This is a genomic window from Pandoraea bronchicola, from assembly GCF_902459805.1.
Lineage (GTDB): Bacteria > Pseudomonadota > Gammaproteobacteria > Burkholderiales > Burkholderiaceae > Pandoraea > Pandoraea bronchicola.
The window spans coordinates 511228-568350 of the sequence record NZ_CABPST010000001.1 but is presented as its reverse complement, the minus strand read 5'-3'; the positions used below and the strand labels follow the sequence as shown (position 1 = coordinate 568350).

The following is a 57123-nucleotide window of genomic DNA, read 5'->3' as shown; positions in this document are numbered from 1 at the left end:
GGAGAGGTTGATGGCTGCGCTCACTGCGGCGCGCAGTATCGATGCAGGCGCTGTCGCTCGTCAGTACGCCGACAATCCTGCGAAGATTCGCGATGCTGTGCAGGCCGCAAGAATCGAGGCCGTTGAAGCGGCGGGACTGGGCGTCGCATCGGCGTAGCAGCCTTAGCGTCGCCCGCCCGCGCAAGGCTTACTCGAACGCTTTGTCGTTCGGATTCGCGTAGAGCTGCTTGAGCTGTTCGCTCATCGGGAAGTTGAAGCTGGTGTTCTTCGGCGGCACCGGCGATTCGAACCACTTCTTGTACATCGTGTTGATTTCGCCGCTCTTCATGACGCCCGCGAGCGTGTCGTCGACGAGTTTCTTGAACTCCGTGTCGCCGTGTTTCATCATGAAGCCGTAAGCCTCGAACGACTGCGGCGTGCCCGTCACGACCCAGTCGTCTGGATTGCGGCCCATCGTGCGCGCTCCCGCCAGCAACACGTCGTCCATCATGAACGCCTGAACACGGCCGCCCTGGAGCATGGTGAACGATTCACCGTAGTCCTTGCCGGAGATGACGCTCATGTTCATCTTCTTGTCGTTGTTCATCTTGTTGAGGATGCGCTCCGACGTCGTGCCCGCATTGGTCACGACAGGCTTGCCCGCCAGATCCGGGAAGTCCTTGATGCCCGAGTTCTTGTTCACGAGCAGACGCGTGCCCGCGACGAAAAACGTATTCGAGAAGTTGACCTGCGCCTGACGTGCTTTCAGGTTCGTCGTCACACCGCACTCGATATCGACCGTGCCGTTCTGCACAAGCGCAATGCGGTTCTGCGAAGTCACCGGGATGAAGCGCACTTGCAGATCAGGCTTCTTCAGACGCGTCTTCACCACGTCGACGATCTTGTTGCACAGATCCTGCGAGTAGCCGATGACGTTGTGGTTGTTGTCGTAATACGAGAACGGAATCGACGACTCACGATGCCCGATGGAGATCACGCCGCTGCTCTCGATCTTCTGCAGCGTCTCCGATGCGGGCTGGGCCAGTGCGGCCCCTGCCGCGACACACATCGCTACGCCCAGCATCACCCCGGTCAATCGCATCTTGATCATGTCCTGCTCCTGAAATGGTCTCACCCTGACTCAGACTTGAATCATTTGTTTCATGGTAATTTTTTTGCAACAAATGATCAAATGGTTGTTAACCCTAGCGGCGGCAGGGTTTGGTGCGCAGGGGTAGCGTTGCGGCACGCCGCGGCCCGCCGGCCTTACGGAAAGCGGCGCACAGGTGAGAAAGCGGGGGAATGGTCAGCGACGCGGCGGCGCCGGCGGACGTTGCAACAGGTGTTGCGTCGCTCGCCGGAAATTACAGCAATCGAATCAGCAGATTGAAGACGAGGGAGAGCACGACGGTCGAGGCGAACGGAAAGACCATCTCGCGACCACGCCAGCGCAGGCGCAGGTCTCCGGGCAAGCGGCCGATGCCGAGTTTGGTGAGCCACGGCGAGGCTGCCGAGAGGATGCAGATCGCAATGAAGATCGTGAACATCCAGCGAAACATCGGCATGGCCTCGGAGAAAGGGGTGGCGTTAGAGCGCGTGGCTGCGGTCGCCTGTGGAGAAGCCGATCAGGCCCGCCCACTCGTCCATGCCGCGTCCGAAGGCGATGACCTTGAAGAGTTCGCCCATCTCGGCCTCGGAGAGGAGCTTTTGCGCGGCGGCAGCCGCCGGCAGGAACGCCTTCGGATCGGTCGGGTCGAGCGCGCTCATCAGGTCGACGATGCCCGCGTTCATCAGGAATCGTGCCTGCGACGTAAAGCCCAGCAGATCGAGCCCGGCGTCGACACCCGCGTCGGCAATCCCGGAAAACTCGACGTGCGCGGTGATGTCCTGCAAGCCCGGATAGTAGAAAGGGTCGTCGTGCGCGTGATGGCGGTAGTGACACATCAAGGTGCCCTGGGTGCGCTGCGGATGATAGTACTCACGCGCCGGGAATCCATAGTCGATGAGCAGCAACACGCCGCGCGCGAGCAAGGGTGCCACGCTTCGCACGAAGGCCGATGCGGGTTCGTGCGTCTCCGTCAGATATTCCTGCGTCGGCGGCAGGCTGGCCAGCGCGTCGAGCGCTTCGGGCAGCGGGCCGGTGTACAGGCGCTCTTCCCACGTGAAGCCATCTTGCGTGCGCGTCACGCCGCGCTCGAACCAGACGGGCTGTCCGTTGTCATCCGGACGGCGCGCCCACAGATGGACCGGCATTGCGTCGAGGACTTCGTTGCCGAGCATCACGCCGTGAAAGGCGTCGGGCAACTGGTCGAGCCATGTGACACGCTCGAGCAGATGCGGGGCGGCATTGGCGATGGTCTCGCGCTGGCGCGCGCGCAGCTCGCCGGAGAGTTCCATGATCGAGTACGTCTCGCAGGGCGTGCCTTCGGTCTCGAGGGCGAGCAGCAGGTCGGCCGCCAGACGCCCGGACCCGGCACCGAATTCCAGCACCTGCGCGTCGCCTGTCTGTTCGAAGATCTCGCCGAGTTGGCGGGCCAACGTGCGTGCGAAGAGCGGCGTGAGTTCCGGGGCGGTGACGAAGTCGCTGCCATCGGCGGCGAGGCGCCCGAACTTGGCGGCGCCCGCGGCGTAGTAGCCGAGGCCGGGCGCGTACAGGGCCAGTTCCATGAAGCGATCGAACGGCAGCCAGCCGCCGGCCGCGTCGATGGCATCGGCAAGATGTGCCGAGAGACGGCGCGAGTGTTCGAGCGCGTCCGGCTCCGGAACGGGTAAACTATGCGGTTTCGGTGCGGCCTGATTCATGCGGGCATTGTAACGGAGACGGTGCAGACTGGCTGCTGGAGATGTTAAAGCGCGTCTGTAGGCGATATCGGCGCAGATTCCGCCGATTTTCGTCGGTTTTTAGCCGTTTTTGCGTGGTTTTTGCCAGTTCTTGCGCTATGTGCCCTTTGTCCGGGCGACGTGAGAGGCTGCCGGGAGCTACGATGCCCAGTGTCCGGCGAAGCCTGCCGCCGTCCGAAGTTCGTCTATCTGCCAGCCCTCTGACCGGAATTCGCCGCATGACCGTTGCATCGACGCCACGCCCCACGCCTGCCGCAGGTGATCTCGCCCGCACGCCCGCCGTGCCGCGCGTGGCGCTCGTGACGGGAGGCGCGCGCCGGATCGGGCGCGCGATCGCGTTGCGGCTCGCTGCCATGGGCTGGGACGTTGCCGTTCACTACGAGCGCTCGCACGACGAGGCGCTCGAGACCGTCGCGGCCATCGAGGCGATGGGACGCAAGGCAGTGGCATTGCAGGCATCGCTTGCCGATGAAGCGGCCACCGCCGGGCTCATCGCCCGCTGCACCGAAGCACTCGGCGTGCCCGCTTGCCTCGTCAACAATGCGTCGCGCTTCGAGTACGATAGCGCCGGCGATTTCGGCTACAAGGCGCTGGAGCGCCATATGCGCGTGAACGCGGGCGCACCGCTCGTGCTCGCGCGCGAGATGCACGCCGCACTGGGCGAGACCCGGCGCGGCGTTGTCGTCAATTTGCTCGACCAGAAGCTGGCGAATCCGAATCCGGACTACCTGTCGTACACGCTGTCGAAGGCGGCGCTGGAAGTGGCGACGACATTGCTTGCCCAGGCTTTCGCCCCGCGTCTGCGCGTGGTCGGTGTGGCGCCGGGCGTCACACTGCTGTCGGTCGATCAGACGCCGGCAGGCTTCGCGGCGGCCCACGCGTCGACGCCGCTGGGCGCTTCGTCGACGCCGGAGGATATTGCGCAGGCTGTGGCGTATCTGGCCGAAGCGCCTGCGGTGACCGGCACGGTGCTGTATGTCGACGGCGGGCAACATCTCGCGAGTTCGTCGCGCGACGTGAAATTTCTGACCGAGCCGGCCGATGCCGACCGGTCTCGTTGATTGTCATTACGAGTTTTCAAAATGCATAGCGCTCTTTCTCACCCCCGCCTGATGGACTGCCGTCGCATGTTCCTGCGCGACTATGAAGTCTTCATCAACATTGGCGTGCACGATTACGAGAAGCGTGGCGAACAGCGCGTGCTGATCAACGTGCAACTGTTCGTGCCGCTCGCCGAGAGCACCCCCGTGGCCGACAAGCTCGACGAAGTCGTCGACTACGACTTCATGCGCGAGACCATTGCCAAGCGGGTGGGGCAGGGCCACATCCATTTGCAGGAAACCCTGTGCGACGACGTCGCGAGTGCGCTGCTGGCGCATCCGCGCGTGCGTGCCGTGGGCGTGTCGACCGAGAAGCCCGACGTCTACCCCGATTGCCACTCGGTCGGCATCGAAGTGTTCAAGATGAAGGATGCCTGACATGAGTGCCGTCATGCCCGAGACCGGCGTGCCATTGGCCGCGACCGGAAACGTTGCCGCCGATAGCGTGAAGAAAGCGCAGAAGCTCGCGTTCGAGAACAACAAGCTCGAGAAGCGGTTGTTCCGACTGACGGGGCAGGCCATCGGCGACTACAACATGATCGAGCAAGGCGATCGTGTGATGGTGTGCATGTCCGGCGGCAAGGACAGCTACGCCATGCTCGACATCCTGCTCAAGCTGCGCGAACGCGCGCCGATCGACTTCTCGATTGTCGCCGTCAATCTCGATCAGAAGCAGCCCGGTTTCCCGGAGCATGTGCTGCCCGATTACTTCCGTTCCATCGGTGTGGATTTCCATATCGAGAATCAGGATACGTATTCCATCGTCAAGCGCGTGGTGCCCGAGGGCAAGACGACTTGCTCGCTGTGCTCGCGTCTGCGTCGCGGCATTCTCTATCGCGTGGCCGGCGAACTCGGTGCGACCAAGGTCGCGCTGGGTCACCACCGCGACGACATTATCGAGACGGTTTTCCTGAACCTTTTCTACGGTGGCAAGCTCAAGGGCATGCCGCCGAAGCTGCAGTCGGACGATGGCAAGAACGTGGTGATCCGCCCGCTCGCCTATGTGCGCGAATCGGATCTGGAGCGTTACGCCGAGTACAAGCAATTCCCGATCATTCCGTGCACGCTGTGCGGCAGCCAGCCGAACCTGAAGCGTGCCGAGATGAAGGCGCTGATCCGCCAGTGGGAGAAGCAGCATCCGGGGCGCATCAAGTCGATTTTCAGCGCATTGTCGAATGTGATTCCGTCGCATCTGATGGACACGAATCTTCACGACTTCAAGAATCTGCGCGCGACGGGGCAGCCCGATCCGCTCGGCGATATCGCGTTCGACGAGGCGCCTTGCGGCGACGAGAACGACGCGGGCATCATTCGCATCACGCAATTCGACGACTGATCGCTGATCGCGCTCACTCACTCTCGCTCGCTAGCCCGATCCATGACGCGGCCCTGCCCACCTGACCGGCGGGCCGCAAGATACCGACACTCCGACTTTCAATTCGTCACGACGCCATGAATATTGTGATTCTCGCTGCTGGCATGGGTAAGCGCATGCGCTCGAAGCTGCCCAAGGTGCTTCAGCCGCTGGCTGGCCGGCCGCTTCTGTCGCATGTGATTGCGACCGCTCGCAAGCTTACGCCGGGCCAGCTCATCGTGGTGATCGGGCACGGGGGTGACGCCGTGCGCGAAGCGGTGGCCGGCGACGGCGTGCGCTTCGCGGAGCAGGCGCAGCAGTTGGGCACCGGGCACGCGGTGCAGCAGGCGGCGGCGCTGCTCGATGAGTCGGTGCCGACGCTGGTGCTCTACGGCGACGTGCCGCTCACGCGCCCTGAAACGTTGCAGACACTGCTCGACGCGGCAGGGAACGACAAGCTCGGCGTGCTCACCGTCGATCTGGAAAACCCGACCGGCTATGGCCGGATCGTGCGCGACGCCGCCGGTAACGTGTTGCGCATCGTCGAACAGAAGGACGCCAACGAAGCCGAATTGGCCATTCGCGAGATCAACACTGGCATCGTCGTGGCGCCTACGCGCGCCTTGAAGGGCTGGCTGAGTGGCTTGAAGAATCAGAATGCGCAAGGCGAGTACTACCTCACGGACGTGATCGCCTGTGCGGTCGCGGATGGCGTGCCGGTCGTCACCACGCAGCCGGCATTCGCGTGGGAGCCTAACGGTGTGAACGACAAGGTGCAACTTGCCGAGCTGGAACGCGACTATCAGCGCAACGCGGCGCGCGCGTTGCTCGCGGCGGGCGTCACCCTTATCGATCCGGCGCGCTTCGACCTGCGTGGCGAGATCGTGTGCGGCACCGACGTCTCCATCGATGTGAATTGCATATTCGAAGGCAAGGTGACGATTGGCGATGGCGCGACCATCGGTGCGAACTGTGTGATTCGTAACAGCACCATCGGCGCGGGCACGCGCATCGAGGCGTTCAGTCATCTGGATGGTGCCGTGGTCGGCGCCGATGCACATGTCGGGCCGTATGCCCGCCTGCGCCCGGGGGCCGATCTGGCCGACGAGGTGCATATCGGTAACTTCGTGGAAGTGAAGAATGCATCGCTCGCGAAGGGTTCGAAGGCGAACCATCTGGCCTATGTGGGCGACTCGACTGTGGGCGCGCGAGTGAATATCGGCGCGGGCACCATTACGTGCAACTACGACGGCGCGAACAAACATCGTACGGTGATCGAGGACGACGTCTTCATCGGTTCGGACACCCAGCTCGTGGCGCCAGTGACGGTGCGTCGCGGCACGACGATTGCCGCCGGTACTACGGTGTGGAAAGACACGCCGGAAGACGCGCTGGTGCTTAACGGGAAGACGCAGGAAGCGAAGCTGGGATACGTCCGTCCGAGTAAGCAGAAGCGGTAAAATGCGCGGTTTATGGGCTGGCTTACGCGACAGGTGCGTGCGCTGGCGAATCAAGACGAATCGAACGCGATTGAACGAGCCAGGGTATCTGGCAAAAAGGAAGCGAATATGTGCGGCATTGTCGGCGCGGTAGCGCGACGTAATGTAGTACCGGTGTTGGTGGAAGGTCTGCGCCGTCTGGAGTATCGCGGCTACGACTCGTGCGGCGTGGCGGTGTTGAAGGACGGCGTGCCGCAGCGCGCTCGCAGCGTGTCGCGCGTGGCCGATCTCGACGAGCAGCTTGCGCAAACGCAACTGAGCGGCGAGACGGGCATTGCTCACACCCGTTGGGCGACGCACGGCGCGCCGGTCACGAACAATGCGCATCCGATCTTCTCGCGTGACGATGTGGCGCTGGTCCACAACGGCATCATCGAGAACCACGAGAGCCTGCGTGAGGAGCTGCGGGGTTTGGGCTACGAGTTCGTATCGCAGACCGACACCGAAGTCATCGCGCACCTGATTCACCACATTCTGTCGAACGGTGCGGCCGGTGATCTGTTCCACGCGGTGCGTCTGGCGACGCGCCGCCTGCACGGCGCGTATGCCATTGCCGTTTTTCGCAAGGAAGAGCCGCACCGGGTGGTCGGCGCTCGTGCGGGCTCGCCGCTGGTCGTGGGCGTCGGTGAGGGCGAGAACTTCCTCGCCTCGGACGCGCTGGCGCTCGCGGGCACGACCGACCAGTTCATCTATCTGGAAGAGGGCGATATCGTCGAACTCGCGCTCGAGGGCGTGACGATCGTGGATCGCAACCATGTGGCCGTCGAGCGCGAAGTTCGTACGGTGCAGGCGTACTCGGGCGCGGTGGAGTTGGGGCCGTATCGTCACTACATGCAGAAGGAAATCTTCGAGCAGCCGCGCGCTATCGGCGACACGATGGAGGGGGTGGAAGGCATTTCGCCGACGCTCTTCGGCGAGAAGGCGGAAGCGGTGTTGAGCAACATCGACTCGATTCTGATTCTGGCGTGCGGCACGAGTTACTACTCGGGCCTGACGGCCAAGTACTGGCTTGAATCGCTGGCGCAGATCCCCACGCAAGTGGAAGTGGCGAGCGAGTACCGCTATCGCGACAGCGTGCCGAATCCGAAAACGCTGGTGGTGACGATTTCGCAGTCGGGCGAGACGGCCGACACGATGGCGGCGCTGCAGCATGCCCAATCGCTGGGCATGACGAACACGCTCGCGATCTGCAACGTGGCGACCAGTGCGATGGTGCGCCAGACGACACTGCACTATCTGACGCGTGCCGGCACGGAAATCGGCGTGGCGTCGACCAAGGCATTCACGACGCAACTGACCGCGCTGTTCCTGCTGACACTGACGCTCGCGAAGCTGCGGGGCCGATTGAGCGCGGCGCAGGAAGCCGACTACCTGACGCAGTTGCGCCACCTCCCGGCGGCCCTTCATAGCGTGCTGGCGTTGGAGCCGCAGATCATTGCTTGGGCAGAAGTGTTCGCGCGTCGCGAGAATGCGCTGTTCCTCGGACGCGGCCTGCATTATCCGATTGCCCTGGAAGGTGCGCTCAAGCTCAAGGAAATCTCGTACATCCACGCTGAGGCCTATCCGGCGGGCGAGCTCAAGCACGGCCCGCTCGCGCTGGTGACGGAAGAGATGCCGGTGGTGACGGTCGCGCCGCGTGACGCGCTGGTCGAGAAGCTGAAGTCGAACATGCAGGAAGTGCGTGCGCGCGGCGGCCAACTGTACGTGTTTGCCGACGGCGACACGCAGATCGCCAACGCCGACGGCATTCACGTGATCCGTATGCCGGAGTACTACGGTCAGCTCTCGCCGATTCTGCACGTCGTGCCGCTGCAACTGCTCGCGTATCACACCGCCTGCGCACGGGGCACCGATGTCGACAAGCCCCGCAACCTCGCCAAGTCGGTGACGGTGGAGTAAGTCGAGAGGAAGCGTTCATCGCGCTCCCGTGAGACAAGGCCGGCTTCGCGACTAGCGAGCCGGCCTTTTTCGTTGGTGGATGAGGCGCAATCCGTCCATCCAAACGTCGTGCATTCGCGTTGGATCGACGCCTCGTCCCAGTCAGCTTTGCCGGAAGAACTGCGCTTCGTCCGAGAGCGGCCAGTACAGGCCTTGCAGATGCTCTCGTGCGAACGACGTGATGTCTGCGGTACTCAAGCCCACGCTATCCACAGAGATGATCTGCGTCGCGAGATGCTGGTAATAGGCACGGAAGTGGTTCGCCCCTTTCAATGCGATGAGCTGATGTGCGCCGACATCAAGACCGTGAAGCGCGAACGGTTCGACGTCATAGATCTGCTCGGCACGTGAAGCCACGATGACATCCACACCGTCGATGACGAGCCGGCACATGGCGCCCAGGTCGAAGCGCACGCCGGCGAACATCGCGCCGGGCCGGTTCACGAACTTACCGTCGGTAATCGACTTCACGTAAGCCTCTGCCTCGATAGGCTGACCTTGGTAACGCCCCAGCTTCCCACCCAACGACACGTGAATCGTTGCGCCGGCGCCGGCCGCTTGTGCTTGCGCGACAACCGCGGCGTCGTTGATAGAGGCGAAGCATGCCGTTCCCGGCGCAGGACGCGCCGCCAGCAAGGCGCGCAAGAGATGCGTGCCATCGCCGGGGGTGCCGCCGCCCGGGTTATCGGCATACTCATTCACAACGACGGGGCCGTGCGTGGCAGCGAGCGCCGTGGCCACGCCTTCGGCTGGCGACGGGAAGGACGGACGAAACGCTTCGCGATGGCGCCAGATCCAGTCGGCGACTTCATCCGCCAGCGCCTGAGCCGTTGGTGCGTCCCCGTTCGTCGTACACACGACCGTCGGGCAAGGTGCCGCAATATCCGCGTACGGGAAGCCATGAAACCAGGAGCAATCCACCACGCCGTCTCGTTTTGCAAGCCGCGCGCAAAGGTCGTTGACGAGCGCCGGTGTGAAGCCGTCCTGCGTGGTGACGATGTAGGGCAGCATGGGTAAGCGCCGCATCGCAACGACTGGCGTCAGATGCCCCTCAAGGATCTGCACCAGCAACCCGACCGCCTCCACGCCACGGTCAAAAAAATCCGTATGCGGGTACAGCTTGCAGGGCAGCGTGATGTCACAGGCGCTGCGCATTTCCTCGGTGAAGTTGCCGTGCAGGTCGTAGACCGCCGCGATGGGAACGCCGGGGCCGACAAGTGCTCTGACGGCAGTGGCGAGATCGCCTTCAATATCTTGCGTGCCGTCGGCAACACCCGCGCCGTGCAGCGCGAGCAATACGCCATCGACCGGCAGCGTCGCGCGAATGCCTTCGAGGATTTCCTGCTTCATCGCTGCGTAGGCGCTCGCTTCGATCGTGCCAGACGGTGTGGCCTGTCCCACAAACGTGTGTTCGAGCGTGACGCCGGCGTGGCGCGCGCCTTCGATGAAACCGCCAACCTGGTGATTGGATTTGTCGAAGGCGACGGGGATCGCCTCGCGCCAGTATTGCTCGAACGCACGCAACGGCGTCATACCGGAGAATTCGGCCGCATAGGTGTTCGTTTCGTGGATGATGCCGGCAACAGCGAACCGGACAGAAGCGCGTTCGGTGGTCAAGGTCATGGTCTCCTGAGTCAGTCTGACTCGGCTCATCGGTTCACCGTCTTCGGGTCGAAGCTCAGCGCGATCAGGGCGCTCACGACGAGCGAGCCTGCAATGATGAGGATCGCCGGGGCGGTGCTGTGATAGGTGTCGCGAATCCAGCCGATCAGGTAGGGACTCACGAATCCCCCCAGATTGGCCAGGCTGTTGATGGCGCCGATCGACGCTGCTGCGGTGGCGCCGCCCAGGAAAGCCGTCGGCAACGTCCACATGATGGGCGAGAAGCTGATGATGCCAGCGGCAGCCACCGAAAGCGAAATAATCGCGAGCGTCAGATGCTGTCCCGTGAACACGCTGGCGACGAGGCCCGCCGAGCCGAGCAACATGATGCCGGCCAGATGCCAGCGCCGTTCACGCCGGCGATCCGAGCTTCTGCCAACGGCGACCATCGCCACGGCGGCAACGCAGTAAGGAATGGCACTGAGCAAGCCGACCTGAAGCCCGCCTACCGCACCGGCGTCTTTGATGAGCGTGGGCAGGTAGAAGCCCAGCGTGTAAAGCGCCATCATCGCCGGAAACGTCATCAGGATGATCTTCCCAATGCGCGCGTCGCGCACGATATGCGACAAGGGCATATGCGGGCGTCCCTGATCGTCTTGCGCAATGTCGTGCGCGATCAGCTCGCGCTGTGCCTGCGTGAGCCATTGGGCATCTTTGACGCGGTCCGTCAGAATCAGCAGAACACCGATCGCCAGCGGGATCGTGGGCAGTGCTTCGAGCACAAAGACCCACTGCCACCCGGCATGGCCGCCGACTTGATGGAAAGCATCGAGAATCCAGCCGGAGAGCGGGCCGCCGAGAAGCCCTGCCACCGGAATGCCCGCCTGAAAGATGGCCGTCATCTTCGCGCGGCGGCGATTGGGAAACCAGTACGTCAGAAAGAGAATGACGCCCGGGTAGAACCCGGCTTCCGCAACGCCCAGCAAAAAGCGCACCACATAGAACTGCCACGGCGCGCTGACGAAAGCCATGATGCCGGAGAGCAGGCCCCAGGAGATCATGATGCGTGCAATCCACAGGCGTGCGCCGACACGATGCATGATCAGATTGCTCGGGACTTCGAACAGCATGTAGCCGACGAAGAACAGACCGGCACCCAATCCATACGCCGCTTCACTGAATTGCAGATCGGCAAGCATATTGAGCTTCGCGATACCGATGTTGACGCGGTCGAGATACGCGACCACGTAACAGAGCATCAGGAAGGGGATGAATCGGATGGCGACCTTGCGGTACGTCGCATCTTCGAATGTCGTGCGCTCGATGCCTGCGCCGATGTCCGGCGAAATCGTTGCCTGTTGTTTCATGAGCCTGACTCCCGCAGCGGGTAGGTAAGTTCGTGGAATCAACTGGTCTGCAACGCGGATTCCCCGCGCTGCGCCAGTTCATCAGCATGGTCGTGAAATGCTTTGAGTTCTTCGGGCGGCACCAGAGAGCCGCCAGTGGACCAGATCACGTGCGTCGCGTGATTCATGTCGAGCGCGTGCCGTCGAACGTAGGCCTGTCCCTCTGGTGAATCGCACATCCATCGAGGGCCACCGATGCCTGCGGCTGCGGACGGTTCGACCAGCACACCGAGACTGGACCTCAGCAAGCGAAGGTGCAGGAAGAGTTCGGCATCGGAGACGGTGAATACGCCCGAGAGCTGCGATGCCATGAGCGGGGCCACCAGATGAGAGGCTTCGCCCACGGCCAGGCCATCGGCATCGGTCTTGTTGTCGAGACCGATGTCGTAGACCGTGACGGGACTGTCGCTGTGCGACGCCAGTTGCACCAGCATGCAAGGCGAGGCGACCGGCTCGGCGAAGACGCAGTGAACGTGTTCGCCGAACAGCGCTTTCAGCCCATAGGTGATGCCGCCCGGGGCGCCGCCGACGCCGCAGGGAAGGTAGACGAACAGGGGGTGCTGCGCATCGACCGGGCGGCCCGCCTCTTTGAGTTGCACGGCGAGGTGGCGTGCGCTCGCGGCGTAGCCGAAGAACAGCAGGTCCGAGCGTTCGTCGTCGACGAAGTGACTGTGCGGCAGCGCCACTGCCTGTGCCCGGCCAGCGGCGACGGCCTCGGCATAGTCGCCGACGTGCTCAACAACGCGAACGCCCCGTTTGCGCAGACGGTCCTTCTTCCATGTCTTCGCCTCGGCGGACATGTGTACCACGGTGTCGAACCCCAGCGCGGCAGCCATCACACCAATGCTCAGGCCGAGATTTCCCGTGCTGCCGACAGCGACGGTGTACTGCGCGAAGACGGCTCGCGCTCGCGGCGTGTTGAGCTGGCGACGGTCGTCGTCCGGCGATATCACCCCGCGTGCCAGCGCAATTTGCTCGGCGACGGCCAGCACCTCGTGAAAGCCGCCGCGGGCCTTGATCGAGCCGGCGACGGGCAAGGCATCATCTCGCTTGAGGAACCAGGCGCTGGCGTCGGCGGCGCCGTCGCGGGATATCGCGGTCTTCAACGGGGTGGCAGGCATCAATGCCGACTCGATCTTTCCGCCGGTGTCATTCAGTTCGGGGAAAAGCTCGGCGAGAAGCGGCGCGCAGCGGGCCATGCGGGCTTCCGCGTCCAGAATCAGCGCTGTCGAAGGAGCGGTGGCGGGCAGCGGCTGTCCGAGCCGGTCGTTCAGCCAGAGTGCGGGCGTTTTTGCTTGAAGCCTGGCTAATATGGCTTCGAACTGGGCAGGGGCAGACATAGTTGGCATTTCGTTCGTAATTTGCTGATACTTGCCACGATGCTAGCGTCTGGTCTCAGGTAAAAATAGCGCTGGATTCTAATGAATGCATTAGCTGGACTAATTCATATGCAACTGGATTCATCGATGCTCGGCGCACTGCGGTGTTTCGAAGCGGCGGCGCGAATGCTGAGTTTTACGCAGGCATCGCGGTCGCTGAACCTCACGCAAAGTGCCGTGAGCCAACAGATTCGCCATCTGGAGGAGCGGCTTGGGTATCGGCTGTTCGTTCGGCAAGCGCGGAGTCTGAAGCTCACCGACAAAGGGGAGGCGCTGTTTGAGGTCACCACACGCGCATTGGGCGACATTCAGGCGGCGTTACAGAGGCTCGGGCTTTCGAATACCCCGTTGCAGGTGAGTTGCCTGCCGTCCTTTGCGCTGCAATGGCTGATGCCGCGCCTGACGGAATTCCACCGGCAGGAACCTGACGTCTCCGTGCGACTGCGGGCCGAGTTTCAAAGTGTGGACCGGCAGTCCATGCGTGTGGAAGACATTGACGTCGCGGTGCGTTATGACCCGACGACATACTCGGAAGTCCAGGCCGACGTGTTGCTCGACGAGTATCTGGTGGCCGTCGCAACGCCCGAGTATCTGGCGGCGCATCCGGGGCTGGCGGACGGCGCCTCACTGGAGGGGGTGGTGTTCCTGCACGACGCGTCGCCGTGGGTCGGCGCGGCCGAATTCGTCGAGTGGCGAACGTGGATGCAGGTGAATCGCCCTGATGAGCCGCGTCATATCGACGGGCCACAATTCAATCTGTCGAGCCTTGCGCTGGCGGCGGCGCTGAGTCACCAAGGTATCGCCATGGGGCGCACGGCGCTTGTCTGCGACGATATTCGGAGCGGCCGTCTGGTTGCGATCATGGGCAAGCCGGTGAAGGCGCCTGCGAGATACGTGCTGCTCTCTCGCGACCCTCATGAGCGCCGGACGGCGATTTTCTCCGAGTGGATCAAGCGGGAGTGCCATCGCTTCGACATCGACCGGCGTCGCTTGCTCGAAGACTGAGCGCGGCCATCGCGGCAACGTGTCTCATCGAATCGGGCCGGACACCGTTTAGGTGTCCGGCCTTTTCACCGCTCTGGAGCACTCAAACGAGGGACTACACGTCTCGCGAAGACGTTGAGGCTTAGAACTTGTGACGCAGACCCGTCACGACAGCGGTTTGGGCCTTGGTGCTCGACGCACCGCCAGCCCCGTTGATCGAAGCGGCCGTGGCGTCGCCAGCCGCCTTCTGATAGACGCCGACCAGATACACGTCGGTGCGACGCGAGAGCAGGTAGTCGACGGCGGCGTTGACCTGATGGTACTTCGGCTTCAGGTCGGCGAGCGTCGTGCTGCGTGTGCTGGCGTCGGTATACGTGTACGACAGGCCGAGCAGCAGTGTCGGCGACAGGTTATACGTGCCGTTGATTTCATAGTTCGACACGCGCGCGCCGGTGCCGCTCACGTACTTGAGCTGCGTGTTGCTGTACACGAGGCCGACCGTTGCCGGGCCGAAGTTGTAGCTGCCGCCGGTGGCGAACACGCGTTGCTTGTCGACGCCGTAGGTCGTCGCGCCAATCTTCGCCGAGTAGAAGTCGCCGCTGTAGTCGCCGGCCACCGAGCCGCTGGTGTTGGTGCTGTTCGGCGAGCTGACGTCGAGGTAGCCGATACCGAACTTGATCGGGCCGTTGGCGTAGCCGGCACCCACGCTGAAGGCGCGGTTGTTGGCGAAGCCCGTGCCGCCGGCACCATTGTTCGCCTGATTCGAGAAGCCATACAGGCCGCCGAACGAGAAGCCCGCGTAGTTGGCGCTCGTGTACTTGACCGAGTTGTTGATGCGGAACGAGTTGTACAGGTTGTCCACATCGCCCACGTGCGCGCCGAGCTTCGTCGCGAACAGCTTGGCTGCCGTCACGCCGCTCACGAAGTCGACCACGGAGTCGTATTGACGGCCGATGGTCACGCTGCCGAGCGACTTGCTCGACAGACCGACGAATGCCTGACGGCCGAATTCACGGCTGCCCTGACCGAGTGCGCCGTTCGTGAGGTTGAAGCCGTTTTCCAGCGTGAAGACGGCCGACAGACCGCCGCCCAGATCTTCCGATCCCTTCAGGCCCCAACGGTTGCCCGACTGCAGACCGTCAGCCGTGGTGAAGTTCTTGCTGCCACCGACATTGCTCACGTATGCGACACCGCCATCGAGAATGCCGTACAGCGTCACGTTGCTTTGCGCCTGCGCGGTGCCTGCGGCAGCCGCGGCGATAGCGCCACACAGTGCGGCAGCCAATTGCGTCTTCTTCATCGGTCTATTCCTCTTTCGATAACTTATGAGTTGATGCGAACCCGCCGCCTGTAGAGTGGCGCCCCGTGGGTTCGGGCCGAACTATATCGAACGAAGTTTCAAATACATAGGTGTATTAACGAAATTGGCGTGCGGGTGTAGGGACGATGCAACGCATCGGAATGCTCTGCCGCGAATGCCGTGAATTTCATTTTGATGACACATGCGAGCCCTATAACGACCAATGCGCGCGAGGGCCGGCCGTGCATGTCGCCGGCAAGGCGACCATGAGCGGCCATGAGCGGCCATGAGCGGCCATGAGCGGCGCGCACCCTGATAGCACCGCAGCAACCCGGTGCCGATCTGCCGCCAAAGGCTCGGCAACGTTGCAAAAGTTCGATTCGTCATAAAATTCGTCAATTAGACGATTACATACGTTTTTTCGACGAATTGACGCTACATTTCATCAGGCACCCTCCCTAGAATTGATGTCGTGGCGCTTGCATCAATGCCGATGGGTTCCCCCCGGGGCATAACGCAAGCCATATTGTTCGACGTCTTGGTTCGGGGAAAAACATGAAAAAGATCGCTTTGCTTGGCGCGGGACATATCGGCCAGACCATCGCACGCCTGCTGCACGACAGTGGCGACTATCGGGTGACGGTTTTCGACCGCAACGCGCGAGCGTCTGCGGTGGTGCATGAGTACGCCGATGCGTTCGTCGAGCTGACCGACAGCGACACGGGCGCGCTACAGCGGGCCGTTGCGGGCCACGACGCTGTGGTCAACGCGCTGCCCTACACCATGGCGACGAGCGCCGCGACGGCCGCCGTGGCGGCCGGCTGTCACTATTTCGATCTGACCGAGGACGTGGCCGCGACCCATGCCATCCAGCAACTCGCCGAAGGGGCGTCGACGGCGCTGATGCCGCAATGTGGCCTGGCGCCCGGCTTCATCGCTATCGCGGCCCATCATCTGGCGGCGGCGTTCGATCAGGTCGACTCCATCAAGATGCGCGTCGGCGCGTTGCCGGCGTTCCCGACCAACTCGCTGAAGTACAACCTGACGTGGAGCGTCGACGGGCTCATCAATGAGTACTGCCAACCGTGCGAAGCGATCCGCGACGGTATCAGACTGACTGTGCAGCCGCTGGAGGATCTGGAGCACTTCTCGCTCGACGGCGTGGAGTACGAGGCGTTCAACACGTCGGGCGGGCTGGGCACGCTGTGCGAGACACTCAGCGGGCATGTGCGAGATCTCGACTACAAGTCGGTGCGCTACCCGGGCCACGGGGCGTTGATGAAGGTATTGCTCAACGAACTGCGGCTCAAGGACGATCAGGAAACGCTCAAGACGATGCTCAGACGGGCGGTGCCGAGCACCTTGCAGGATGTGGTGCTCATCTTCGTTGTCGTGAGTGGCCTTCGCAGCGGGGTACTGACGCAGGAGGTCTTTGCACGGAAGATTTTCGCGGAACGCAACAACGGACACAGTGCCAGCGCGATCCAGATCACGACGGCGTCGGCCATCTGTGCCGCAGTCGACATGTTTTTCGCCGGACAGTTACCGCAACGCGGCTTCGTGCGTCAGGAGCAGATCGCGCTGCCGGATTTTCTTGCCAATCGGTTTGGTCAGGTCTACGCGCATTCGACGCGTATCGAATCCCTCTCCTGAAGCAAGAGAGGGGCGTCCCTCAAAAAAAGCACGACGGCCCGGCTTATCTGCGGTTCACCCCCCGCAATCACCGGGCCGTCGTTGAGGAAAACGTCAGAAGCGATGCTGGATGCCCGCCGTGACACCGATCTGCGTGTCTGCCGCGCCGGTCAGGTCGCGGGACAGGCTTACCTTCTGGCCGTGCTTCGCGAACGCGTAGCCGCCCGACAGATACAACGCCGTGCGCTTGGACATGGCGTACTGGGCTCGCAGCGAGATGAGCGTCGGGTCTGCGTCGCCCGCGTCCTTGATGTCCTGGTGGTAGACGGCGCCGTACAGGGTAAAGGCCGGCGTGAAGTCGTACGACATGCCGAGCCAGTACATATCGCTGCGCAGCGATGCGGTGCTCGCCGTCACGAAGGTCTTCTTGTAGTTGCGATAACCCGCCATCACCTTCGCACCGCCGAAGCGGTAGCTCGCCCCGGCGTGGATGCCCTGGATGTAGTCGGTCGTGTCGGCCGGCGCCACGCTGCTGCCCGCGCCGTTCTGACGGTCGTACGTGGCCACGACGGCCAGCGGGCCGTTCTCGTAGCCGATGGCGAAGTCGTATTTCGAGGCCGTCTTCATGCTGCCGGGCACGTTGCCGAAGCCGTACATTGCGCCCAGCTTCAGTCCGTTGAATTCACCGTCATAACGCACGGCATTGGCCGAACGTGAGAACAGGCCGTCCTTGCGGCCGCCGGTGGCGGTCGAGCTGGTGGCCCACGAGTAATTCGGGGCGTAACCCATCGGATCGAACGGGAGCATGTAGTCGTACGTCGTGGTGAACGTGCGGCCGATCGTGACCTGACCCCATTGCTTGTGCACCAGACCCACCGTGGCGCGACGGTCGAAGATGGCGCCCGGACCATCGTCGAACTGGCCGTTCACCATGTTGATGCCGCTCTCGAGGTTGAACACGGCCTTGAGATCGCCGCCGAGGTCTTCCGTGCCCTTGAAGCCGAAGCGCGAGGTGTTCTTGCCGCCCGAAATCGCGCGCGCGGTGCCGCCGTTCTCGCCGGCATGGTTCACGTATTCCACCCCGGCGTCGACGATCCCGTAGATCGTCACATTCGACTGCGCGTGCGCCTGGCCGGCCAACGCGAGCGCACCGAGTGTGCCGATGGCGCTCAGGGCGGCCAGACCGATACTGCTTCGTTTCATTGCTGTCTCCTCTCTTTTGTTTCTCGTGGTGTGCGCGGGAGAGCGCCCGCGCGTCGCATGAAAAGCGTGGCTGGCCTTACGCGTTCGATTGCGCGAATGCCCAGCAGTCGTTCGCCGGAAACTCCACCCAGTGATGGCCCGGTTGGCGCGGCACGTGACCGAACGCCCGGAAGCGCAGCGAGCCGCAATGGAACAGGTATTCCCAGCGATCGCCGAGGTACATCGACGTGACGAGTTGTGCATTCACACGGTTGTGGCCCGGACCATCGGCCACCTGCACACGCTCCAGACGAATGACGGCTTGCGCGTCCTGCCCCGGTGCGAGGGCGTCGCGTGCGCGCGCTTGCAGGGCAAAACCCTCGCCCGCGAGCGTGACGAGATCGCCATCGACGGCGCTGACGGTCGCGTCGATGCGGTTGTTGCTGCCCATGAACTCCGCCGTGTAGAGCGAGCGCGGCGAGCCATAGAGTTCGGCCGGCGTGCCTTCCTGCTCGATGCGTCCGTTGCGCAGCAGCAGAATCCGGTCCGACATCGCCATCGCTTCGGTTTGGTCGTGCGTCACGCACAGGGCGGACAGCCCCAGCGAGACGATCAGCTCGCGCAGCCAGGCGCGTGCTTCTTCGCGCAGTTTGGCGTCGAGGTTCGAGAGCGGCTCGTCGAGCAGGATGACGGGCGGGTTGTAGACCAGCGCGCGCGCAATGGCCACACGCTGCTGCTGACCGCCGGAGAGCTGGAACGGGTAGCGCTCGGCAAGATGACCGAGGCCGAGCTGGTCGAGCGCCTTCTGCACGCGCTCGCGCCGCTGTGCTGCGTCGACCTTGCGCAGCTTCAGGCCGTAGCCGACGTTGTCCGCCACCGTGCGGTGCGGCCATAGCGCGTACGACTGGAACACCAGCCCGAGCGAGCGTTGTTCGACGGGGCAGTCAATGCCCTTGCCGCCATCGAAGAAGACCTGGTCGTCCAGCGTGATGCGGCCCTCGGACGGTTGTTCAAGCCCGGCGACCGCGCGCAGCAAGGTGGTCTTGCCGCTACCCGATGCGCCGAGCAGGCACACGACTTCACCGGCCTTGAGTTCGAACGACACCCCCTTGAGGATGGGGTTGGTGCCGTAGCTCAGGAAGAGGTTGTCGACGATGAGCTTATCCATGCAATTTGACTCCGAAGCGCAACGCCACGCCCAGACCGGCGCCGACCATCGCGATGTTGATGACAGAGAGCGCCGCGACCTGATCGACCGCGCCGGTCGCCCACAGCGACACGAGCAGCGAGCCGATGACCTCCGTGCCCGGCGAGAGCAGATAAACGGCTGTGGAGTACTCGCGCTCGAAGATCATGAAAATCAGCAGCCATGCCGCGAGCAGACCGAAACGCACGAGCGGCAGCGTCACGTCGAGGCTCACGCGGCTGCGCGTGGCGCCCACGCTGCGCCCGGCCTCTTCCAGCTCGGGGCCGACTTGCAGCAGCGCGCTCTGGATGAGGCGCATGCCGTAGGCGAGCCACACCACCGTGTAGGCCACCCAGATGCTCCACATCGAGTTCTTGAGTTCGCGCAGACCCGGCACGAACAGGAAGATCCACAGGAACGCCAGACCGGCGAGCAACCCCGGCACGGCACGCGGCAGCAGCACGAGATAGTCGAGCAGCTTCGCGGCCCAGTCGTTGCGGCGATGGCCGGCAAAGGCCACGAGCGAGTAGAAGCCGACCGCCATCGCACCGCCGATCACGCCGATGCCCAGCGTGTTGAGAATGGCGCGCACGAGGTTGTCCTGCTCGAAGAGTTCGGTGAAGTTCGCGAGCGTGAGCACTTCGCTCAACGCCACGCCTTCGCCCCAATGCGTGACGAACGCGCGCAGCACGATGCCGGAGATCGGCACGAACACCGTCACGAGCAGCCATGCCGCAACGATCGCCAGCGCGATCCAGCGCCACACCCCCAGCGGCAGCACCGTCTGACGGCCCGCCTTGCCTTTCACCGTGACGTATTTGTTCGCGCGCTTGAGCAGGTGGCGTTGCAGCAGCACGAGCGGGAACGTGATCGCCACGATGCACATCGCGACGGCGGCCATCAGGTGATACGACGGCACCCCGAGTTTGTTGGTGAGCTTGTAGAGGTAAGTCGCCAGCACGAGGTGGCCCTCCGGGTCGCCCAGCACCAGCGGCAGGCCGAAGACCTCGAAGCCGAGGAAGAACACGAGCACGCCGGCGAAGAGCAGGGCGGGCATGGTCATCGGAAGACTCACGTCGAGCGCCACGCGGAACGGTCGCGCACCGGCCACACGCGCAGCTTCTTCCACATCGGAACCGAGATTGCGCAGTGCGGCCGACGAGTACAGGTAGACGTGCGGCACGTGCGTGAGGCCGACAATCACCGTGATGGCGAAGATCGAGTAGATCGACCACGGAGCGTCGAGGCCCGTGAGTTCGCGGAACCACACGGAGTAGAAGCCCACAGGGCCGGCCGCCACGACGTAGCCGAAGGCGAGCACCATCGGCGAGACGAACACCGGCGTGAGCAGCAGCGGCTCGAGCCAGCGGCGGCCCGGCAGGTCGGTGCGCACCATCAGGAAGGCAAGAATGCCGCCGAGCGGGATCGAGATGAACAGCATCCCGAACGCGATGATGAAAGAGTGCTTCGCCGCCGACCAGAAGTCGGGGTCGGAGAAGATGAACCGATAGCCGTCGATACCGAACGTGCGGCTGGCATCGAAGAACGGTGACGAGAGCAGGCTTTGCACAACGATGAACGACAGCGGCAGCAGCACGGCAATCGCGAGCACGGCGATGACCAGCCAGCGCGAGGTGGCCGCGAGCGCGCGCCAGGGCGGCGCAACGTGGGGTGCCGCACCGGCGGGGGGGCGGCCGGGAGGCACCGCAGAGCGGTTAGCGGTAGAAGACGACAGCATGAGGGTCTCCCTGCACCCCGCGGGGCGCATATCGAGAAAGGCTTGGGGAGAGGCGGACCGCTCGCGCAGCCGCCGGACTTAAGGGTGTTACGGGTGAAGCGATCACGACGGGGCGCGGCGGCCCCGAGGTGTTACGTCAACGAGAGGGCGTGTTCTGTGGCGCGCCGCTCAACGCTTGATCGACTGTTGCCAGCGCTTGAGGAATTCAAGACGCTTGGCCTGATCCAGATAAACGAGCAAGCCCGCACCGATCGGAATCGGCTTGAGCGCCGAGCCGAGTTGCTGCGTGAGGTTCGCCATCGACGTCTCGCCGTCGACATCCGCACGGATCGAGAACAGATTGGCCTGATTGGCGAGCAAGGTCTGGCCGCGCTTCGAAAGCAGATAGTCGACCCAGAGCTTGGCGGCGTTCGAATTCTTGGCCTTCTTCGAGATCGTGACCAGACGGCTCACCACTTGCGTGTAATCGCGCGGGTAGACGTAACCGATGGACGGATCTTTCTTTGCCTTGGCGAATGCGTACGAGCCGAGGATGTTGTAGCCGATCAGATTCTCGCCCGACGAAATGCGCTCCATCATCGCGCCCGTGCTCGATTGCAGCTTCGGATTGAGCGCGCCCATGGCGCCAACGAGTTCCCACGTCACTTCCGGGTTCACGCGCGCGTCCTGTGTCAGGTAGTTGAAGCCCACGCCCGACTTTTCGATGTCGTACGTCGTGACCTTGCCCTTGAACTTGGCCGGGTTGGCTTGCAGCAGCTTGATCAGCTCCATGCGCGTTTGCGGCACTTCGTTCGCTGGCAGCAGGCGCTTGTTGTAGACGATGGCGAGCGGCTCGTAAGTCGTGCCGTAAGCCTGCTTCTGGTATTGCGCCCATTGCGGGATGTGCGCGGATTCGGGCGACTCGTAGTTCGCCATCATGCCGTCGTTCACCAGCTTGACCTGAAGGTCCATCGCGGAACTCCAGAGCACGTCGGCGCTGGTGCTGTTCGCGGCGTTCTCGCTGATATAGCGGTTGTACAGCTCGGTGCTGTTCATGTCGTTGTACTCGACCTTCACGCCGTACAGCGACTCGAAATCCTTGATGAGCGGGCGCACGAGCGCCGTATCGGTCACCGAGTACACGATCAGTTTGCCTTCCTTTTTGGCGGCGTCGACGGTGGCCTGATAGTTCGCCGGATAGCCGGCCGGCACCTGTGCGTGTGCAGCGGGCATGGCGGCGGCGAAGAGCGCAGCGGTCGCGACCATCGCGCCGAGCGATTTCTGTTGCTTCATGTCATCCTCCGGAAGACCCCTTGAACGGGGTTTGTCGTTTTCGCGTGGCGCATGTTAAGTTGCCGAAACTTTCAAATCGCTTTCGATTTCGTGTCGAAGCCGATCCGAACCCCCTTTTTCGGGTCATGGATTTCCCTAGTTCTCATGCGCATCTTGCTTGTCGAAGACAATCCGAGTCTGGCCAAATCGCTCTCAGAGGCGCTGACGCAGGCAAATTTCGCCGTCGATTGCATGCACGACGGCGAGGCGGCGGATCACGTATTGCGCACGCAGGAGTACTCGCTCGTGATTCTCGATCTCGGGCTGCCGCGTCTCGACGGTCTCGAAATCCTGCGTCGCTTGCGTGCGCGTCGCAACCGGGTGCCCGTGCTGATTCTCACGGCACATGGCTCGCTCGAAGACCGCGTGAAAGGCCTGAATCTCGGGGCCGACGATTATCTTTCAAAACCGTTCGAACTCGATGAATTGGAAGCTCGCGCCCGCGCGTTGATCCGTCGCGCGCAGCATCATGAGAGCGCCAATGTGGCTTGCGGGCCGTTGGTGTTCGATGGCGTGGAGCGCAGTTTTCGCCTTGACGGCGAACTGCTCGCACTCACCAAGCGAGAGCGGGCCGTGCTCGAAGTGCTGATCCTGCGCGGCGGACGTGCGATCAACAAAGAAGCGCTCTCGGAGAAGCTCTTCGGTATCGACGAATCGGTCAATCCGGACGCCATCGAGATCTACGTCCATCGCTTGAGAAAGAAGCTCGAAGGCAGTCGCGTGGCGATCGTGACACTGCGCGGGCTGGGCTATCTGCTCGAAGAAAAGCCCGACGCACCGCCGGCCGCCTGATCCGCACGCCCCCTTCCGCCTCGCTTTCCGTCACCCATGCCGCAACCGAATCTTCGACGCCAACTGGCGCTCTGGCTGCTGTTCCCGCTGCTCGGATTGCTCGCGCTCGACACGTGGCTGACTTATCAGCGCGCGATGAGCGCAGCCAATTCGGCGTTCGACCGGTCGTTGGAATTTTCGATCAAGTCGATTCGCGAGGGCACGCAACTGATCGATGGCGAGGTGCAGGTCAACCTGCCGTATCTCGCGCTGGAGATGTTCGAGTCGGATCGTGGCGGCAAGATCTATTACGTGATTCGCGAGGATGGCGGCCGCGCCGTGACCGGCTATCACGACCTGCCGATGCCGCCCAAACGGCTCGCGCCCGATCCGTATCACACCGCGTTCTATGACGCCGAGTATCGCGGCGAGACGCTGCGTATGGGCGCGCTGCGCCTGCCGGTGCATGATGTGCCCAATGCGCAGACGCGTGCCGTGTGGATCGTGGTGGGCGAGACGACGGAATCGCGTCGCGAACTGGCGCGGCAGATTCTGACAGGCGCGCTGCAGCAGGAGGTGCTGCTGGTCGTGCTCGCGCTGGCCATCGTCTGGCTGGGGGTGACGCGCGGTTTGCGTCCGCTCAACCGGCTCTCTGCGAAGGTCGCCGCGCGCGGCGAAGGCGACACGACACCCCTCGACAATGTCGATTTGCCGACCGAGGTCAAACCACTTGTCGAGTCCATCAACCAATACGTGGGACGTGTCGGGCGGATGCAGGCGTCGCGGCAGCGCTTCTTTGCCGACGCGGCGCATCAATTGAAGACGCCGCTCGCCATCATCCAGGCCGAGTCGGAGCTCACACTGCGCGAGTCGCTCAGCGCGCCGGCGCGCGAACGCGTCGAACGGCTCAATCACGCGGTGAAGCAGGCGGCAAAGAGCGTTCGGCAGTTGCTATCGCTGTCGCGTCTGGAGGCCGAAGGCGGTCCGCCCGTCGCGATGGCGCCGTTGCCTCTGGACGACGTGGCGCGCAGCGTTGCCCTCGACTGGTCGCCGGTGGCACGCTCACGGCATATCGATCTGGGATTCGAGCACGACGGGCCGGTGCCGGTGCTGGCACAACGGGAATTGCTGGCCGAGTTGTGCGGCAATCTCATCGATAACGCGATTCGCTATGCCGGCGACGGGGCGATCATCACCGTGCGCACCTCGCGTGAGGGCGACGCGGCGGTGCTTCAGGTGACCGATAACGGCCCGGGCATTCCCGCCCACGAACGTGAGGCCGTGTTCGAGCGCTTCTATCGCCGGGAGCACCACGGCTCGGCGCCGCAGGCAGCCGATGGGTCCGGACTCGGGCTTGCCATCGTCAGAGAGATTGCTCGCATGCATCGGGCCGACGTATCGCTTGGCGAAGCGCCGGGCGGCGGGCTCGAGGTCACCGTGCGATTCCCGGCCAGTGAGGGAGATTAAACAGGTGGGGGAGGAATTTTCGGATTTCCGCATTTTGATAGATGAAATTTCCATGAATTCCCCTGTCGGCGGGTGATTCTGCAAGCCTTTTCTCACCTCTGCCGCGTAGGATCGATGCACTTATTTATTCGGGGCCGATCATGCGCGAGAGAGAACCACTCCATTACTTCGACTACGCAGCCACCACGCCGGCAGACGCGGCCGTCATTGCTGCGATGTCCGACTGTCTCGGCGTGGATGGCGTCTTCGGCAACCCGGCGTCGAGTTCGCACGCGGCGGGTGTAAGCGCACGGCGTCTCGTGGAGCGCTCGCGCGCGCAGGTCGCAGCACTCATCGGTGCCGACGCGGCCCAGATCGTATGGACATCCGGCGCCACCGAGTCGAACAATCTGGCGCTCAAAGGGTATGCCGAACTGGGGCAGGCGCGCGCGCACATGATGACGAGCGTGCTCGAGCACAAGGCGATTCTCGACACGATGGGGTATCTGGAAAAGCGTGGCGTGCCCGTGACGTATCTGACGCCGTCGGCCACCGGCGAGATCACTGCCGACGCCGTGGCAGCGGCCCTGCGCCCCGATACGGGGTTGGTGTCGCTGATGCTGGTCAACAACGAACTCGGCACGCTGACCGACGTTGCGGCCATCGCCAAGGTTGTACATGCCGCGGGGGCATTGCTGCACGTCGATGCCGCGCAGGCGCTTGGCAAGACGCCGATCGACGTCAAGGCGATGGGCATCGATATGCTGTCGATGTCGGCACACAAGGTGTATGGACCCAAGGGGATTGGCGCGCTGTACGTCAATAAGGAAGTCATGCCGCGCATCGCTGCGCAAATGCATGGTGGCGGTCACGAGCGCGGCTTGCGCTCCGGCACGTTGGCGACGCATCAGATCGTGGGTATGGGAACCGCCTGCGAACTGGCCATGCAAGCGATGACCACGGACAACGCGCGCATCGCCAGGCTGAGCCGCCGCCTGCTCGACGGTGTGCTGGGGCTCGATGGCGTGGTACACAACGCTGCGCATGCGCAACGCATTCCGCACACGTTGAGCCTGACGGTGCGGCATCCGGGCTTCTTCACGTTCATGCTCAACGGCAATCTGGCGGTGTCGTCGACGTCGGCCTGCAACTCGGCCTCGGGGCAGCCTTCGCATGTGCTGAGCGCCATCGGTCTCGATGGCGAAGCCGCGAGCCGCACCGTGCGCGTGAGCCTCGGGCGCTTTACCGAGGAAGCCTCGATCGACTTCGCGATCGCGTGCTTCGAGCGCGTCGTCTGTCAGTGCCGGGCGTTGGCCGCCTGAGGCCACGTTTGCCGCTTGCAACCCTCAACGGCATGAGTGAGGCGGAGGTGGAGAGGAAGAAGGGATAGGCTGGCGCCGTTCATCTGTCGCAAGTTGACGAATATTCAATGCGCCGAATGCCGATGCGTGCGTTGGGTCGTCTTGTATTATGCTTTGAACGACTTGCGACATTGCTGACTCCTAGTCTCTTCTTCTCCCCACCCACCTTCATGTCGGAGGTATGTATGAGTCAAGAGAAAGAACGTCCGGACGCCGGATCGACGACCGGTGCAGGCGCACCGGCGGCAAGCGACCGGAATACGTTGTCGGTCGGGGCGGACGGCCCGCTGCTGCTTCACGACGTTCACTTCATCGAGCAAATGGCGCACTTCAATCGGGAGAAGGTGCCCGAGCGTCAACCCCACGCCAAAGGTGCCGGCGCTTTCGGCGTATTCGAAACTACCGAAGATGTCAGCCGTTACACCAAGGCGTCGCTGTTCAGGAAGGGCGCCAAGGTGGAAATGCTGGCGCGTTTCTCTACGGTCGCAGGCGAATCCGGCAGTCCCGACACCTGGCGCGACGTACGCGGCTTCTCCCTCAAGTTCTATACCGACGAAGGCAACTATGATCTCGTCGGCAACAACACACCGGTCTTCTTCGTGCGCGACCCGATGAAGTTTCCGCACTTCATTCGCAGCCAGAAGCGTCTGCCGGATTCAGGGCTGCGCGACAATCACATGCAATGGGATTTCTGGACGAACAATCCGGAGTCGGCGCATCAGGTGACGTATCTGATGGGCGATCGTGGTCTGCCGCGCACCTGGCGGCATATGAACGGCTATGGTTCGCACACCTACATGTGGATCAATGCGAGCGGCGAGAAATTCTGGGTGAAGTATCACTTCCATACCGAGCAGGGCATGGAATTCTTCACCAACGCCGAAGCCGCGACGATGTCGGGGCAGGACGCAGACTTCCACCGCCGCGATCTGTTCGACGCCATCGCTCGTGGTGAGCATCCGAGCTGGATCCTGTCGGTGCAGGTCATGCCGTATGCCGACGCGAAGGCGTACCGCTTCAATCCGTTCGATCTGACGAAGACGTGGTCGCACAAGGACTATCCGCTGATCAAGGTGGGCAAGATGACGCTCAACCGCAATCCGGAGAACTTCTTCGCGCAGATCGAGCAGGCGGCGTTCTCGCCGGGCAATACCGTGCCCGGCATCGGCCTGTCGCCCGACAAGATGTTGCTCGGACGCGCCTTCGCATACAACGACGCGCAGCGCAATCGCATCGGAACGAACTTCCATCAACTGCCGGTCAATCGCCCGAAGGTGCCGGTGCAGTCGTATATGTTCGATGGTCACATGACATTCGAGCACAGCGGCAATGCGCCCACCTATGTGCCGAACAGCGGCGGTCGTCCGTATGCCGATCAGACGGGGCCGGCAGAGGATGGCTGGGCGTCGGATGGCGACATGGTGCGCAGTGCCTACACGCTGCACAAAGACGACGACGACTTCTCGCAACCGGGCGATCTCGTGCGTCATGTGTTCGACGACGCAGCACGTGCGCGTCTGGTCGAAACCGTGTCGGGGGCGTTGCTTGCCGGGGTGCATAGCCCGGTGCTCGAGCGGGCCTTCGATTACTGGAAGCAGATCGACAAGGATGTCGGCGCACGTATCGAGCAGGCCGTGAAGCACGCGAAGCAGTAGGCGTTTCATCGCCTCGGTTTCAATAGCGGCGGGTCGCGATGTCAGGCATCGCACCCGCCGTTTTCGTCGGGAGAGCGCCAGCGTCAAGTTTGGCGAGGCGCCGGTCCGGTTCGGCATTTCAGCGCAAATGATGTCACGCATTGTGAGTGCGCGCGCTTCCTGATAGCATGGCAACTGCTTCACGGAGATGGCATACCTCCGGCGGTCGTTTCGCAAACCGCCCCTCCCCGGGGCTGATGATGCCTGCAAGATCCTGGCGTGCCGGGAGGTTGCGGGCTATGCGTGCGAGCGTTTCTTTCGTTCCCTTCGGCTCCCGATTCCCTTCCGGCAGTGTTCAGGCAATTTGTCGACGACGTCGCTCGTCCCGATGTTTGAAACCATGAAGATGTTTCACGATTCCCCGTTGCGTGACCTGTTCGGCGTGTTGCCGCGCGCAGCCCGTGTCAGTGCGCTGGCGGCACTCGTCGGCGTGATGGCCGGCAGTGCTTCGGCGCTGTTGCTCGTAGCGCTCGATCTCGCGACCGATACCCGCTTGATGCACCCGTGGCTGCTTTGGTTGCTGCCCGTGGCCGGCTTCGCAGTCGGCTGGCTCTACCTGCGGCTCGGCGCGAGTGTCGAGGCCGGCAATAATCTGCTGATCGACGAGATTCACGATCCGCAACGCGTCGTCCCTTTGCGCATGGCGCCGCTGGTGCTCTTCGGTACGGTCGTCACGCATTTGTTCGGCGGGTCTGCCGGACGCGAAGGCACTGCCGTGCAAATGGGCGGTGCACTGGCCGATCAGCTCACGCACGTCTTCCGCCTGTCCGGCGAGCAGCGTCGCGTGCTGCTGATGTCGGGCATTGCCGCGGGCTTCGCCTCGGTGTTCGGCACGCCGCTCGCGGGCGCCATCTTCGGTCTGGAAGTGCTCGCCATCGGGCGGCTGCGTTATGACGCCCTGTTGCCGTGCCTCGTCGCGGCGCTCGTTGGCGATGCCGTCACGCGTGCCTGGGGGGTGCATCACACCGCTTACACGATCGCTCCCGGCATGTTTGCCGCGTCGATGTCGCTCTCTGGCGCGCTTAGTGCCGCCGCCGCCGGGGTGCTCTGCGGGTTGGCCGGCATGGCCTTTGCGCAGGCGGCACATTCGACATCGGCCTTCATGAAGCGGCGCATCGCCTACGCGCCGTTGCGGCCGGTCGTGGGGGGCGTGCTGGTCGCCGTCGCCGCCACGGCGCTAGGCACGCCGCAGTACCTCGGCCTGGGCATTCCGACCATCGTCGACGCGTTTCATACGTCGCTGCCTTGGTACGATTTCCTCGGCAAGGCGCTCTTCACGGTCGTTACGCTCGGCTCCGGGTTCAAGGGCGGAGAAGTCACGCCGTTGTTCTACATCGGCGCGACGCTGGGCAACGCGCTCTCGCATGTGCTGACGTTGCCCGCCGCAGTGCTTGCGGGCATCGGCTTTGTCGCGGTGTTTGCCGGCGCAGCCAACACACCCATCGCCTCGACGTTGATGGCCATCGAGATCTTCGGCCCGCAGATCGGCGGCTATGCCGCGATAGCGTGCGTTCTGGCTTATCTGTGTTCGGGACACACGGGGATCTATCGTGCGCAGCGCGTCGGACATGGCAAGCATGGCGTCGTGCCGGAAGGAACGCGGCTTGCCGATCTGCCCGCGTGGCGCAAGTCGCTCGGGGCCGGTCATCGCGCCACCGACGACACACGTCACCACTAAAACGCGCCGCGAGCCAGATCCGCGAGGGTGCGCTGAAAGGCCGACGCATTCTTCATGCCCTGATCCTCATGATTCGTATTGAAGAGGACGTGCGTATCGTCAGCCAGTGCAGCGATGCGTTGGACGCGGGCCGAAATGTCGATCAATTCGCTCGCGCTGTACTCGTAGACGAAGCGCCCGGATGAGGCAACGACTCCCTGGCGGTTCCACGCGGCGGCGTTGCGGCCGTGCAGACGCACAACACACAGGTCGTCGCGCGTTGTCGCCCAGACGGCGGGCACCGTGTTGTCGAATCCGCCCGGACTGTCGACCACGGTGTGTGCCGCGCCCGTTTCCCGCAGCATGGCGAGCGTGGCGGCCTCGCGCGACGGCGTATCGAACCAGCTGCGGTGACGAAACTCGATGGCGTGCCGTTCGCCATCCAATCGCCGCGCTGTCTCGAAGACGAGCGCCCGGCCCGCCTTGTCGTTGCGTATGCGCGGCGAGAACTGGAAGTGAATCGCCGTCAGTTGCCCGCTCTGACGCAGCGGCTCGACGGCTTCGAGATAACGTCGCCAGAGTTCGTCGCGCAGTTCGGCCGGAATGTCATTCGATGCAATGGAGACCGCTTGCCGGGCTGCCTGCCCAGTACTCGCGCCAATGGCTTCGGCGATGTCGGGCGGAAACGCTGCGAGGGGCGTCGTATGACCCGTGAACGCGCGAAACGCCTTGATGTGAAAACGGAACGACGGCGGCGTGCGTTGTGTCCATCGCCATGCCACGGCGGCGTCGGGCAAGCGGTAATAGCTGCTGTCGACCTCGACCAGATCGAACGTCGAGGCGTAATGACGCAACCGGGCCTCGGGCGTATCGACGCCCGGCGGGTAGAACCGTCCGCACGCAATGAGCGTCGGGTCGGTCCACGACGAGGTGCCGGTGCGAATTGTCATGAGGCAGGTCGGTGGGCCATCGGCGGGGCGATGGCCGGGATTCGTCTCGATGTCGGAGGGGGGCTCGATGGACGTTGGCGCCATCGTTATAATGTACAAATATACAGTACTCAATGAGCGTAGCTGCGGGCAATGCCCCGCATTCTTGTGGTTCTCCCAGATCTCGCATGTCAGAACAGCCGACTGCCGCCGCCCGCGATCCGTGGGCCGAACTCAACGAACGCCAGCGCGAGGCCGTCGACCACGGTGTGGGTGATGGCGGCGCCCCGGGCGGCCCGTTGCTCGTCATTGCCGGGGCGGGCTCGGGCAAGACGAGCACCCTCGCCCATCGCGTGGCCAACCTGATTGTGCGCGGGGCCGACCCCAATCGCATTCTGCTGCTCACGTTCTCGCGACGCGCGGCGGGCGAAATGGAACGGCGAGTGGGTGCCGTGTTGCAGAAGGTGCTGGGTCTGGCGTCGTCGCAACCGCCGTCGCTGCCGTGGGCCGGAACGTTTCACGCCATCGGTGCGCGTCTCTTGCGCGACTTTGCAACGCGTATCGGCTTGTCGGAAGCGTTCACCATTCACGATCGCAGCGACGCCGAAGATCTGCTCGGCATTGCGCGTCACGAACTCGGTTTTTCCAACACGCAGTCGCGTTTCCCGCTCAAGGGCACGTGTCTGTCGATCTATTCGCGCGTGGTGAACAGTCAGCGACCGCTCGCCGAGGTGCTTGCGAAGTCCTTTCCGTGGTGCGCGCAATGGGAGGCGCAACTCAAGACGCTCTTCGGCGCCTATGTCGACGCCAAGCAAGCCCAGCACGTTCTCGATTACGACGACCTGTTGTTGTACTGGGCCGAAATGATGAGCGCACCGGAACTCGCGCGCGAGTTGGGTGAGCGCTTCGATCATGTCCTCGTCGACGAGTATCAGGACACCAACCGGTTGCAGGCGCAGATTTTGCTCGCAATGAAGCCCGATGGCCGCGGTCTGACGGTCGTCGGAGACGATGCGCAGTCCATCTATGCGTTTCGCGCGGCGACGATCCGCAACATTCTCGATTTCCCGGGCCAGTTCGCCGAGCCCGCACATGTGGTCACGCTCGAGCGTAACTACCGTTCGACGCAACCCATTCTCGATGCGTCCAATGCCGTGATCGCCGAGTCGAGCGAGCGCTACGCGAAGGCGCTGTGGACCGATCGCCGCTCGACGCGTCTGCCGCAGCTCGTCAACGTGAGCGACGAATCGGGGCAGGCGCGCTGGGTCGCCGATCAGGTGCTGGCGCAACGCGAGACAGGCACGCCGCTGAAGCAGCAGGCGGTGTTGTTCCGCACGGGCAGCCATAGTGCGGCGCTCGAGCTGGAGCTGACGCGTCGCAACATCCCGTTCGTGAAATTCGGGGGGTTGAAGTTTCTCGAGGCGGCGCACGTGAAGGACATGCTGTCGATCCTGCGTTGGGCGCACAACCCGGCCAGCCGCTTGTCGGGGTTTCGTGTGGCGCAGCTCGTGCCCGGCATCGGTCCGGTGAGCGCAACGCGTCTGCTCGACGCCATGGCGCAATCGGCCACGCCCGCGCAGGTGCTCGCGGACTTCAAGCCGCCGTCGGCCGCCGCAGCCGACTGGCGTGCGTTCGTTGACATCTTCATGGCGCTGCATGACACGCGTCTCGCTTGGCCGGCCGATGTCGATCTCGCGTTGCGCTGGTACGCGCCGCTGCTCACGCAGCGCTTCGATGATGCCGCCGTGCGTCAGGCCGATCTCGAACAACTCGCACGCATTGCCGGCACGTATGGCTCTCGCGAGACATTCCTGACCGAATTGACGCTCGATCCTCCCGATGCCACGAGTGCGCAATCCGGCGCGCCGTTGCTCGACGAGGACTATCTGATTCTGTCCACCATTCATAGTGCCAAAGGGCAGGAATGGCACTCGGTCTATGTGCTCAACGTGGTCGACGGATGCATTCCGTCGGACATGAGCACGGGCGATGACGCAGACGTCGAGGAAGAGCGACGGCTGTTGTATGTGGCCATGACACGCGCAAAGGCGTCGCTGCAACTGGTCGTGCCGCAGCGGTTCTACGTCCATCAGCAGACCGGTCTGGGAGATCGTCACGTTTATGGCACGCGCAGCCGTTTCGTTTCCGACAAGATGTTGCCGCTGTACGAGATGCTGCCGAAGCCGCGCGAGGGCGACGGCCCGCGCGGACCGGTGGGTGACGTGACCGTCCATATCGACGTGGCAAGGAAGCTCCGCAATGCGTGGTCCTGAAATCGTGCTGCGCAACGCGCGCGAGCCGGACGTGGCGGCGCTCACGTCGCTGCTCATGCAGACGTATTACACGACATGGGCGCCCATGCTGCGACCCGAGGCGGCGGCGGCGTTTGCCTCTGGCGAGCGCACGCAAGCCTACGTGCAGTCCCATTGGCACGAGTTCACGGTGGCGGTGCTGGGCGCGGACGGTGATCCGGTTGTCGGCATGGTGCACGTATTGGACGACTTCATCGACGCCTTGCATGTGGCGCCGTCGCAGCAGCGCCGGGGCATCGGTGCGTTGCTGCTGGCGCACGCCGAGGCGCACATGCGCGCGACGGGGCATCGCGTCGCCCGTCTCGAAACGGACACTTTCAACACGCAAAGCCGCGCGTTCTACGCCCGGCACGGTTACGCCGAGGTCGCGATGTATCCCGACGAGGAATGGGATAGCGGTTTTACGACCGTGTTGTTGACCAAGGCCCTCTGAGCGGTAAGATCTTTCGCCACGTTTCCGCTGTCAGGCGCGGAAATTTTTCAAAGTTGCCGTCGTTGGTGCATCAGGTATAGTCGCCGCATCGGCGGCGGGGCGTTGCGTAGCATGACTTGGCCTTACGTGGCGTGACGTACCGCCGCGATGCTGGTTCCATAGAGGTTTGATAACGACGCATGCAAGGGGACGCGAATGCAATGGCTGGTTGACCAAATGACGCTGCTGCCGACGGCGCTGTTGCTCGTCTGCATGGCGCTCGGCACGGCGCTGCTCGCCGTTGTCGTCGCCTGGCTTGCGCGCATCTGGTTGTTCGACCGGCTGGCCGATCCGTCTGAAGTTCGCGGCACGGTGGCCGATGTCGTTCATGGCAGTCTGCTCGCCTTCATTGTTTTCGTGCTCGCTCACGTGCTGACCGACGTGCGCGCTAACCTCGGTCATGCCGATGATCAGGCGTTGCATGAAGCGTCGGTGGTGAGGCGTCTGGATCGCGAACTCAAGGCGGTCGGAGATGCCGATGCGCAGGCGGCCCGCGTGCTGCTGCGCAGTTATGTGAAGTCTGCCGTGACCGACGAGTGGACGTCATTGAGCACGGCCGATCCCGATCTGTCGCCGGTCACGGAAGACGCCCTGACGGCGTTCGTCGGCGCTACGCGCCGTGTGGTCGCGAGGCACGAAGACAGCGCCAGTTCGATCCGTACGCTGCTCGACCGGCTGGAAGAGTCGCGGCAAGGACGCTTCGAGAACTCCACGAAAACGGTACCCGGTGTGTTCTGGTGGGTCATCTCGCTCTTCATGCTGGCGGCGATGGCAATGAACGGCCGGTATCCGGGCTCGTGGAAAGGCAATTTCATCATCGCGATCCACATGGGGGCGATCGGGATGGTGATCGCGTTGATCATCAATCTGGACGAGCCGTTCCGCGGCGTGTCGGGCATCTCGCCCGCGCCGCTGGCGAAGTCGGTAGGTATCGCAGTTCCGCGCTGACGCGGAACGTTCGCGAGCGCGTCTTGTGCCGGATCGAATCCGGTTGTCGTATGCAGGAGAAGAGAACGATGTTTTCGAATGTGCCAGCGCCATCGGCGGAATCCACGCCGGAAATCGAGGCGTTCCGCCCGGGTGTTTACCGTCACTACAAAGGCAATTGCTATCTCGCGCTGGGCATCGCCCGCGCCGACGAGACCGATGAACCGGTGGTCGTTTATACGCGACTCTATCCGCGTGAAGGGCTGCCTATGAGCACCCGCCTGCTGCGTATCTGGAATGAACCGGTGATGACGGACAGCGGGCCGATGCCACGCTTCACGTACATCGGTCACACGACACCGGCCACGTGAGCCATCACGCATCGCGCGTTTGTGAGCGACGCGCCCGAACGGCACGACTTGCCGGCATCCCGCCCATTTCAGGACATCCCCTTATGACCACGCTCCCCCCGATGCGCCATCAGGCCATTGCCGTTTCGCGCGTTCGACCCGTGACCGCCGGCGAGCCCACCCCCCACGTCGAGGACACGGACGAGGCCAAAGCTGCCTCGAGGCCCGCGCCGCGCAACCTGCGCCGCTGGTGGGCCCTGTTCGCGGTTCTTCCGTTCGTGACGTCGGTGTCGGGATGTGGATTGCTCGCGGCGCCGTGCCGGGTGACATCGGCCGGACTGAAGATCATTCCAGGGGTGGGAGGCGTGCTGGCGGCGCCGACGGACGCGTGCGCGGCCGCTATCGACTGATCGCCCCGGGCGTTGATTGGCCGGACGGCAACTGGCTTTCCGGCCGCAGAAAAAAAGAAAGCCCGCATGGTGCGGGCTAAATCCATATCAGGAGGAGACATGGAGGAGACGAGTTCAGTATAGGATGTCGTGCTGCAATGCACCATATGTATTTTTACGTAAGCCCCCATGTGTTGCGTGCTTGCAACGGGAAATAAATATCATGAAATCAATGATTTATTTCCGGTCTCACGTTCGCCGTCCGTCTGTCTCCCTCCGAAATCTCGAATCCTTCCTCTAGTTATTGTGCGCGTGCACGTCCTTTCGCCGACATCTGTTCGAGCACGAAAGGGACCGAGTCGCGTAGCGACGGATTGACCGTCGCGTCGTGATCGAGCCCGTCATACACACGGACCAGCGTGGTCGTTCCCGCTTTGGACACATCGCGCGCAAACGCTTGCTGCATGATGAGCGGCACGTCGATGTCCGTCGTGCCCATGCCGATGAACACCGGATGCTTGATGTGCAGCGTTGAGTAGCGCAATGCCGGCGTCTGGTTATGCAGCAGCTTCTGGATCATCGGCTGGAGGCTATTGCCAGCGTTCAGGCCAGCGGCAGTGGAGTGATCGGTCAACTCGCGAATGCAAAGCGTGCGGGCCTCGTCGAGCACTGGCAGCGCCTGCGGCGAAAAATACCGCGCCGCCTGCAACGTCGGATCGCGATCGGCCGCTGACAGGAACAGGTACATCGCGTAAGGGATCTTCGGGTCCGGTGCGCCCGGATCGGGTTGGCTCGCGAACAACATGGCGGCGGACGTCTGGGCATTGAAGTACGGCGTACCCGTCAGCACGGTCGCGACCACTTTGACGTCCGGTGCGTAGTGGGGTTGATGCCCCGCCGCCGCAAATGCCGCGTGCGCGCCCTGCGACTGTCCGACGAGCACCACGCGGTTCTGCAACGGGAACACGCTGCGTGCAGCCAGCAGACTGTCGAGCACGCTATAGGCTTGCGCGCGCGAATTCAGGTAGTGATGCAGTCCTTGCGAGCCGAGGCCGGCGTAATCGGGCGCCACGATGGCGAAGCCGAGCGACAGCCACGTGCCGAGGTACTGAATATCACGTTGGCTGCGCACGTTCAGCGATGGGGCGCACGCGCTCGCGACGCCAACCGTCCCGTGTGCCCATACGACGACAGGCCAGCCGCCGGGGGGCGTCGGTCCTTTGGGCAGGAAGACGACACCGGTATCCTCGCGGGCTTCGATGCCGCCAACGCCGTCGATGGAGCTGTAACGAATGCGGAATTGCTCGCCGGCCTCGGGCAAGCCGTGATCGGCCTCGAGCGGTTGCCGGTCGACGATGGCGCCGTGGGGAATGGTGGCGGGAGCGGTGTCGGGCGTGATCGCGTGTGCGGCACGGCCGATGACCAGACTGGCGAACAGGGCGGCGCTCGCGAAACGCCACAGGCGGTTGAACATGTTGAACTGTCCTCGTCTCGGGTTGTGCTTCTGAAGCTCGCACGGGCGACGAACACGCGCCGCCCGAATGCGGGTTGCCATCGCCCCGGCCAGTACAAGTGACGTTACCCCGTCCCCATACGAATGTCTCGATGGCCCTCTGCATCAATGCACAGTTAGCCGTGTCACGCGTGATTGCCCCGGGACTGAGCGACGGCGGCTTGCCTGGCGGCCTCGCGCCACGCGCGACGCGACCTGCGCATGCGGCGTAGCGCGAGCGACGACATCGTGATCCAGCCGAACGGACGCGGATCGACGAGCATGCTCACCGCGCGCGCGTAATCGAGCACCAGCCCCGGTGTCCACGCCATCGTCTTGGCTCGCTTGCGCAGTTGCGCTGCGACCCACAACTCGGGCGTGAGCCATAGGCGTACGAATGTCCACCAGCCAGCGTCGGCCCCATTCGCCAGTTGTCCCACACGGCCTTCGATGGCCGCTTCAAGGGCCTTGGCGACACTGCTCGAGCAGTTGCGGTGCGTGAGGTTGTAGGTGGCGTTCTGCTGGTACGTCTGCCAAAACGCGCTCAGCTGGCGGGGGCTGTAGTTGCGAATGCGGACCTTGACCGTCGATGGGCACCAGGCCTTCGATTCGGTTGCATAGTCCGGCTGGAACACGCCGGGCACATCGTTTTCGCGGGTGGCGCGCAGCAGTTGTCCGAACTGATCAGGGGAGCGGTCGATTTCCTTGGCCGGATAGAGGCTCACGTACACGCCCTCGTGGCTCTCGAGCGCCGCGTGGCCCGTCGAGATCACACCGTTCTTGTCGACGGCGGCGATGTAGCGATCGATCACCGGGTGGCGGCGTGCAGGCGCCTTGGACGACCCTGAGGGCGTCCAGACGTGTACCGTCAACGCGGGCTCGGAATCGGCAGGCGGGCCGTCCCAGCGAGGCGCACGGGGACGTTCGCTCCACAGGCGGCGCTTGTCCTCCGGGCCGCCGAGAATCTGCTCGACGCGGAAGTCGCGGCGCATGCGTCGCGCGCGCATGGCGAGCACCAGCAGGTTCCAGCCGGTGAACGCGAGTCCGAGCCCGATGGCGTAGGGCAGCGTGCCCTTGTAATGCGTCGGATACGGTTGGTAGAAGAAGATCGCCACGGCAATCTCGAGCAACCCGCCCGCCATCGCCCACGCCCAGCGCGGGTACCGCACGACGTACGCGGCCACGCATTGCAACAGCCCGTCGGCAAGGAACAGGGTGCCGAACAGCATCGACAACCAGAAGTTGCCGTTGCGTTGATCGAAGAAGAGAACGAGCAGTGCGGCGACGGTAAACGTTCCGCCCTTGAGTCCGCGCACCAGACGCTGACCGCCCACGCCAATCGTAGCGATGGCGAGCGTTGCCAGCCCTTCGAGCAGGAGCAGCCAGGCGAACACCTTGAGCGGGAAGTGGACGACACCGTCGAGCGCGTCGACGATGAGCGCCAGCCCGAAGGCGAAGAAGATCGCGCCGATCCAGATCAGCGCACTCGCCCGGCGTCGCAAGTAATCGACGCCAAGTAACAGCAGTATCAGACGTACCAACGTAAGGTCTCCAACGCATGCACCTGCCCCGCCGATCACGGGCAGAGCGCGCACCCCGAATGCGGGAGGATTTAGGATTTGGCTTATTTTGACGCTATCTTAGCGCGTCAACCGTGACAGACCAAAAACAAAGGCGGCGCGCTCCTTCCGGGGCGCGCCGCCTTTGCGGCGGACAATACAGACGCATCGCCCCGTGAGGCGATATGTCGATACGTCAGATAGCTGGCTTAGTCCTTCTTGCCTTCGAGCTGCGGCAGGGCGTCGTCGCTCGATGCGGTGAGCAGACCCGCCTTGGCGTAGGTCATCAGCTTCTCGCGCGTGTCGACGATGTCGAGCGTGCGCATCGTGAGCTGGCCGATACGGTCGAGCGGGGTGAAGACCGAGTCACCCTTTTCCATCGTCAGGCGCTCGGGCTTGTAGGTGAGGTTCGGCGACGTCGTGTTGAGCAGCGAGTAATCGTTGCCGCGACGCAGCTCGATGGTCACTTCGCCGGTCACGGCGCGGGCCACCCAGCGTTGCGCGGTCTCGCGCAGCATGATGGCTTGCGGGTCGAACCAACGGCCCTGGTACAGCAGACGGCCCAGACGGCGGCCATTCTCGCGGTACTGCTCGATGGTGTCTTCGTTGTGGATGCCGGTCACGAGTCGCTCGTAAGCGATGAACAGCAGCGCGAGGCCCGGGGCTTCATAGATGCCGCGGCTCTTCGCTTCGATGATGCGGTTCTCGATCTGGTCGCTCATGCCCAGACCGTGACGGCCACCGATGCGGTTGGCTTCTTCGAACAGCTCGACGGCATTGGCGAATGTCTTGCCGTTCAGTGCCACCGGCTGGCCTTCTTCGAAGCGCACGGTGACTTCTTCGGCCTTGATCGCGCAATCGTCGCGCCAGAACGGCACGCCCATGATGGGCTGCACGATCTTGATGCCCGAATTCAGGTGCTCGAGATCCTTGGCTTCATGCGTCGCGCCCAGCATGTTCGAGTCCGTCGAATAGGCCTTCTCGACCGACATCTTGTAATCGAAGCCGTTGGCGATCAGGAATTCCGACATTTCCTTGCGGCCACCGAGTTCATCGATGAACGTCTGGTCCAGCCACGGCTTGTAGATTTGCAGGTTCGGGTTGGTCAAGAGACCGTAGCGGTAGAAGCGCTCGATGTCATTGCCCTTGTACGTGCTGCCATCGCCCCAGATATTGACGTCATCTTCCTTCATTGCGGCCACGAGCATCGTGCCCGTGACGGCGCGACCGATCGGCGTGGTGTTGAAGTAGGTGACGCCGGCGGTCGAGATGTGGAACGCGCCCGATTGAAGGGCGGCGATGCCTTCGGCCACGAGTTGCGTGCGGCAGTCGATCAGGCGGGCCTTCTCGGCACCGTAACCCATGGCGCGGCGCGGGATTTCATCGTAGTCGGGTTCGTCCGGCTGACCCAGATTGGCCGTGTAAGCGTACGGAATCGCGCCTTTTTGGCGCATCCAAAGCAGCGCAGCGCTGGTGTCGAGACCGCCCGAAAAGGCGATGCCGACCCGTTGTCCCGTGGGGATGTGTTGCAGAATCGTGGTCATCGGCGTGGAAAAGCTGGGTTTTTAACCTGTCAAGTATCCCCGTCCGGGCTATGGATGGTCAAGTCTGACGGCCGATTCCCGCGCGACGCGACCCCTTTCCCCCCTGAAATCGTCACCATTGCGTACCCGCCACGCTGCACGCCGAAGCAAGGAAATCGGAGAACGCGCGAATCACGAGCGATGCCTGACGATGCTGTGGATAGACGACGTGAATCGCCGTCGGGGCGGGCGCGAAGTCGTCGAGTACCGTCACCAGGCGTCCGCTCAACAATGCGGGTGCCACGATGAACACCGGCAGCCAGGTCACACCGAGCCCGGCCACAGCGGCGTCACGGGCCAGTTCGCCGTTGTTCACGCGCAAGCGTCCGGCGACCGGGATCTCGACTGGATGCCCGTCGCGCGCGTAGGTCCAGTTCACGCGCTGGGTGTGGCCGTAGGGCAGCAGGGCGTGGTCACGCAGGTCTTGGGGGGTGTGCGGCGCACCGTGGGCTTCCAGATAGCGCGGGCTCGCACACGTGACCATTCGCATGGGCGCGACGCTCCGGGCGATCAGCGACGAATCGGCCAGCTCGCCGATGCGTACCGCCACGTCGTAGCCTTCGGCAATGATGTCGACGGTGCGGTCGTTCAGTTCCAGCTCGATCGTGACGTCGGGATAGGTCGCGAGAAACGACGGGATAACCGATCCGAGGAACATCGTTCCGAACGACATGGGCGCGGAGACGCGCAGATTACCGCGCGGACGCTCGCCCTGACTGCTCACGGCGAGGTTGGCAGCCTCCACATCGTCGAGAATGCGCCGTGCGCGCTCGTAATAGATCCGGCCGAGGTCGGTGACAGCCAGCCGCCGCGTCGTACGTAGCAGCAGCCGCGCGCCCAGTGCCTGCTCCAGCGACGAGATTCGGCGGCTCACGAACTGCTTCGAGAGCCCGAGCTTCGCCGCCGCACCTGTAAAGCTCATCGCGTCCACGGCGGTGACGAAGATACGCATATCGTCGAGCAAATCCATCGGCAAGCTCCCGATCGTAAAAGAGTGCGGGTGACAACGAGAGGGTTTATTTCATCATTGTCACCCGGAAGCCGACAATCTTAGCCGACGTGAGGCTCGCGCTGTCCGCGCCGAGTCATCGCAGCGCCAGCCGCAGCCCCAGCAGGATGGCTGCGGTACCCGCGACGGCCAGTGTTGTGGGGCGATGGCCGAAGATGCCCCAGTCGAGCAACGCCGTTACCACGGGCACCAGATAGAACAGACTGGTGACGGTGACGAGATTGCCCGTCGCGATCATTCGATAGAGCAGCAGCGTGGCGCCGACCGAAATCACGAGACTCATGTAGAGCAGCGGCAGCCAGAACCCCAACGACGCATCGATGTGCCACGGCTGCGTAGGCGCGACAAGCAAGGCCAGGGCGAGTCCGACCGCGTATTGCAGCGGCAGCACGTCGAGCGGCGTCTGGCGCGAGCCCTTCTGCGCGAGGGTGCCGAGCGTCATGCACGCGAGCGCGGTCAGAGCCCACGCCGAGCCCGCCGCCGACAGTCGCGCCGACATCAGGCTTTGCGCGACAACGAGCGCCAGCCCGGCCAGGGCGACGGCCAGCCCGGCGAGACGCCGCGCGCTATGCGCTCGCTCGAGCGCCACGAGTGTGAGAATCGGCTGCACACCCAACACCGTCGCGAGCGCACCGGGCGTGATGCCGTTCGCAAGCGCGAGCAGATAGGCCGCCTGATAGCCGCCGACGAGCAACGCGCCGGTGCCGGCGACTTGCCATCGGGTGCCTGCCGCCGGCCACCAGCGACGGCGCGTCAACGCGATGAGCGTGAGCGCCGCGAGCGCCACGCCAAGCCGCACCACGAGAAACGCAAACGCCGACGCGTGCGTCAGCCCCCACTTGGCGGCCAGTGCGCCGCCACTCCAGAGCAGAACAAACAGGAGCGTCGCGCCATGCCGGCGCCACGCGAGACTGTCAACTTGCATCGATCTTCCCCTGAACAGGATGTCCAGCCTGCCGGGCGTCATGTCGATGAAAGCGGCGCGAGAACGCCGTTTTCCGTGACGCGATACCGGTCGCATGCACTGCATGACGACGTGTCATCGCGTTCGATGCGCAACGCACGAACAGGCGGATCGAAACTGAAATTCGGATGAAAAGGTGTTGTGCCGGGTGACGAACACCCAGCGCGCCAGCGGTGGCGTCAGGCCACGGCGCTAACGACAGCGGCCACTACCGCGGGCGGTGCTACGCCGGCTGGCGCAACCACTGGGGAGGGCGGGGGAGGCGCGACTGCCACGAAGCGTCCGCGAAGACGCGAGCCCACACCGCGTTGCAGCGGTGCGACGTCGGACTTGGCAAGTCGGAGGGACGCGTGGGCAGTCATGGATCGATGAAGAGACAAATGACGCCCGTCACTCGAAGGGCGTGCACACAATCTACACGTAGCGTCTGCACGCGGCAAGCGCGCGGCATCGATGAGGGATCAGGCTGTCGGCCACGCTCCCGTGCGTTCAACGCTGGGCGAGGTCTCGCCGTCACGCCACTGTGCAGGCAATGCGCTGCGTACGCGCCGCACTTCCCGCACATGCACACGCACGAGTCGTTGTGCGCCTTCGAAGCCACTCTGTGCTTCGTCGTGCCAGAGAATTTCGGCGTCGCCTGCCACGTGAAGAAAGTCGCCCGATGCGAAGTCCACGAACACCAGCCCCGCGCGAGGATTGGCGTGCAGATTGCCAAGCGTGTTGTAGAAGGCGTTGCCGCGAAAGTCGGGCCATGTGAGCGTGTGTACGTCCTCGACACGCACGAAGCCGGGCTTGCCGCCGCGATGCGACACGTCTGTGCCGGCGCTGCGCTCGGTCGCGCCTTCCCCGGCGTAATGCGTGGCGACGAAGAACGTATCGGCGCTGGCGATCTGCCATTGCGCATCGTCGTCGAGCGACGTTTGCGGTGCCTCGGCCCGAGGTGCTTCATCATGGCCGTGCGGCGTGATGTCGCGTTTGCGGATGTACTGCGGACAGTTGCCGAAGCTCTGCATAACGCGAATCGCAAAGCCTCGCGAATCCGCTTCGACGACCGGCCCATTTGCGCGATTCCGGCGGCGTGTCGACGGTTCCAGCCCAAGCACGCCGATCGGCGCGCCCAACGTCATCGCGCCATGCAACGGATCGGTCGAGGGCGGCAGTGCGTCCACGCGCAGCAGCGTCGGGTCGGGTGAGTGCGCGAAGCCGGGGGTGCCGCTCAGTAGCGTTGCCCAGGGCTGACCGTTCGAGTCCAGCGCGCCCGCGACGACAAACGGCAACTGCGCAAAGAACTGACGATGCTGCTCCGGCATTGCGGTACGAATGACTCGCGGCCCGAGGTCCGCCATCACCTCGCGGGAACCGGCGAGCGTTTGTACGGCCATCTCGCCGGCGTGGAACGGCGAGACCGTCGGCGACGTTTGTCCGGGCGCGGTCATGATGTCCTCCCGAGGTTCAGGCGGCGTTCAGGCCGCACGCCGTCGACGCCATCGGTATGAAGCGCGGCAGCGCAGCCACACGGGCCAGCCAGGCACGCACGGCGGGATAGGGGGTGAGCGAGACATTGCCCTCCGGGGCATGCGCGAGATACGCGTAGCAGGCGATGTCGGCAATCGTCGCCCTGTGGCCCGCGAGGAACGGCGTGGCTTGCGGTGCGGTGAGATGTGCCTCGGTGCGCGAGAGCAGAAGCGCGGCGCGCTCGATCATCGCGCTGGCATCGACGGGGCGCTGGAACAGCACGACGATACGTGCCGCGGCGGGCCCGAACGCCAGATCGCCGGCCGCCACCGACAGCCAGCGCTGCACCTTCGCGGCGCCGACGGCATCGCGCGGCAGCCATTCGCCACCGGTGTCGTACCGGGTGGCGAGATACGTGAGGATCGCGTTGGAGTCGGCGATCACCAGACCGTCGTCATCGATGGCGGGTAACTGACCGAAGGGGTTGATCGTGAGAAAAGCAGGTTGCTTGTGCTCTCCCGCCACAAGATCGATGTCAATCGTCTCGTAGGGCAGATCCAGCAGATGCAGCATCAGTTCGACGCGATGGCAATGGCCCGAGAGTCCGTGCCGATAGACCCGGATCGGACGTGCGGGGCGAGCAGGAAGAACGGGATGTTGCACTTGCGCTTCAGCGGGGTGAGTCATGAAACGTCTCCGGTAGTGACTGGCGGGGTGCCGGCCCTGCTGCCAAAGCCGTCACGCGATGGACGCATTCTCTATCCTGCCGAATTCCGGATAAATGCCTGGGAGTTGATTTGACTACTCCAAAAATCGGAGTAATGATGCGCGGCATGGATAAACTTCGTGCCATGCAGACGTTCGTCGCCATTGTGGATCAGGGCAGCCTGAGCGCGGCGGCGCGCATTCTCGATGCTTCGCTCCCGGCGGTGGTGCGCACTCTGGCGGCGCTAGAGACCGCGCTCGATGTGCGGTTGCTCAATCGCACGACGCGTCGTATCGCGCTGACCGAAGAGGGGCGGACGTATCTCGACACGTGCCGTCAGATCCTCAGCGAGATACAAGAGGCCGAGGCGCGTCTGGCGGCACGGCATGAAGCGCCGACCGGCACTCTCGTGGTCACGGCACCCGTGCTCTTCGGGCAACTGCACGTCGCGCCTGCGCTCTACCGCTTTCTGCGCGCTTATCCGGCCGTCAAGTGCCGTCTGTTGCTCAATGACCGCGTGGTGAACCTTTGGGAGGAAGGCATCGACGTCGGCATTCGCATCTCGCCACTGGAGGACTCCTCCCTCGTCGCGCAGGGCATTGGGGCGATCCGGCGTGTGGTGGTGGCAAGTCCCGAGTGTCTGGCTGAGCAGGGAGAGGTGAGACACCCGCGCGAGCTGATCGGCAAGAACTGCATCCGCGCGTATGGCGGCGGTTTCGGGCAGTGGCGGTTCTGGGAGGGTGGGCGCGAGTTCGCCGTTCCGGTCGACGGTAATCTCGAAATCAGTCACGGCAACACGGCCGTCGAAGCGTGCATCGACGGGATAGGCTATGGCTGCTTCCTTTCCTATCAGGTCGCGGCGCCGTTGGCCAGCGGACGCCTGGTGCGCGTCCTCAAGGACTACGAAGGGCCTGCGCGTCCCGTCAGTATCGTGTATCCGCACGCCCGGCTGTTGCCGTCGCGCACACGGGCGTTCGTGGACTGGATGAAGCGGGAATTGCGCGACGTGCCGATGGTGTGAGCGGGGATGCCCGGCAGGTGCGCCAGGCGCGTCAGATAAAAGAACGCGGAAAGCGACAGTGCCGCTTCCCGCTTAAAAAGCCCGCCGACGCCAACCGGCGGGCCGCTTCGTTCTTGATGCAATCAGTCGCGGTCCCAGCCTCGGTGCCAGCCGCGATCGTGACGGTCGTCCCAGCGGCGATCGCGCCAGTCGTGCCAGCGGTCGCGGCCGTAGTAGACGGCCGGCTGCGGCGCAACGTACACCGGCTGCGGTTGCACATAGACGGGCTGCGGTGCCGCGTAGACCGGCGGCGCCACAACGACCGGCGCGGGCACGCCCAGATAAACGCCAACATCCACGTGGGCCGATGCGGCGCTCGAAGCGACAGCGGCAGCAGCGCCGAGGGCAGCGATGACAAGTATGCGTTTCATGGTGTCCTCCAAAAGCGCTCGCAGGTCGGTGCAAAGGGCGAGGATGCTGCGCGCGCGTCGGCAAATGTAGCCAGTGAGTCGGATCGATTCGCGAAGGCGGGTGAAGCGTCGGGGTAGTGATGCCTGTCGTCGAACCGTTGAAGCCAGTGTATCGACGAGGCCGCGTAGCAGGTGCTACGAGTTTGTCTGGGATGTGTCGTTTTGTAACGCAGGTGGACGAGCTTCGTTGGCTCGCAGGCCAGACGAATCGACGAGCAAAAATCGGCCGCAGAAAAAACAAAAGGCGTCACGCGAAAACGCGCAACGCCTTGTGCTTTGATTCGTTGGTAGGCTCGATTGGACTCGAACCAACGACCCCCACCATGTCAAGGTGGTGCTCTAACCAGCTGAGCTACGAGCCTAGAAAGACCGCGAGTATAGGGTCAATTTTTCAACCTGGCAAGTCTTTCGCGCGAAATACCCGAAAAAAGTTTCGGGCGCGCTCATTCGCCGCGCTTCGGTGCCCCGCGCTTGGGCTTGATCCGCACCCAGAGTCCCTTGTTGCCACCGCTGCCCGCACGCTGTTCGACGTCGAATAGTCCGATGGTCGTCACGAGGTCGCTCAACTTGCCGAAACCGTAATTGCGCGAGTCGAAGTCAGGTGCTTGCTTGGCGATGTGACTGCCGATGGGGCCCAGGCTGGCCCAGCCGTCTTCGTCCGACACGCCGTTCACGGCATTGCGCAGCAGCCGCACGAGACGCGTATCGCGCTTGAGCTCCGAGGCACTGCGACGCTTGCGCGGTGCGGGGGCTTCTTCATCGCCGTCGGGTTCGTCGTCCTGGCGCAGCAATTCGGTGTAGATAAACTTGTCGCAAGCGGTGACGAACGGCTGCGGCGTCTTGCGCTCACCGAAGCCGTACACGATCAGACCCTGCTCGCGGATGCGCGAGGCGAGGCGCGTGAAATCGCTGTCGCTGGAGACAAGGCAGAAGCCATCGAATCGTCCCGTGTAGAGCAGATCCATCGCGTCGATGATCATGGCGCTGTCGGTGGCGTTCTTGCCGACGGTGTACCGGAATTGCTGGATGGGCTGGATCGAGTATTCGAGCAGGCACTTCTTCCAGCCGTCGAGATTCGGCTTCGTCCAGTCGCCGTAGATGCGCTTCACACTCGCCACGCCGTACTTGGCCACCTCGGTGAGCAGGCCTTCGACGATAGCGGGTGCGGCGTTATCGGCATCGATGAGCACGACAAGCGTGGGGCCCTGAGTGGACTCGGGTGTTGTCACAGGCATAGCGGGTTCCTTGATCGCGAAGACGTTCCGCATTATGGCCCGGAACCGTGCCCGCCATGCCTTGATCCTGATCAGTGCGCGACGCGACGTTGCTCCAACGGCGCGAACCACAACACCGCGATGCCGACGAGCAGGCTTGCCGCCGCGAACATCAGGCCCGAGGTGAACGAGTGTGTCCAGTCCTTGAGCACCCCCACGACAATCGGACTCAGCGCCGAGCCCAGGTTGCCCACGGCGTTGATGACCGCCAGTCCAAGTGCGCGCGTGTGTGGCGCAAGACTGCGATCGGGCACCGTCCAGAAAATCGCCATCGCGGTGTAGGCGCCGGTCGAGGCCATGGCCACGCCAGCGAGCCGTAGCGACGGGTCGGGTGCGAAACACGTGACGACCCAACCGGCCGCGGAGAAGAGCATTGGCAGCACCAGATGCCAGCGGCGCTCCTGCAAACGGTCGGATCGGCGTCCCCACCAGATCATGCCGGCGATCGTGCAAACGGAGGGGATGGCGGCGAGCAGGCCGATGGCCACATTGCTGCTCGTCGTGCCGAAGCTCTTCACGATCTGCGGAATCCACAACGAGGCCAGCGAGAGCGTGTTGACGAGGCAGAAGTACCCGAGCGCAAACTTCGCCACACTCGGTGTCAGGACCGCACGCCACGCGCGGTTGTCTGTGTCCGGTGCCGAGCCTGTCTGCTGCGCCATGGCGGCGGCACGATCGCGGGCGATCATCGTGTCGAGTGTCTGCTTCTCGGCGGCGCTCAACCAGCGCGCATCGGCAGGCTTGTCGTCGAGATACCACCATGTGACGATGCCAAGCAACACGGTGGGCCAGCCTTCCAGCACGAACAGCCATTGCCAGCCCGCGAGTCCGGCGACGCCGTCCAGGCGCAGCAGGTATCCCGAGGCGGCAGCGCCGAGGGCTGACGTCACCGGCATCGCGATCATGAACCAGGCGTTGGCACGGGCGCGAGCGGCTGACGGGAACCAGTCGCCCATGTAAAGCAGCATGCCGGGCAGGAAGCCCGCTTCCGTGATGCCGACGATGGCGCGAATGAGATAGAGGCTCGTGGCGTCGTGCGCGAACATGGTGGCGCTCGAGGCGAGCCCCCAAGCGATCAGAATCGCGCCGATCCAGCGGCGTGCGCCGAACTTCACGAGCATCAGATTGCTCGGCACACCGCACAGCACATACGTCAGATAGAACACGGTCGAGGCCATGCCGAACATCGTGCTCGTGAGCCCGAGATCCTGGCTCATCGTGAGCGCGGCAAAGCCGACGTTGATGCGATCGAGAAACGAGAACAGGAACAGCAGGAACAGGAAGCCGAGCAAGCGGCGGGAAACCTTGCGCACGACGGCGCGCTCCATGGCGTCGTTCGGTGCAGCCTGTTGCGTGGGCGTGCCGTCGAAGGCGGCGGCCGGAGATGCCGATGCGGAAATGCCGTCAGCGAGGCCGGCGGCAGGCGTGATGCGACTCATGATGGGTGTCTTCTCCAACGCTCCCCGCCTTGGTTTGAGTATGGCGGTGTAATGAGAACGGGCCCGCCTTCAAGGGCGGACACCAAAGGGTGCGATAACGAACGGTCTGTCAGTGCGCCTGGGCGGCGGCGTTCTGCGCGCTGCTCGCTGCGCGCCCGATGAGATCGATCACTCGCTGCGGATCGCGAATCTCATGGGCCAGCAGCAGGGCGACCTTCGCGAGGAGCAACTCACGTCCGTCTTGCGGCGCAGCGTCGATAGCCAGTGCGAGGGTGTCGTAAATCTCCTCGAGTCCGGCGATGGCGGTTTGCGGGGTGGTCATGGTGGGCTTCCTTGAGTGACGCGACGGCTTACGCGCGAGCCGTCGCCTGTGCGAGTGCGTCGGCAAGTCGCGTGGCGTCGATTCGCTGCCAACGCGCGCAGATGTGGTGATCGGGGCGCACGAGATACGCCGCGCCATTGGCGGCACCGTATTTCGCTGCGGCATGTCCCGCCGGATCGGGCAGCGTGATGTCCGCGCCCGCGATACTGCTTTGCGACGGAGAAAACGCGATCACCTTCACCGGCACACCGTTTTCGCGCGATGTCGCGATTTCACGACGCAAGCGCTCGTCGAGCGGCGCGTCGCCAAACGTCACCAGATGGAATGCGGCGCCAAGATAGTCGTAGAGATAGTCGTTGTCGCCGAGCTTCACGTTCGGTGCCGGCGCACCGACCGTCGGGCCGGCCGTCATTTGCGCGTTGTCGTCGTTGGTGCTGTTCAGCGGCGAGTCGCGATAGTCATGCGCCCGCGAGGTGCGCCAGTGAAACAGCGGCCGAACGAATTCGTGCTCAAGCGAGAGACCCAGCACGGCGTCGCGCAATACGCGAAAGCCATGCGAAGGCGGCGTCATGAAGCGCGTGCTCTTGCCGGCTTCCGCAATGATCTCGCGTGCCGCGCCCACGCGGTCGTGGGTGTACGACGCGAGGAGTCGCGCGGGCGCCGCGCCTTTCGCGACGGCGGCGAGTTTCCACGACAGATCGATGGCGTCCTGAAAACCGGTGTTGGCACCGCGCACACCGAAAATCGGCAGCAGATGCGCGGCGTCGCCGGCGAAGAGCACGCGGCCGTGCACGTAGTCGGGCAGGGTGAGCGCACGCGCAGAATACACCGAGCACCAGTCGAGTTCCCACGGCTTGCCGCCCAGTCCCATCATGTCGAGCTGCGCATTGATGCGCTTGCGAATCGTCTCGGGTTGCAGCGCATCTTCGGAGGTTTCCGAGGCCGGCAACTGATAGTCCACGCGCCAGATGCCGTCGGGCTCGCGGTGCATGAGTACGGTGTTGCCGGGATTCCAGTCAGGGGCGAAGTACGCGAGCCGCTCGGTCGGCAAATCGAGATCGATGCGAATGTCGGCGATGACAAAGCGACCCTCGTAGCTCGCGCCTTCGAAGCGCAGGCCCAGCGCGGTGCGCACCGTCGAGCGCGCACCGTCGGCGGCGACGAGCCACTGCGTGCGCTGCATGTATTCGCCGTCCGGCGTGTCGATTTGCAGGGCGACGCCGTGTGCATCCTGAGCGAGTCCAACGAGTTTGTTGCCCCAACGCATCTCGACGAGCGGCTCACGCGCGATGGCGTCCACCAGATAGCTCTCGAGCACGTTCTGCTGCAAGTTGATCAGCGGCGCGAAGCGGTCGTCTTCGTCCACCGGCGATTCCATGCGGAACACGCGCTGGCCGCGATAGTACGAATTGCCGCTGGTCCACGGCAGGCCCTTGGCGACGACGGCGTCGGCGACGCCCACGGCTTGCAGAATTTCCTGCGAGCGACGCGTGAAGACGATGGCGCGGCTGCCTTCCGAGACTTGTTGCTCGGCTTGCAGCACGACGCAGCGCACACCGTGGCGCGCCAGTGCGAGCGCCGTGACCATACCGATGGGGCCGCCGCCGACGACGGTGACGGGGACCTCCTGCGCGTCGCCCTGCGGCGAAAAGTGGGGATAAACGTGGTACGCGTGATAAAGCGACGCGCGCGGGGTCGTCTCTGGTCGATGCATGATGCGGCACCCTATAAGCCGCTCGGCGCATGGGCAACACGTCTCGTGTCAGCGGCGGAGACGGCGTATGCACACCACGCGAATGACGAAAGACGTCACCGAGCATTTGGTTGCTAACGCAACAATTCTAGTGTGCTATTGTTGCGTTAGCAACCAAATATCGACCCATTTCGCCTAGGGGAAAACACTGAAATGCGGCCAGCCCACAAATCGCTCGACCAGTTCCTGACGTACAAGATGCACCGTCTGATGAAGCAGCACGACAAGCGCATTGCGCAGTCGTACGCAGATGCGGCGCAACTAAGTCTGGCCGAGTCGCGTGTGCTTGCCGCCGTGGGCACGGCGGGGGCGCTGTCGAACTCGGAGCTGGCGCGCCGTGCGAATCTCGACAAGAGCCAGGCGAGTCGCGGGGCAGACGGTCTGGTCTCACGCGGGCTGGTGCGTCGCGGGCCGGACGAGCACGATGGCCGCGCGGTGAAGGTGTCGCTCACGCCGGAAGGCGAGCGCGTGTGGCGCGTGGTGATCGACGCAGCGCGCGCGCACTACGAGCGGTTGTTCGACGCGCTGACAGACGACGAGATTCGCGTGTACGAGCGTCTGCTCGACAAATTGTTGCTGCGCTCCGACGAACTCGACGATCTCGAGTGACGGAAACCCCGGGCGTTGCACGGCAGCAAAAGGAAAGGGCACCCGCAGGTGCCCTTTTCCCTTTCAACCCAAGCCGACCTCAGCTCACGCGAACGACAGCGTCTTGGTCAGATCGCCCGGCGGCATCGCACCGCGCGCGGCGAAGGCCGCGTTGCGATGGGCGATGCCTTCGAGCACCGGCAGATCGTACAGACGCGTCACGAAGCGCAGGATGGAAGTCGTGTCGTAGAACGTGTGATCGACGTTGCCGCGTTTGGCGAACGGCGAGACCACGAGCGCCGGAACGCGCGAGCCCGGCCCCCAGCGATCCCCCTTCGGCGGGGCAACGTGATCCCACCAGCCACCGTTTTCGTCGTACGTAATCACGACCATCATGTTTTGCCACTGCGGCGACTTCATCAGGTGCGCGAGCACGTTCGCCACGTGCTGGTCACCGGACTCCACATCCGAGTAACCCGCGTGCTGATTCAGGTTGCCCTGCGGCTTGTAGAACGTGACGGCTGGCAGCTTGCCCGCAATCGCGTCGGCGATGAATTTGTTCGAGATCGGGCTGTCGCCCTGGCCGCCGTCACGCAAATGTGCTTCACGGGCGGCGGTGCCCGGCGCGAACTGTGCGAAGTAGTTGAACGGCTGATGGTGGTACTGGAAATTCGGCTTGTCCGCGCCGCCCTTGTGATCGAGCGCCGACTGCCACGCGCCCGCATACCAGGCCCACGACACGCCTTTCGTCGAGAGCAGATCGCCGATGGTGGCGTAGGTTTGCGGCGGCAGCGTGGCGGGATTCGATGGATCGGCCAGGCGCTTGTCGCCCGACGCCGCCGGCTTGATCGGTGACGGCTGATAAGCCGGCATCATCGTGTTCACCGCGAAGTTGTCGGGCGTGATCGCACCGTCGCGCACGAATTTCGGCTTGCCGTCGGCGGCCGATGCGGGCGAGTCCGGGGCCACGGCGAGACGCACGCCCTGCGGCCCATCGGCCAGCACGGCGATCTTGTCCTTCGCGGGGCTTTGCGCCGCGTTCGGATACACTGGCGGACGGCCCGTGATCAGGAACTGGTGATTCAGGAACGAGCCGCCGAATGCCGCCATGAAGAAGTTGTCGCACATCGTGTACTGCTGCGCGATCTTGTACATGTCGAGCGTCTTGGCGGTCTCGCCGTAGTAGCCCATCACCAGGCCGCCCGAGTCGGCCCACGCGGCGAACTGGTTGCTCTTGCCGTCGTTGATCTGCATCTGGTTCTGCCAGAACAGGTGCCACAGATCGCGGGTGATGATCGATTCGGGCAGCAGCTTGCCTTCGGTGTCCTTGAGCATGAACGGCGCGTTCGGCTGCCGGGCGATGTCCTTCTCGGTGATGTGGTACTTCTTGCCGCCCATGGTCTGCGCGCGTGGCACGAGACCGTCGAAGAACGGCGGCAGCATCGGCATCGGCGTCTTGCCGTCGCGATCGAGCTGCGTGTAGTCCGACGCGGATACTTTCGAGAGCGGCTTTTCCACGCCGGGGAAATCGGCGAACAGATTGTTGAAGCTGCGGTTCTCGAGATAGATCACGACCACCGTCTTGATGTTGGCCTTGAGCTGGGCGTCGAACGTGCCGCCTGCGGCCACCGCTGTCGGGGCACCGGCACCGCCTTCGGCGGCGCAGCCGGTCAGTGCGGAGGTAGCGCCTGCCGCGCTGGCGGCGCCGATGGCAGCCAGTCCCTGAAGCAGACGGCGACGTGACGGGTCAGACGGATTGTCGTCCTGGGAGAGGTCGGCATCCAGCGCGGGATCGTGAGGTTGGGGCGTGGCGTCGTTCGTCATGGTGTCCTTGATTGACGTAGCGGGCAGTGGCGTTCGGCTATGCGCGCGCGAGTATCCGCAACCGGTCGGCAGACGCTGACGTCGACGCATGAGCGTGGCGGCGCCGGCTTGCCCGGGCGGGCGAGGCAGACGACGTTTTTACGCGGGGATTGTGACAATTCGGTGACGCCGTCACGGCGTCACGACAAACGAAACGCGGCGGTGCGCTTCAGGGCGATGGTGTGGCCTGCCGTGCGGCGTAGCCCGTGTCCTCGAACAGTCCGGTGCGGAACTGTTCGACCAGATCGTCGAGCAGCGCGCGCAAGGCGCTCGGCATCTGTTTGCGGGACATGTACACACCGTAGACGGTCATCTCGCGCGGCACATAGTCGGGCAGCAGGGCACGCAGGGTGCCGTCGCGCAGATGCGGCAGCGCCGAATAGACGGGCTGCATGGAGATGCCCGCGCCTGCCAGCGTGGCGGCAAAGACTACGTTGACTTCATTGGCCGACAGATTGCCGCCGACGGGCACACCGAGCGGCGTGCCGTGATGCGTGAATTGCCAGAGACTCTTGCCGAAGTAGGTGTACGTCAGACAGTTGTGCAGCGCGAGGTCTTCGGCGCGCTCGGGTGTGCCATGACGCTGGAGATACGACGGCGCAGCGCAGACCACCGAGTGGCATGTGGCGAGGCGTCGCGCAATGAGGCCGGGCGAGGGTTCGGTGGTCACGCGAATCGCCAGGTCGATACGCTCGTCCACCAGATCGACGGTGCGGTCCGCCACCACGAGATCGATGGCCACACCGGGATGCCGCACGATGAAACGTGTGACGGCGGCGGCCAGAAACGCCTGCCCGAGCGACGTGCTGCACGCCACGCGCAGCAGGCCGCGCGGCGCACTGTCGGCGTGCGAGGCACACGCCAGATCGTCGGCGATCCCGAGCATTTCGCGGCACCGCGGCAGCGCGTCGTTACCGGCGTCGGTGAGGCTCACCGCACGGGTGGTCCGGTGTAGCAGCCGTGTGCCGAGCCACGCTTCGAGTTCGGCCAGATACCGCGAGACCATCGCGCGCGACATGTCCAGCCGCTGCGCCGCTGCCGTGAGCGAGCCGCGTTCGGCCACTTCGGTAAAGACACGCATTGCCGTCAGACGGTCCATGATTTGCTCGATCTGTGCAACAAAGTGATCGTCATTATGGGCTTTTTTTGAGCGATTGGCGCGACTACGATGGCATGCATGAGACGCCGTCGACCGACGGCACGGCACGACACAGGACAGAACGAAATGACTCAGGCAACCCTGCATTACATCGCCGACCCGCTGTGTGGTTGGTGCTACGCCGCCGCACCGCTCGTGCGTGCGGCACGCGACGTGGCCGGTCTCGACGTGGTGTTTCACGGTGGCGGCATGATGGCCGGCCCGAACGCGCAACCCGTCACGCCGCAGCTTCGCAATTACGTCATGCCGCACGACCACCGCATTGCGTCGCTGACCGGTCAGCCGTTTGGCGACGCCTATTTCGACGGGCTGCTGCGCGACGGCACCGCGGTCTTCGATTCCGCACCGCCCACGGCCGCCGTACTGGCCGCCGAAGTGTTGGCCGGGCGTGGCCTCGATATGTTCGCCGCGTTGCAGCGCGCCCATTACGTCGATGGCAAGCGCATCGCCGATCGCGACGTGCTCGTGAGTATCGCGGCAGATCTCGGCCTCGATCGGGACGCATTCGCCCACGCCTTCGACGCGCAGGATGCAGCGGCACTCATGCAGCATTTCCGCGACAGCCGCGCGTGGCTCACCCGCGTGGGCGGCAGCGGCTTCCCGACCTTCGCGCTGGAGACCGGTGCTCAGATCGAACGGCTCGAACCGGGGCGCTATCTGGGGCAACCCGATGCGTGGCGCGATGCATTGCGCGAGCGCCTTCAGGCGGCGCAGACGACAGTCTCTGCCAATGCCAATGCCAATGCCGGTGCGTTGCCGCAATGCGGTCCCGACGGTTGCGCCCTCTGAGCCCGAACCGTTCCACCCCGAACCCTTCAACCCCGAATTCCCCCTCACCCCCAGGAGATTCCTGATGAAAGTCGCCTTGATTGGTATTACCGGCCGCGTGGGTACGCGCGTTGCCACCGAGTTGCTGCAACGTGGTCACACCGTTACGGGTATCGCCCGGAACCCGGAGCGTGTCGAAGCCGAGGCGGGTCTCACCGTCGTCAAGGGTGACGCTGCGGACCCGGCATCTCTCGCGCCGCTGCTCGCGGGTCACGATGCCGTGATCAGCGCCGGTCGTTTCGCTACCGTAGACGCCACCAAGCTCATCGATGCGGTGAAGCGCGCGAACGTGCCGCGTCTGCTGGTGGTCGGTGGCGCGGGCAGTCTGGAGATCGCGCCGGGCAAGGCACTCATCGACACGCCGGAATTTCCGCAAGCGTACAAGCCGGAAGCCAGTGCCGGTCGCGTGTTTCTGCAAGTGCTGCGTGCCGAGCCGAAGGATTCGCCGCTGAACTGGACGTTCCTGTCGCCGTCGGCGCTGTTCGAGCCGGGCGAGCGCACGGGCAAGTTCCGTCTCGGTGGCGACGGTCTGCTCGCCGACGCGAACGGCAAGAGCTGGATTTCGATGGAAGACTACGCCATCGCGCTGGTCGACGAACTCGAGAAGAACCAGCACCCGCGTGCCCGATTCACGGTCGGCTATTGAGCGTTGTATGACGGCGGCGTGTAACGTTCGCGCGAACGATCAGCGCGCCTGCCGGAACGTGAGGTTGTAGCGCACGGCCTGAGCGTCGAAGCTGCCTTCGACGCTCGCAATGCCGTGATAGACGAGTCGCGACGGCCCGCCCCACACGACCACGTCGCCGGGCGCCAAACGCACGCGGCGCGTGCGGTCACTGCGCTGGAGGCCGCCCCACAGGAAGGTGGCGGGCAGTCCGAGCGAGACCGATACGATGGGCGCGCCCAGCTCGCGTTCGTCACGATCCTGATGCAGCGTGAGCCGGGCATCGAGGGCATAGCGGTTGATGAGACAGGCGTCGGGCGTGAAGTCGCGATAGCCGGCCGTCTCGGCGGCATGACGCGCGAGCGAGAGGAACGACACCGGCATCGCCGGCCACGGTCGTTTCGAGAGCGGATCGTGCGTGCCGTAGCGATACCCCTGCCGGTCACTGATCCATCCCACTTCACCGCAATTCGTCATGGCGACCGACATGCGCTTGCCGCCCGGCGTCAGCCAGTGACGCAGCGGTGCCTGGGCAATCACCGCGTCGATATCGGCCTGCAAGTCCGCCAGTTGCGACTGCGCGAATCCCCGCAAGACCAAGGCTCCCGGACCGAGTTCGTCGGCTTGCGGGCTGTCGTGGCGGACGTCGTGGTGAGCGCTGCCGAAGAGGTCGAGTGTCATGTGGCGTCGTGCAGGATCACGCCGAGCGTATGCCGGTGGCCGCTGCGCACACGGCTCACCCCGTGTCGCATGTTCACGCGATACACACCGCGCGTGCCGTTCACCGGACGGTGATGCACGGCGAACACGACGGCATCGCCGCGCGTGAGCGGCACCACTTCGGCACGCGACTGCATGCGCGGCCGCTGCTCCGTGAGAACGAATTCGCCGCCCGTGAAATCCTCACCGGGTTGCGACAGCAGAATAGCCACCTGCAACGGGAAGACGTGTTCCCCATAGAGATCTTGATGCAGACAATTGTAGTCGCCTGCCGCGTAGCGCAGCAGTAACGGCGTGGGGCGGCGCTGACCGGCGTCGTGGCATTGCGCGAGGTAGGCGCTGTGCGTGGGCGGATAGCGCGCATCGATGCCCATTGCCGCGTGCCAGTGGTGCGCGATCTCACGCAGCGGCGCGTAGAACGCTTCGCGCAGTTCGGCGACGAGCGGTGGCAGCGGGTAGGCGAAGTATTGATATTCCCCTTGTCCGAAACCGTGACGCGCCATCACGACACGGCTGCGAAAGCGGGGTGACGTTGGCGTGACGCTCATTCGTCCGCTCGTCTGGCCGTACATCGTGCAGAGATCGTCGCATTCGTTGGCGTTCAGCAGATGGGGAATGCGAGCTGCACCGAAGCGATTGAGTTCGTCTTCCAGTGCGTTCCAATCGATGGACTGGAGGGACCGGATGTGCGACGGGTGGGCCATCACGGCGCCCCCTTGTCCAGGCCCTCACTGCCTTCGCCGCCTTCGCCGCGCTCTTGAGCGAGCAGCGCGCGTTTGCGTTCGACGCCCCAGCGATAGCCCGACAGCGCGCCATCGTTGCGCACGATCCGGTGGCAGGGAATCGCCACGGCGAGTTTGTTCGATGCACAGGCTTGTGCCACGGCGCGTACCGCGCGAGGCGAGCCGATGCGCTCGGCAATCTGCGCGTAACTGGCTGTCTCCCCTGCGGGGACTTCCCGCAGTGCCTGCCAGACACGTTGCTGGAATGCCGTGCCACGCACGTCGAGCGGCAACGACAGACCGATGCGGGGCGACTCCACAAACCCCACGACCTGTGCGACCCAGCGTTCGAACTCGCTGTCGGCGCCGACCAGCTCGGCTTTCGGGAAGCGGTCCTGTAAGTCCTTCACGAGTGCTTCGGGGTCATCGCCCAGCGAGATATCGCACAGTCCGCGCGAGGTGGCGGCAACCAGTAGGGCACCGAGCGAGCATTGCGCCACGGCGAAGCGGATCGATTCGGCCTTGCCCCCCGAGCGGAACGCCGCCGGCTTCATGCCGAGCAGCGCGTCGGCGTTCGCGTAGAAGCGACCGTTGGAGTTGAACCCGGCGTCATAGAAGGCCGATGTGACGCTCCCGGCGGCGGGCAAGGCGTCGCGAACCCGCTCGGCGCGACGCGCGTTTGCATAGGCGCGTGGCGTCACGCCCGTCACTGCGCGAAAGAGCCGGTGGAAATAGTGCGGGCTCAAACCGGCTTCGGCGGCGAGGGTTTCCAGACGCGGCGGGGTCTCGGCCGTCTCGATGTGCCGGCACGCGG

At 63.9% G+C, this 57123-nt stretch carries 49 protein-coding genes, 1 tRNA gene, 2 pseudogenes and 1 riboswitch (2 of these 53 cut by a window edge); of the genes and pseudogenes, 22 read left to right on the top strand and 30 right to left on the bottom strand.

Annotated elements, in window-relative coordinates; all coding sequences use genetic code 11:
- On the top strand, positions 1–157 hold the 3' end of the coding sequence (locus PBR20603_RS02580) for a multifunctional CCA addition/repair protein (RefSeq protein WP_150557963.1). It extends 1094 nt beyond the left edge of the window; 157 of the gene's 1251 nt are visible here — the last part of the coding sequence; its start codon lies off the left edge, out of view; it ends in the stop codon at positions 155–157.
- 30 nt (positions 158–187) lie between these two features.
- On the opposite strand, the gene PBR20603_RS02575 is transcribed toward PBR20603_RS02580, so the two are convergent.
- The 3 genes from PBR20603_RS02575 to PBR20603_RS02565 form a co-directional block, all read right to left on the bottom strand.
- A complete protein-coding gene (locus tag PBR20603_RS02575; protein WP_150557962.1) occupies positions 188–1090 on the bottom strand; it encodes a glutamate/aspartate ABC transporter substrate-binding protein in 903 nt (300 codons plus the stop codon).
- 253 nt (positions 1091–1343) lie between these two features.
- The gene (locus tag PBR20603_RS02570; protein WP_370834466.1) at positions 1344–1544 is read right to left on the bottom strand and encodes a DUF2905 domain-containing protein; all 201 of its coding nucleotides are present in this window, start codon (positions 1542–1544) and stop codon (positions 1344–1346) included.
- A 22-nt stretch (positions 1545–1566) separates the two neighbouring features.
- Positions 1567–2781: a class I SAM-dependent methyltransferase gene (locus tag PBR20603_RS02565; RefSeq protein WP_150557961.1), complete on the bottom strand. Its 1215-nt coding sequence runs from the start codon at positions 2779–2781 to the stop codon at positions 1567–1569.
- A gap of 257 nt (positions 2782–3038) precedes the next feature.
- Between PBR20603_RS02565 and PBR20603_RS02560 the strand changes: the two genes are divergently transcribed.
- The 5 genes from PBR20603_RS02560 to glmS all read left to right on the top strand — a co-directional run bounded on the left by PBR20603_RS02560 (position 3039) and on the right by glmS (position 8672).
- Entirely contained in the window at positions 3039–3881 is an 843-nt protein-coding gene (locus PBR20603_RS02560; RefSeq protein ID WP_246174335.1) for an SDR family oxidoreductase, read from the top strand.
- A 21-nt stretch (positions 3882–3902) separates the two neighbouring features.
- Positions 3903–4298, top strand: coding sequence for a dihydroneopterin aldolase (locus PBR20603_RS02555; RefSeq protein ID WP_010805521.1), 396 nt, complete (start codon positions 3903–3905; stop codon positions 4296–4298).
- Between the two features lie 13 nt (positions 4299–4311).
- Positions 4312–5256, top strand: a complete 945-nt coding sequence (ttcA, locus tag PBR20603_RS02550; RefSeq protein ID WP_150558301.1) for a tRNA 2-thiocytidine(32) synthetase TtcA — start codon at positions 4312–4314, stop codon at positions 5254–5256.
- Between the two features lie 116 nt (positions 5257–5372).
- Positions 5373–6734: a bifunctional UDP-N-acetylglucosamine diphosphorylase/glucosamine-1-phosphate N-acetyltransferase GlmU gene (gene glmU, locus PBR20603_RS02545; protein ID WP_150557960.1), complete on the top strand. Its 1362-nt coding sequence runs from the start codon at positions 5373–5375 to the stop codon at positions 6732–6734.
- A 108-nt stretch (positions 6735–6842) separates the two neighbouring features.
- Entirely contained in the window at positions 6843–8672 is a 1830-nt protein-coding gene (glmS, locus tag PBR20603_RS02540; RefSeq protein ID WP_150557959.1) for a glutamine--fructose-6-phosphate transaminase (isomerizing), read from the top strand.
- A gap of 141 nt (positions 8673–8813) precedes the next feature.
- Here the strand turns inward: glmS and PBR20603_RS02535 are convergent, their stop codons facing one another.
- Genes PBR20603_RS02535 through dsdA form a run of 3 tightly spaced genes read right to left on the bottom strand, consistent with a single transcriptional unit; the run spans position 8814 to position 13068 of the window.
- Complete coding sequence (locus PBR20603_RS02535) at positions 8814–10334, bottom strand: M81 family metallopeptidase (protein WP_150557958.1); 1521 nt, start codon at positions 10332–10334, stop codon at positions 8814–8816.
- 26 nt (positions 10335–10360) lie between these two features.
- On the bottom strand, positions 10361–11680 hold the full coding sequence (locus PBR20603_RS02530; RefSeq protein WP_174977752.1) for an MFS transporter: 1320 nt from the start codon (positions 11678–11680) through the stop codon (positions 10361–10363).
- A 38-nt stretch (positions 11681–11718) separates the two neighbouring features.
- A complete protein-coding gene (dsdA, locus tag PBR20603_RS02525; protein WP_150557957.1) occupies positions 11719–13068 on the bottom strand; it encodes a D-serine ammonia-lyase in 1350 nt (449 codons plus the stop codon).
- A gap of 99 nt (positions 13069–13167) precedes the next feature.
- Between dsdA and PBR20603_RS02520 the strand changes: the two genes are divergently transcribed.
- Positions 13168–14103 carry a LysR substrate-binding domain-containing protein gene (locus PBR20603_RS02520; protein WP_150557956.1) on the top strand — a complete coding sequence of 312 codons (936 nt, stop codon included), beginning with the start codon at positions 13168–13170 and terminating at the stop codon, positions 14101–14103.
- A gap of 121 nt (positions 14104–14224) precedes the next feature.
- Here PBR20603_RS02520 and PBR20603_RS02515 read toward each other — a convergent pair whose 3' ends face one another.
- Entirely contained in the window at positions 14225–15382 is a 1158-nt protein-coding gene (locus tag PBR20603_RS02515; RefSeq protein ID WP_150557955.1) for a porin, read from the bottom strand.
- Positions 15383–15937: 555 nt separating this feature from the next.
- Here PBR20603_RS02515 and PBR20603_RS02510 point away from each other — a divergent pair.
- A complete protein-coding gene (locus tag PBR20603_RS02510; protein ID WP_150557954.1) occupies positions 15938–17035 on the top strand; it encodes a saccharopine dehydrogenase family protein in 1098 nt (365 codons plus the stop codon).
- 93 nt (positions 17036–17128) lie between these two features.
- On the opposite strand, the gene PBR20603_RS02505 is transcribed toward PBR20603_RS02510, so the two are convergent.
- The 4 genes from PBR20603_RS02505 to PBR20603_RS02490 all read right to left on the bottom strand — a co-directional run bounded on the left by PBR20603_RS02505 (position 17129) and on the right by PBR20603_RS02490 (position 22365).
- Entirely contained in the window at positions 17129–18217 is a 1089-nt protein-coding gene (locus tag PBR20603_RS02505) for a porin (protein ID WP_150557953.1), read from the bottom strand.
- Between the two features lie 76 nt (positions 18218–18293).
- Complete coding sequence (locus PBR20603_RS02500; RefSeq protein WP_150557952.1) at positions 18294–19364, bottom strand: ABC transporter ATP-binding protein; 1071 nt, start codon at positions 19362–19364, stop codon at positions 18294–18296.
- Positions 19357–21120 carry an ABC transporter permease gene (locus PBR20603_RS02495; RefSeq protein WP_150557951.1) on the bottom strand — a complete coding sequence of 588 codons (1764 nt, stop codon included), beginning with the start codon at positions 21118–21120 and terminating at the stop codon, positions 19357–19359. Before PBR20603_RS02495 ends, PBR20603_RS02500 begins: the two co-directional genes overlap by 8 nt.
- A 168-nt stretch (positions 21121–21288) precedes the next feature.
- On the bottom strand, positions 21289–22365 hold the full coding sequence (locus PBR20603_RS02490) for an ABC transporter substrate-binding protein (RefSeq protein ID WP_246174383.1): 1077 nt from the start codon (positions 22363–22365) through the stop codon (positions 21289–21291).
- Between the two features lie 171 nt (positions 22366–22536).
- Here PBR20603_RS02490 and PBR20603_RS02485 point away from each other — a divergent pair, with 171 nt between their 5' ends.
- The 5 genes and pseudogenes from PBR20603_RS02485 (at position 22537) to PBR20603_RS02465 (ending at position 29381) form a co-directional block, all read left to right on the top strand.
- Entirely contained in the window at positions 22537–23223 is a 687-nt protein-coding gene (locus tag PBR20603_RS02485; protein ID WP_150557949.1) for a response regulator, read from the top strand.
- Between the two features lie 36 nt (positions 23224–23259).
- A complete protein-coding gene (locus PBR20603_RS02480) occupies positions 23260–24669 on the top strand; it encodes a sensor histidine kinase (RefSeq protein ID WP_150557948.1) in 1410 nt (469 codons plus the stop codon).
- A 140-nt stretch (positions 24670–24809) separates the two neighbouring features.
- Positions 24810–25967 (top strand): annotated as a pseudogene (locus PBR20603_RS02475) (cysteine desulfurase family protein); the annotation flags it as partial.
- Between the two features lie 227 nt (positions 25968–26194).
- Positions 26195–27664 (top strand): catalase, encoded by a 1470-nt coding sequence (locus tag PBR20603_RS02470; RefSeq protein ID WP_150557946.1) that lies wholly within the window; start codon positions 26195–26197, stop codon positions 27662–27664.
- A 174-nt stretch (positions 27665–27838) separates the two neighbouring features.
- Positions 27839–27917: riboswitch (Fluoride riboswitch) on the top strand.
- A 126-nt stretch (positions 27918–28043) separates the two neighbouring features.
- Complete coding sequence (locus tag PBR20603_RS02465) at positions 28044–29381, top strand: voltage-gated chloride channel family protein (RefSeq protein WP_150557945.1); 1338 nt, start codon at positions 28044–28046, stop codon at positions 29379–29381.
- Here PBR20603_RS02465 and PBR20603_RS02460 read toward each other — a convergent pair.
- Complete coding sequence (locus tag PBR20603_RS02460) at positions 29378–30310, bottom strand: DUF72 domain-containing protein (protein ID WP_150557944.1); 933 nt, start codon at positions 30308–30310, stop codon at positions 29378–29380. The two genes, PBR20603_RS02465 and PBR20603_RS02460, sit on opposite strands and share 4 nt — an antisense overlap.
- Positions 30311–30477: 167 nt before the next feature.
- Between PBR20603_RS02460 and PBR20603_RS02455 the strand changes: the two genes are divergently transcribed.
- The 5 genes from PBR20603_RS02455 to PBR20603_RS24540 all read left to right on the top strand — a co-directional run bounded on the left by PBR20603_RS02455 (position 30478) and on the right by PBR20603_RS24540 (position 34760).
- The gene (locus PBR20603_RS02455; RefSeq protein ID WP_150557943.1) at positions 30478–32562 is read left to right on the top strand and encodes an ATP-dependent helicase; all 2085 of its coding nucleotides are present in this window, start codon (positions 30478–30480) and stop codon (positions 32560–32562) included.
- Complete coding sequence (locus PBR20603_RS02450; RefSeq protein ID WP_150557942.1) at positions 32549–33034, top strand: GNAT family N-acetyltransferase; 486 nt, start codon at positions 32549–32551, stop codon at positions 33032–33034. Before PBR20603_RS02455 ends, PBR20603_RS02450 begins: the two co-directional genes overlap by 14 nt.
- Positions 33035–33229: 195 nt before the next feature.
- A complete protein-coding gene (locus PBR20603_RS02445) occupies positions 33230–34021 on the top strand; it encodes a bestrophin-like domain (RefSeq protein ID WP_150557941.1) in 792 nt (263 codons plus the stop codon).
- 68 nt (positions 34022–34089) lie between these two features.
- The gene (locus PBR20603_RS02440) at positions 34090–34371 is read left to right on the top strand and encodes a DUF1653 domain-containing protein (RefSeq protein WP_150557940.1); all 282 of its coding nucleotides are present in this window, start codon (positions 34090–34092) and stop codon (positions 34369–34371) included.
- A gap of 218 nt (positions 34372–34589) precedes the next feature.
- Positions 34590–34760 carry a DUF6726 family protein gene (locus PBR20603_RS24540; protein WP_425495783.1) on the top strand — a complete coding sequence of 57 codons (171 nt, stop codon included), beginning with the start codon at positions 34590–34592 and terminating at the stop codon, positions 34758–34760.
- A gap of 280 nt (positions 34761–35040) precedes the next feature.
- On the opposite strand, the gene PBR20603_RS02430 is transcribed toward PBR20603_RS24540, so the two are convergent.
- The 7 genes from PBR20603_RS02430 to PBR20603_RS02400 form a co-directional block, all read right to left on the bottom strand.
- Positions 35041–36213, bottom strand: coding sequence for a lipase family protein (locus tag PBR20603_RS02430; protein WP_150557938.1), 1173 nt, complete (start codon positions 36211–36213; stop codon positions 35041–35043).
- A gap of 164 nt (positions 36214–36377) precedes the next feature.
- Positions 36378–37772 carry an HdeD family acid-resistance protein gene (locus PBR20603_RS02425; protein ID WP_150557937.1) on the bottom strand — a complete coding sequence of 465 codons (1395 nt, stop codon included), beginning with the start codon at positions 37770–37772 and terminating at the stop codon, positions 36378–36380.
- Positions 37773–37999: 227 nt separating this feature from the next.
- Positions 38000–39334 (bottom strand): argininosuccinate synthase, encoded by a 1335-nt coding sequence (argG, locus tag PBR20603_RS02420; protein WP_150557936.1) that lies wholly within the window; start codon positions 39332–39334, stop codon positions 38000–38002.
- Between the two features lie 112 nt (positions 39335–39446).
- A complete protein-coding gene (locus PBR20603_RS02415) occupies positions 39447–40343 on the bottom strand; it encodes a LysR family transcriptional regulator (protein WP_150557935.1) in 897 nt (298 codons plus the stop codon).
- A 115-nt stretch (positions 40344–40458) separates the two neighbouring features.
- A complete protein-coding gene (locus tag PBR20603_RS02410) occupies positions 40459–41307 on the bottom strand; it encodes a DMT family transporter (RefSeq protein ID WP_150557934.1) in 849 nt (282 codons plus the stop codon).
- Between the two features lie 500 nt (positions 41308–41807).
- On the bottom strand, positions 41808–42782 hold the full coding sequence (locus PBR20603_RS02405) for a pyridoxamine 5'-phosphate oxidase family protein (protein WP_150557933.1): 975 nt from the start codon (positions 42780–42782) through the stop codon (positions 41808–41810).
- A 16-nt stretch (positions 42783–42798) separates the two neighbouring features.
- On the bottom strand, positions 42799–43488 hold the full coding sequence (locus tag PBR20603_RS02400) for a glutathione S-transferase family protein (RefSeq protein WP_150557932.1): 690 nt from the start codon (positions 43486–43488) through the stop codon (positions 42799–42801).
- Between the two features lie 146 nt (positions 43489–43634).
- Between PBR20603_RS02400 and PBR20603_RS02395 the strand changes: the two genes are divergently transcribed.
- Positions 43635–44528, top strand: a complete 894-nt coding sequence (locus PBR20603_RS02395; protein WP_150557931.1) for a LysR family transcriptional regulator — start codon at positions 43635–43637, stop codon at positions 44526–44528.
- A 122-nt stretch (positions 44529–44650) separates the two neighbouring features.
- Here PBR20603_RS02395 and PBR20603_RS02390 read toward each other — a convergent pair whose 3' ends face one another.
- The 6 genes and pseudogenes from PBR20603_RS02390 to PBR20603_RS02365 all read right to left on the bottom strand — a co-directional run bounded on the left by PBR20603_RS02390 (position 44651) and on the right by PBR20603_RS02365 (position 49726).
- Positions 44651–44938 (bottom strand): hypothetical protein, encoded by a 288-nt coding sequence (locus PBR20603_RS02390; RefSeq protein ID WP_150557930.1) that lies wholly within the window; start codon positions 44936–44938, stop codon positions 44651–44653.
- A 324-nt stretch (positions 44939–45262) separates the two neighbouring features.
- A tRNA-Val gene (locus PBR20603_RS02385) sits at positions 45263–45339 on the bottom strand.
- A gap of 90 nt (positions 45340–45429) precedes the next feature.
- Positions 45430–46212: pseudogene (locus PBR20603_RS02380) on the bottom strand (NYN domain-containing protein); the annotation flags it as partial.
- 71 nt (positions 46213–46283) lie between these two features.
- A complete protein-coding gene (locus PBR20603_RS02375) occupies positions 46284–47690 on the bottom strand; it encodes an MFS transporter (RefSeq protein WP_174977751.1) in 1407 nt (468 codons plus the stop codon).
- A gap of 109 nt (positions 47691–47799) precedes the next feature.
- Complete coding sequence (locus tag PBR20603_RS02370; RefSeq protein ID WP_150557928.1) at positions 47800–48012, bottom strand: DUF2783 domain-containing protein; 213 nt, start codon at positions 48010–48012, stop codon at positions 47800–47802.
- Positions 48013–48040: 28 nt separating this feature from the next.
- Positions 48041–49726 (bottom strand): FAD-dependent monooxygenase, encoded by a 1686-nt coding sequence (locus PBR20603_RS02365; RefSeq protein ID WP_150557927.1) that lies wholly within the window; start codon positions 49724–49726, stop codon positions 48041–48043.
- Positions 49727–49918: 192 nt separating this feature from the next.
- Between PBR20603_RS02365 and PBR20603_RS02360 the strand changes: the two genes are divergently transcribed.
- Entirely contained in the window at positions 49919–50374 is a 456-nt protein-coding gene (locus PBR20603_RS02360) for a MarR family winged helix-turn-helix transcriptional regulator (RefSeq protein WP_150557926.1), read from the top strand.
- Positions 50375–50458: 84 nt separating this feature from the next.
- Here the strand turns inward: PBR20603_RS02360 and PBR20603_RS02355 are convergent, their stop codons facing one another.
- The gene (locus PBR20603_RS02355) at positions 50459–52177 is read right to left on the bottom strand and encodes an acid phosphatase (RefSeq protein ID WP_150557925.1); all 1719 of its coding nucleotides are present in this window, start codon (positions 52175–52177) and stop codon (positions 50459–50461) included.
- A 208-nt stretch (positions 52178–52385) separates the two neighbouring features.
- Positions 52386–53315: a LysR family transcriptional regulator gene (locus PBR20603_RS02350; RefSeq protein ID WP_150557924.1), complete on the bottom strand. Its 930-nt coding sequence runs from the start codon at positions 53313–53315 to the stop codon at positions 52386–52388.
- Positions 53316–53441: 126 nt separating this feature from the next.
- Here PBR20603_RS02350 and PBR20603_RS02345 point away from each other — a divergent pair, with 126 nt between their 5' ends.
- Positions 53442–54164, top strand: coding sequence for a DsbA family protein (locus PBR20603_RS02345; protein ID WP_150557923.1), 723 nt, complete (start codon positions 53442–53444; stop codon positions 54162–54164).
- A 64-nt stretch (positions 54165–54228) separates the two neighbouring features.
- Complete coding sequence (locus tag PBR20603_RS02340; protein WP_150557922.1) at positions 54229–54849, top strand: NAD(P)-dependent oxidoreductase; 621 nt, start codon at positions 54229–54231, stop codon at positions 54847–54849.
- A 39-nt stretch (positions 54850–54888) separates the two neighbouring features.
- On the opposite strand, the gene alkB is transcribed toward PBR20603_RS02340, so the two are convergent.
- The 3 genes in view from alkB to ada are tightly spaced (each overlapping or abutting the next) and all read right to left on the bottom strand, a layout consistent with a single transcriptional unit that may run on beyond the window.
- Positions 54889–55548, bottom strand: a complete 660-nt coding sequence (gene alkB / locus PBR20603_RS02335; RefSeq protein ID WP_150557921.1) for a DNA oxidative demethylase AlkB — start codon at positions 55546–55548, stop codon at positions 54889–54891.
- On the bottom strand, positions 55545–56291 hold the full coding sequence (locus tag PBR20603_RS02330) for a 2OG-Fe(II) oxygenase (protein WP_150557920.1): 747 nt from the start codon (positions 56289–56291) through the stop codon (positions 55545–55547). Before PBR20603_RS02330 ends, alkB begins: the two co-directional genes overlap by 4 nt.
- Positions 56291–57123, bottom strand: the 3' portion of a protein-coding gene (gene ada / locus PBR20603_RS02325) for a bifunctional DNA-binding transcriptional regulator/O6-methylguanine-DNA methyltransferase Ada (RefSeq protein WP_246174333.1). Its footprint extends 358 nt past the window's final position; the window shows 833 of its 1191 coding nt (coding positions 359–1191); the start codon falls outside the window, past its right edge; its stop codon occupies positions 56291–56293. The genes PBR20603_RS02330 and ada overlap by 1 nt, the downstream gene beginning before the upstream one ends.

Excerpts from the sequence above, each read along its gene's own strand:
- dsdA (WP_150557957.1), bottom strand. The coding sequence starts at position 13,068 with ATGCCAACTATGTCTGCCCCTGCCCAGTTCGAAGCCATATTAGCCAGG.
- PBR20603_RS02340 (WP_150557922.1), top strand. The coding sequence starts at position 54,229 with ATGAAAGTCGCCTTGATTGGTATTACCGGCCGCGTGGGTACGCGCGTT.
- PBR20603_RS02365 (WP_150557927.1), bottom strand. The coding sequence starts at position 49,726 with ATGCATCGACCAGAGACGACCCCGCGCGCGTCGCTTTATCACGCGTAC.
- PBR20603_RS02480 (WP_150557948.1), top strand. The coding sequence starts at position 23,260 with ATGCCGCAACCGAATCTTCGACGCCAACTGGCGCTCTGGCTGCTGTTC.
- PBR20603_RS02555 (WP_010805521.1), top strand. The coding sequence starts at position 3,903 with ATGCATAGCGCTCTTTCTCACCCCCGCCTGATGGACTGCCGTCGCATG.
- PBR20603_RS02405 (WP_150557933.1), bottom strand. The coding sequence starts at position 42,782 with ATGACCGCGCCCGGACAAACGTCGCCGACGGTCTCGCCGTTCCACGCC.
- PBR20603_RS02400 (WP_150557932.1), bottom strand. The coding sequence starts at position 43,488 with ATGACTCACCCCGCTGAAGCGCAAGTGCAACATCCCGTTCTTCCTGCT.
- PBR20603_RS02575 (WP_150557962.1), bottom strand. The coding sequence starts at position 1,090 with ATGATCAAGATGCGATTGACCGGGGTGATGCTGGGCGTAGCGATGTGT.
- argG (WP_150557936.1), bottom strand. The coding sequence starts at position 39,334 with ATGACCACGATTCTGCAACACATCCCCACGGGACAACGGGTCGGCATC.
- PBR20603_RS02450 (WP_150557942.1), top strand. The coding sequence starts at position 32,549 with ATGCGTGGTCCTGAAATCGTGCTGCGCAACGCGCGCGAGCCGGACGTG.
- PBR20603_RS02375 (WP_174977751.1), bottom strand. The coding sequence starts at position 47,690 with ATGAGTCGCATCACGCCTGCCGCCGGCCTCGCTGACGGCATTTCCGCA.
- PBR20603_RS02350 (WP_150557924.1), bottom strand. The coding sequence starts at position 53,315 with ATGGACCGTCTGACGGCAATGCGTGTCTTTACCGAAGTGGCCGAACGC.
- PBR20603_RS02345 (WP_150557923.1), top strand. The coding sequence starts at position 53,442 with ATGACTCAGGCAACCCTGCATTACATCGCCGACCCGCTGTGTGGTTGG.
- PBR20603_RS02430 (WP_150557938.1), bottom strand. The coding sequence starts at position 36,213 with ATGTTCAACCGCCTGTGGCGTTTCGCGAGCGCCGCCCTGTTCGCCAGT.
- PBR20603_RS02495 (WP_150557951.1), bottom strand. The coding sequence starts at position 21,120 with ATGCTGTCGTCTTCTACCGCTAACCGCTCTGCGGTGCCTCCCGGCCGC.
- PBR20603_RS02390 (WP_150557930.1), bottom strand. The coding sequence starts at position 44,938 with ATGAAACGCATACTTGTCATCGCTGCCCTCGGCGCTGCTGCCGCTGTC.
- PBR20603_RS02465 (WP_150557945.1), top strand. The coding sequence starts at position 28,044 with ATGAAGATGTTTCACGATTCCCCGTTGCGTGACCTGTTCGGCGTGTTG.
- PBR20603_RS02570 (WP_370834466.1), bottom strand. The coding sequence starts at position 1,544 with ATGCCGATGTTTCGCTGGATGTTCACGATCTTCATTGCGATCTGCATC.
- glmU (WP_150557960.1), top strand. The coding sequence starts at position 5,373 with ATGAATATTGTGATTCTCGCTGCTGGCATGGGTAAGCGCATGCGCTCG.
- PBR20603_RS02520 (WP_150557956.1), top strand. The coding sequence starts at position 13,168 with ATGCAACTGGATTCATCGATGCTCGGCGCACTGCGGTGTTTCGAAGCG.
- PBR20603_RS02415 (WP_150557935.1), bottom strand. The coding sequence starts at position 40,343 with ATGGATTTGCTCGACGATATGCGTATCTTCGTCACCGCCGTGGACGCG.
- PBR20603_RS02505 (WP_150557953.1), bottom strand. The coding sequence starts at position 18,217 with ATGAAACGAAGCAGTATCGGTCTGGCCGCCCTGAGCGCCATCGGCACA.
- PBR20603_RS02530 (WP_174977752.1), bottom strand. The coding sequence starts at position 11,680 with ATGAAACAACAGGCAACGATTTCGCCGGACATCGGCGCAGGCATCGAG.
- glmS (WP_150557959.1), top strand. The coding sequence starts at position 6,843 with ATGTGCGGCATTGTCGGCGCGGTAGCGCGACGTAATGTAGTACCGGTG.
- PBR20603_RS02455 (WP_150557943.1), top strand. The coding sequence starts at position 30,478 with ATGTCAGAACAGCCGACTGCCGCCGCCCGCGATCCGTGGGCCGAACTC.
- PBR20603_RS02470 (WP_150557946.1), top strand. The coding sequence starts at position 26,195 with ATGAGTCAAGAGAAAGAACGTCCGGACGCCGGATCGACGACCGGTGCA.
- PBR20603_RS02535 (WP_150557958.1), bottom strand. The coding sequence starts at position 10,334 with ATGACCTTGACCACCGAACGCGCTTCTGTCCGGTTCGCTGTTGCCGGC.
- PBR20603_RS02370 (WP_150557928.1), bottom strand. The coding sequence starts at position 48,012 with ATGACCACCCCGCAAACCGCCATCGCCGGACTCGAGGAGATTTACGAC.
- PBR20603_RS02395 (WP_150557931.1), top strand. The coding sequence starts at position 43,635 with ATGGATAAACTTCGTGCCATGCAGACGTTCGTCGCCATTGTGGATCAG.
- PBR20603_RS02560 (WP_246174335.1), top strand. The coding sequence starts at position 3,039 with ATGACCGTTGCATCGACGCCACGCCCCACGCCTGCCGCAGGTGATCTC.
- PBR20603_RS02490 (WP_246174383.1), bottom strand. The coding sequence starts at position 22,365 with ATGGTCGCGACCGCTGCGCTCTTCGCCGCCGCCATGCCCGCTGCACAC.
- PBR20603_RS02360 (WP_150557926.1), top strand. The coding sequence starts at position 49,919 with ATGCGGCCAGCCCACAAATCGCTCGACCAGTTCCTGACGTACAAGATG.
- PBR20603_RS02460 (WP_150557944.1), bottom strand. The coding sequence starts at position 30,310 with ATGACAATTCGCACCGGCACCTCGTCGTGGACCGACCCGACGCTCATT.
- PBR20603_RS02485 (WP_150557949.1), top strand. The coding sequence starts at position 22,537 with ATGCGCATCTTGCTTGTCGAAGACAATCCGAGTCTGGCCAAATCGCTC.
- PBR20603_RS02445 (WP_150557941.1), top strand. The coding sequence starts at position 33,230 with ATGCAATGGCTGGTTGACCAAATGACGCTGCTGCCGACGGCGCTGTTG.
- PBR20603_RS02515 (WP_150557955.1), bottom strand. The coding sequence starts at position 15,382 with ATGAAGAAGACGCAATTGGCTGCCGCACTGTGTGGCGCTATCGCCGCG.
- PBR20603_RS02330 (WP_150557920.1), bottom strand. The coding sequence starts at position 56,291 with ATGGCCCACCCGTCGCACATCCGGTCCCTCCAGTCCATCGATTGGAAC.
- PBR20603_RS02355 (WP_150557925.1), bottom strand. The coding sequence starts at position 52,177 with ATGACGAACGACGCCACGCCCCAACCTCACGATCCCGCGCTGGATGCC.
- PBR20603_RS02500 (WP_150557952.1), bottom strand. The coding sequence starts at position 19,364 with ATGGATAAGCTCATCGTCGACAACCTCTTCCTGAGCTACGGCACCAAC.
- PBR20603_RS02510 (WP_150557954.1), top strand. The coding sequence starts at position 15,938 with ATGAAAAAGATCGCTTTGCTTGGCGCGGGACATATCGGCCAGACCATC.
- PBR20603_RS02440 (WP_150557940.1), top strand. The coding sequence starts at position 34,090 with ATGTTTTCGAATGTGCCAGCGCCATCGGCGGAATCCACGCCGGAAATC.
- PBR20603_RS02410 (WP_150557934.1), bottom strand. The coding sequence starts at position 41,307 with ATGCAAGTTGACAGTCTCGCGTGGCGCCGGCATGGCGCGACGCTCCTG.
- alkB (WP_150557921.1), bottom strand. The coding sequence starts at position 55,548 with ATGACACTCGACCTCTTCGGCAGCGCTCACCACGACGTCCGCCACGAC.
- ttcA (WP_150558301.1), top strand. The coding sequence starts at position 4,312 with ATGCCCGAGACCGGCGTGCCATTGGCCGCGACCGGAAACGTTGCCGCC.
- PBR20603_RS02565 (WP_150557961.1), bottom strand. The coding sequence starts at position 2,781 with ATGAATCAGGCCGCACCGAAACCGCATAGTTTACCCGTTCCGGAGCCG.